Raw genomic sequence first — 43,999 nt, forward strand, 5'->3', positions numbered from 1 at the left:
ATCAAAAGCTATGATGAAAGTTATTTTTTTACTTTACCTCATTTTTTGCATCAGTTTTCCAATACATGGAAACACACACACCAGTGTCCCATTATTACCCCGGCCACAAAAAATAGAATATCACAAAGGAAAATATTTCTTTCACCTTAAAGATTCTTGCAAAATTCCTTCTGACAAATTATCAACGCAGCTAACAGATACCTTATCCGAAGTCCCTCTCAACCAACATGAGGCATATAAATTAGAAGTAACTCCAGAACATATTTATATCAAGGCTGTTACTCCAACCGGAATTTACCGAGCTATGCAAACATTAAGACAACTAATGATACACCAACAAAAAACGACCTCCATTCCCTGCTGTACCATTACTGACTGGCCAGCATTCCGGATTAGAGGATTCATGCAAGATGTCGGACGTACCTATATAACATTGGAAGAACTCAAAAAAGAAATCGATTTACTAAGTCAATTCAAGATCAATGTTTTTCATTGGCATTTAACAGAAAATCAAGCATGGAGATTAGAGAGTAAAATATATCCAGAATTAAATGCTCCAGAAAACATGACCCGAATGCCAGGAAAATTCTACACACTCCAAGAGGCTAAAGAATTGGTTGATTTCTGTAAAAAACGCCACGTAATGCTAATACCCGAGATAGATATGCCGGGACATAGTGAAGCCTTCAACCGGACATTTCAGACAGATATGCAAAGTGAAGAAGGAATGACAATTCTAAAGAAGCTAATAGATGAAGTTTGTACTACCTTCGATGTTCCTTATATACATATAGGAACTGACGAAGTAAAATTTACCAATCCTGAATTTGTTCCGGAAATGGTCAAATACATCCGGGACAAAGGGAAAAAAGTCATTTCCTGGAATCCAGGATGGAATTATCAGCCGGGAGAAATCGATATGACTCAATTATGGAGTTACCGGGGAAAAGCTCAACAGGGAATTCCCGCCATTGACTGCCGTTTTCACTACTTGAACCATTTTGACACATATGCAGATCTGGTAGCTCTTTATAATAGCCGAATTTACAACTGCGACCAAGGAAGCAAAGATATTGCAGGAAGCATTCTGGCAATATGGAACGATCGCTACATCTCCGATGAAAAACAAATCATAGCAGAAAACAATTTCTATGCTAATATGCTGGCATTAGCTGAACGTGCATGGCTCGGAGGAGGATCCTGTTACTTTGATGGTCCGCAAACATTACTCCGAACTGAGACCCCTGATAGCAATCAGGATTTTGCCGATTTCGAACGACGAATGCTATGGCATAAACATCATACATTTCAGAAAGAGCCTTTTCCCTATGTCCGGCAAAGCAACATTAAATGGAGAATTACTGATGCTTTTCCCAATCAAGGCGATCTGACAAAATCCTTTCCACCTGAACAATCAGAGGCCGAGTGCTATAAATATGAAGGAAAAACGTATCAAAGTTATACAGTCAATGGAGCTGGAATCTACTTAAGACATGTATGGGGATCCCTTGTACCCGGTTTTTATAAAAACCCACAAGAAAATCATACAGCTTATGCAACAACCTGGGTATATTCTCCAAAAGAACAGACAGCCGGACTTATACTAGAATTCCAAAACTATAGCCGATCGGAAAGTGACCTTCCACCCCAACAAGGAAAATGGGACTATAAGGAAAGTCGTGCCTGGCTAAACGGATCGGAACTATTGCCTCCGGTATGGAAGAATACTCACAAAGAACGTTCAAATGAAATTTCATTAGCGAACGAAAATTGTGTATCACGCCCACCTTTACAGGTATCTCTTCATAAAGGATGGAATAAACTTATGCTTAAACTGCCTGTCGGAAAGTTCCAGACACCTCAGGTCAGACTGGTCAAATGGATGTTCACAGCTGTTTTTGTCACACCAGATGGATCCGAAGCTCTAGATAATTTAATTTACTCATCTAATAACCCTCATTCTCAAACTGTTGACTTATGAATAAAAAACTCTTTGAAGTATATCTTGTTCTTCTGATAATACTATCAACACCTTTATACGCCAAATCCCCCATAAAAGTAGCATGCATCGGGAACAGCATTACATTCGGGACAGGTACCGAAAATCCGCAAACTGAATCCTACCCCGCACAATTACAGCAATTACTAGGCCACAATTATATAGTTGGGAACTTTGGAAAGCCGGGGGCTACCCTCCTCAAACGGGGACACCGCCCCTACACACTACAGCCGGAATATCAGAAAGCCATGAACTTTGCCGGTGACATAGCAGTCATTCATCTGGGTATCAATGATACAGATCCAAGAGACTGGCCCAATTACCGGGACGATTTTGTCAGAGATTACCTGAGTCTGATTGATTCCTGCCGGAAAGCGAATCCCAAAAGCCGTATTATGATCTGCCAGCTTACTCCGATTTCAAACCGGCATTTCCGATTTGAATCAGGTACACGTGACTGGCATGGAGAAATTCAACTGGCCATCGAAACAGTTTCCCGTGTAGCTGGGGTTCAGCTCATTAATCTTCATCAAGCCCTGTATGCCTATCCCAACATGTTTCCAGACGGACTTCATCCCAATCCGGAAGGAGCAAAGCTACTGGCACAAACGATTTATTCAGCCATTACAGGCGATTTTGGCGGGCTAAAACTTCCTCCTACTTTCACAGACTACATGGTACTGCAACGTGACTGTCCACTACCTATTCGGGGAACAGCCAATGCCGGAACTCCAATAAGCGTCTGCATCGGCCACCAGAAACAGACAACTATCACCGGAAATGACGGTAAATGGGAAGTAACACTCAATCCGCTTCAAACAGGAAACGACTACGAACTGAATATTTCTGCCGGCAAAGAAAAACGAACCTTCCGTCATGTGGCTGTCGGTGAAGTCTGGCTATGCTCCGGACAATCAAACATGGAATTTTTACTTTCACAAGCCACCACTGGAAAAGAAGACATTCCTCAAGCTAACCATCCAGACTTGCGCCTGTACAATATGAAGGGCAACTGGGCTACTGACAACCAGGCATGGCAGGAAAGTGCTCTCGATTCCGTAAATCATCTACTATATTATCGCACAGCTCAATGGGAGCCCTGTACCCCACAACAAGCTGCCAATTTTTCCGCAATTGCTTATTACTTCGGAAAAATGCTTCAAGATAGCCTGAACGTACCGGTCGGACTGATTTGCAATGCTGTAGGAGGATCTCCCACGGAAGCCTGGATAGACCGAAGCACACTGGAATATCAGTTTCCTTCTATCCTGAAAAATTGGACCCAGAATGATTTCATTCAGGAATGGGTACGTGGAAGAGCACTGACTAACATGCAAAAACGGACAGACAACCTACAGCGGCATCCCTATGAACCCTGTTATTTGTACGAAGCTGGTATCAGAACTTTAGAACAATACCCCATCAAAGGAGTCATCTGGTATCAAGGTGAATCGAATGCCCATAATATGGATGCACACAAAAAGCTATTCAGACTTTTGGTGGAAAGCTGGCGCAGGAACTGGCAATCACCAGAACTTCCCTTCTATTTTGTTCAGTTGTCAAGTCTCAATCGACCATCCTGGCCCTGGTTTCGGGACAGTCAAAGACAACTGATGCTACAGATTCCCCATACGGGGATGGTTGTTTCATCAGACAAAGGCGACTCACTGGATGTACATCCACGTGACAAACGTCCGGTTGGAGAAAGACTGGCACGATGGGCTTTGAATCAGGAATACGGATATCTTAATCTGATTCCCTCCGGCCCACTATTCAAAAGAGCCCACACCCAAAAGGATCAAGTGATTATAGAATTTAACTATGGAGAAGGATTACAATCCTCTGATGGGGAAAAGTTAGTTGGATTTGAAATAGCTGAAACAGAGGGGTTATACTATCCTGCAACAGCCGTTATCCAAGGAAATCAAATTATCCTTTATGCCAGACAAGTCAAAGAACCTCGCTTCATCCGCTATGGCTGGCAGCCATTCACCCGGGCCAATCTAATCAACCGGGACGAACTTCCAGCCTCTACATTCCGGGCAGAAATCTGTTTATAAACTTAAGAGGGTGCAGTTCACATACGTGATGCACCCTCTTAAGTTTATAAAATTGCATAAGTTCTCACACAATATTAGTACCAATAATACCGCCAAAAATAAAAGACAATGCATAAATAAAATCCGGAATAAGCAAAAATACCCAATAATAAAGTCATCAACAAACCGCGACAAAAAGTCTCTTTATAATAGACTTTATAATAATGTATTTTTTCTGATAACTTCCTGTCGGCTTACATTATATAGAACTTATCTTGTTTCAACGGCCTCTCAATGGAAAGCTTAGGCAAAGATAACTACAATAAAAGCGCCTATCTTTCATTGCTTCAAGATAGGCGCTTCTCTTTTTATGTATCCGTCTGAAGCTGCCCTGACGCAACTTCAGACAAAAGGATTTACTTGCAGTTTCCAGCGCAACGGGGTTTGATCTGCTTGAAGAAATCATTACCCTTGTTGTCTACCAGGATGAATGCCGGGAAGTCTTCCACTTCGATCTTCCAGATAGCTTCCATACCCAGTTCCGGATATTCAACACATTCAATGCTCTTGATGTTGTTCTGTGCCAGGATAGCAGCCGGACCACCGATAGAACCCAGATAGAAACCTCCATGCTTCTTACAAGCATCAGTTACAGCCTGGCTGCGGTTACCCTTCGCCAACATGATCATACTTCCTCCGTGGCTCTGGAACAGATCAACGTACGGGTCCATACGTCCGGCAGTAGTCGGGCCCATAGAACCGCAAGCCATTCCCTGCGGAGTCTTGGCAGGACCAGCGTAATAAATCGGATGATCCTTGATATACTGAGGCAGATCTTCACCACGATCCAGACGTTCTTTCAGTTTGGCGTGTGCAATGTCACGGCCTACGATAATAGTACCGTTCAGAGACAGACGGGTTGCTACCGGATATTTATCCAGTTCAGCCAGGATTTCCGGCATCGGACGGTTCAGGTCAATCTTCACTGCATTGCCTTCACCAGCCTGACGGAGTTCTTCCGGAATCAGTTCACCCGGATTTGAGTCCAGCTTTTCAATCCAGATACCGTCTTTATTGATCTTACAGCGAATGTTACGGTCAGCAGAGCAGGAAACACCCAGACCCACCGGACAAGAAGCACCGTGACGAGGCAAACGGATGATGCGTACATCGTGAGCATAATATTTACCACCGAACTGTGCACCCAGACCGATACGGTGAGCTTCTTCAAGAACCTGTTTTTCCAACTCTACATCGCGGAATGCACGACCGTATTCATTACCGGTAGTCGGCAGATTGTCATAGAAACGGGTAGAAGCCAGTTTCACGGTCAGCAGGTTCTTCTCAGCTGAAGTACCACCAATTACGAAAGCGATATGATAAGGAGGACAAGCTGCAGTACCCAGCGTCTTCATCTTTTCTACCAGGAACGGAACCAGTGTAGCCGGATTCAGGATTGCTTTGGTTTCCTGATACAGATATGTCTTGTTGGCAGAACCACCACCCTTTGTTACGCAAAGGAATTCATATTCCATACCCTGAGTTGCTTCGATATCGATCTGTGCAGGAAGGTTACAACGAGTGTTGACCTCTTCATACATGGTCAGCGGAGCGTTCTGAGAGTAACGCAGGTTTTCTTCGGTGTAAGTCTTGTAAACGCCCAGTGACAACGCTTCTTCATCGCAGTAACCGGTCCACACCTGCTGGCCTTTTTCACCGTGAATGATCGCAGTACCGGTATCCTGACAGAAAGGAAGAACGCCTTTAGCAGCCACTTCCGCATTGCGCAGGAAAGTCAGAGCCACATACTTATCGTTGTCGCTGGCTTCCGGATCGCTCAGGATCTTAGCAACCTGTTCGTTGTGAGAACGGCGCAACATGAAAGAAACATCGCGGAAAGCCGCATTAGCCATCGCAGTCAAACCTTCTTTTTCGATTTTCAGGATGGGTTTTCCTTCAAACTCGCTTACCGATACATAATCTTTTGTAAGCAAATAGTATTCAGTTGTATCCTTGCCATGTTCAAACATCGGCTGATACTTGAATTCGGGTGTTGCCATATTATTTTAAATTAATTGTTAGTTATTATGCAGACAAAGGTACAAAGTATTATCGAATTTTTTCCTTAATCAACGTGAAAAGTTTCACGGTCATTCATCCGAAGCACGAAGCAGATCTTTCTCAAGTACATCCACTCCGGGGAAGCCGACATAACGTCCCTGAAGCTTGCCGTCGTGACTGATAATGAGATAGCCCGGAATACCTGTAATACCGTATGACTGACACAGATATTTCCACTGCGCTTCCGAGAGACGGTAATGCACACCGTTCATCTTTTCCAGATCCTGTTTCCAGTTAGCCATCGGCGAAGAAGGTCCTGTCAGATAAATGAATACAATATCTTTGGATGCCAGCCGTTCTTTCAGCGGACGCATGGCCACCATGCTTCGCTTACAGGGGCCACACCACGTTGCCCAGAAGTCTATCAGCAAGGCTCTTCCCTTATGAGGCGCAATGATGCGGGGAAGGATATCGGCCCCTGTGACGGTTGTATCAAGTACGGCTACCACAGCTTCCTTCACCGATTCTGTCCGTGACAGTTCTGTACGGAGTATATTTTCCTTAGTCTGAAGATACTCTCTGAGCGGAGCCGTACGGAGAGAAGCCAGTACTTTCCGGTCACCAGCTTCCAGAGGAAGACGCTGTTGTATCCGTCCGCACATCGGCTGAATGGTCTGCACATCGGCTTTCACTGCTTCTGAAGCCAGACATTGTTCCCAGCTCCGGACATATTCCTCCCATGCTCCCTCAGCCTTGTGATGTCCGTGCCGGCCCAGCATAGCGGCCATCTGTCCGTCAACCGATTCCCCGAGGCCATCAAACCATGCCACCGGTTCTTTACCGATACGACGATGTTGCAGGCGGGATGCCGACATACTCAGTGCCGGAAGATGGATATAAACGGTCAGTTCCTCGCCCGGAAGCAAGAACAGGGGAAGTTCTGCCTGATTCACTTTCAGCCGTGCCTTACAGGCTTTCACCAGATCAAGTTCCACATGGAAAGACCCGTCCTGACGCACTTTCACCGGAAGTTGCCAGTCTTCCGGAAACAGGCTGTCATTATAGTTCAGACTCATGTTCATCAGCATGCGTGTATCATATCCCAGCACATAGCCATTGAGTTTCACAGGCCCCATCTTCAGTTGCGGATCGGGCAGCTGTTCCTCAACAGGTTCTTCTTCCTCCAGGAAAGTAGGTACGTATACATATGGATCAGTCTCAGTGAGCTGAATACCCCAGATATTCCAGCCCGACTCCATTTCCACGAAATCAACTTCATGGATTCCCGACGGTACGGGAGCAAACGAAAGTATGACCTCCAGACGGCCCGATTCGGGGATAACCTCCGGTTCAGTCAGGCCGTCAATAGATACCTTGTCTGCTTCACGCAAAGGGAAACGATACTGGGCGGTCTGCAAATAAGTCTTCGACGAAAGCACGGCAGGAGTTCCCGGCTGCCCATAAAACACCGCATCCACCTGAGTCTGTTCATCCGTCAGAGTGATCTTCCGGATTTCGATTTCCGAGGTGTTAGCCGTCACAAAAGCCGGACATTCCACTACTCGCTTGTGGCTGATTTCAGCCTGCAAGGAGAGACACAGCAGACAAGCCATGCAAATCATCCATAAACGTTTCATAGTCCTTCCAATTAGTTCAGCGTCATTCCGTCATTCTTCTTCGTAGTTCTGATAAAGGAAATCGTTGTAGGGATATTTCTGCACATGCAGTTCGCGTACCTTCTTATACAGAAGATCACGCAATTCTTCGATATTTGTCCGATTCCGGGCTGAGATGAAGATACAGTTATCATTCATCTTGGCCATCCATGTCTTCATCAGTTCTTCCAGTGTTATATTCTCTTTGGTCTTGGGAGTCAGATCATCTTCTGCCTTTTCCACATAGGTATAGGCATCAATCTTGTTGAACACGATCATGGTCGGTTTTCCTCCGGCTCCCAGATCCGTAATCGTCTTGTCCACCACCTGTATCTGTTCTTCAAAGTCGGGATGGGAAATATCGACTACATGCACCAGCAAGTCTGCCTCACGCACCTCATCCAAAGTCGACTTGAACGAATCCACCAGGTCAGTAGGAAGTTTGCGGATAAAACCTACGGTGTCTGACAACAGGAAAGGCAGGTTCTCAATAATCACCTTGCGTACGGTTGTATCCAGAGTGGCAAACAACTTATTTTCTGCAAAGACATCACTCTTGGCCATCAGATTCATCAGCGTGGATTTTCCGACGTTGGTATAACCGACCAAAGCAACACGAATCATACGTCCGCGGTTCTTACGCTGCGTAGACTTCTGGGTATCGATATCAGCCAGACGCTGTTTCAGCAAAGCCATACGGTTCAGGATGATACGGCGGTCCATTTCCAGCTGGGTTTCACCCGGACCACGCAGACCCACCGAACCTTTTCCACCGCCGGCACCAGAACCACCTCCCTGACGTTCCAGGTGAGTCCACAAGCGCTGCAAGCGGGGAAGCATGTACTTATATTGCGCCAGTTCCACCTGTGTCTTGGCATTGGCAGTCTGCGCACGCATGGCAAAGATGTCCAGAATCAGCGACGTACGGTCTAGGATCTTTACCTTCAGTTCATTTTCAATATTACGGATCTGCTTGGCCGACAATTCATCATCGAAAATGACCATACCGATTTCATTCTCTTCTTCCTCAGCCTGCTGCTGGAGATATTCTCTGATTTCCTGCAGTTTTCCTTTACCCACGTAAGTCACAGAATTAGGAGTATCCAGCTTCTGCGTGAAACGCTTCACCACCTCAGCTCCTGCCGTTTCAGCAAGAAACGCCAGTTCATCCAGATATTCATTGGTCTTACGTTCATTCTGGGTCTGAGTAACCAGTCCCACCAATACAGCCTTCTCGGTCTGTGCTTCTGATATAACAAATTCTTTCATTCGATAAGCTTCTATTTCTAAACATCGCAAATATACGGAAAATTTTCCATTGAAATCATCTTCGGAAAGATTATAGAAAAACGGCAAAGCGAAAGGGACATTCACCGGAGCCGAACGGGGAATCCGACAGCATTATGCAAAGGATCTGATGCCATCGGACGGACAATCTGAATGCATCGAGCGGACAATCTCCCGGAATCGTCTGCCCGATTCTGTGTGTTCCACCTAGTGGAACTTTTTGTTTCTCTAGGTGAAACTTTTGTTTTGTGCTGGTGAAACTCAAGTTTCATGCTGAGAAAATAGTGGAATCCTTTCGGGAAACAGGCAAGAACAAAGGGAGAAAGGAGGATGACTGAAAGGACGCCGCCCTATTTTCATCAAAAAGAATACCGGAGACCGAAGACAAAAAAAGCCCGGTCATTGTTATTCAATGACCGGGTTTCTTTATTCAGAGGCAAAAGGAAAAACCTTCTGCCTTTTCTGTTTCAATGTCTATTAATAAGCAGGGTTCTGAACCATGTTCGGGTTTGCATTCATTTCTGATGCAGGGATCAACGGAAGAGCCTTCTTCGAGTTGCGGTCGAAGCTCTTGGCTTCTTCTGTCAATACATCGTGCCATCCCTTGTCTGCATCTGAAGTGTAACGAACAATAGTTTCACCACGTCTCATTGCATCGAAGTAACGCTGTCCTTCACCAACGAGTTCCTTACGGCGTTCTGTATAGATACGATCCAGTGTAACGTTGGCAGCAGTAACCTGCTTGGAAGCATCTGTTGTACGGTTGCTGATAATGTCATTCAGCAAGCTGGCAGCCTTGTTAAGGTCACCTGCCTGGAATGCAGCTTCAGCAGCTGACAGATAAACTTCAGACAGACGCAATACCGGAACATCAGCATAACGAGGATCTCCAGCAACAGCCGGCATCTTGTTGATATATACTTTGTTTCCGGCATATACTGATTCAGGATCCAGCGGTTCAAGAAGGATGTTGTTTCTTACATCCTGAGGATCAGAAGTCAGCATATCAGAGAATGCCTTTGTAACAACAACATCACCATATCCGACACCTGCTACATCTGAGTACAGATAAGCGATACCTTCACGGTCTGTCCAGTCTGTTGTATCATCGATCACCAGTTCGAACAGGATTTCCTTAGCGTGAGAAGCACTGCCTTCAGACCATGCACTTGCATATTCGGAAGTGTTCCACAAAGAATAAGGAGCATTGTTGATGATGTCTTCAGCAACAGCCAGAGCATTGTTCCAGTCGCCCTTAGTCATATATACACGTACCTGCAAAGCTTTTGCAGCCCAAACGTTGATATAACCTTTGCTGTCTTCATCGTTCTGAGTCATCAGAGCGCCAGAAGAAATAGCTTCATTCAGGTCTTTTTCAATCGCTGCATAACATTCAGCAACAGTATTACGAGCCGGTTTTTCGCTGGCTTCAATAGGAGAAGTAACGATGGGCACACCCAATGATGCTCCCTGATCCATTGTATACGGTTTACCGTAAACACGAGTCAGATCGAACAAAGCCATTGCACGAAGTACTTTTGCTTCAGCAGTGTACTGTGCAATTTCAGCCTGTGCCTCCTCTGCATCTGTAAGTTTACCGCTTTCTGCCGCTTCAATCACACGGTTTGCACGTGCAATTACTACATACGGAGTCTGCCAGATAGAAGAAGAAGATCCGAAATCGTCAGCAGTAGAATAGTTCATATAATAGTAGAACTGAGCACGTCCACTACCACTGTTGAATTCATACTGGATATCTTCACCTCTAACGTCTCCGTATACAAACATCAGTCGGCCATAGTAATCAACCAGAGTGTTGTTTCCTTTTACTGCAGCATAAAGTCCTGTTCTCACATTAGCAAGGTCAGAGCTTGTCTGGATAGCTGTTTCCGCATCGATACCATCAGCCGGAGTCTGATCCAACCAGTTATTGACGCAAGATGACAGGCTGGCGGTCATTGCCACACCAAGCGTAGCTGTAAATATATGTCTAAATATTCTCATTTGTCTTAATTCTTAACGTTAAAAAGTCAATTCAATACCGAAAGTAAAGGTTCTCAGAGCCGGAGTTTCGAATGTACATACACCACTTACCGGCATTTCCGGATCTACGGTCAGTCCTTTAGACTTCCAGGTCAGCAGATTTGAACCAGAGAAGTAGATACGTGCATTGCTCATACCAATCTTGTTTGACCAGCTTTGAGGCATACGAACACCGAAGGTCAGGTTCTTCAAACGCAGATAGTCAGTAGACATCAACCAACGTGAAGACATGGACTGAGAATTGTTACCATACTGGAATACAGGCAATTTAGCTGAAGTATCGCCCGGGCCTGTCCACATATCTTCCAATGTGTAGTAAGCAGGAACAGCACCGTTATACAGGTAAGTACCACCATCGCTGTGCTGCCATGTAGCATAGTCAAATGCATCTCCACCCAGAGAGTAAGTGAAAGTGAAGCCCAGATCGAACCATTTCCATTTCAGGTTGTTGGTCAAACCACCTTCCACCTTCGCATCGTGTTTACCTACGATTGTCTTGTTAGCTTCAGAAACATTGGTTGTAGTCTGACGTGCATCAGCAGTACCGTCGTTCTTGTAGAACAATTCCTTACCAGTCTGCGGATCTACACCTGCGTATTCATACAGGTAGTAAGAATAGTAAGCTTCACCGATACGGTGGATCAGCGGTCCGGAAACGATTTCATTCTGTTCACCGTTCAAAGTAACCAGTTCGTTGGTGTTATGACCGATGTTCAAAGAAGTAGTCCATGAGAAATCATCAGTCTGGAAGTTTGTAGTCTGGATAGTTACTTCCACACCACTGTTCTTCAAAGCACCTACGTTCACCGGCATATAGTAACCATAGCTTGAATCATAGTAACCACCTACCTGAGAAACCGGAAGGTCGTAGATCAAGTCGCTGGTCTTGCGCTGATAGTAATCGAATGTCAAAGCGAAACGGTTCAGGAAAGTCAAGTCCAATCCGACGTTGAAAGTCTTGTTCTTTTCCCATTTCAGATCAGGATTAGCAATACCGATAATACCCATACCTGAAATGCCGTTATACTTCTGTCCGTATTTGTACAGGTTCATATAACCATAGTATACAGAAGGCTGAGTACCGTTCACACCATAAGACAAACGCAGTTTACCGTCAGTCAGAACTTCTTTGGTTGATTCCATGAAGTTTTCATGAGTAAATCTCCATGCACCAGATACAGACCAGAAGCTACCCCAACGATTGTCTCTAGCCAGACGGGAGCTACCATCTGTACGATAGCTTGCGCTCAGATAATACTTACCTCCGAAATCATAGTTCACACGACCCAGGAAAGAAGTCAGACGATAAGACTGAATGTTACTATCTGCTGAAGTAGAACCAGCATTAGTGAATTCATACAAATCACCCGGATAATCCTGTCCTGAAAGGTAGTTGTATGCATATTTGTTATCTTCTGTTTCAAAGCCAAGCAATGCATCAATGTTGTGTTCACCGAAAGCCTTGTTGTAAGTCAACTGAGTCTGAGTGTTCAACTGTTCATTCTTGCTGATGATACGCTGCATAACGCCACCAGGACCACCATTGTTAGAATATCTATCCCACAATACGTCGTTGGTATTGGTCATGTAGTCGTAAGAAATCTTTTCACTCAAGTTCAAGTTATCCCAAATATTATAGGTAGCCTTAACTGTATTGAATGCCTTGATGATAGTAGCACGGTCAGAGCTGTGCTGGAATTCATACAAGGGGTTTACACCAAACATACCACAACCATTATTCAATGAACCATCTTCATTGTACGGAGTAGAAGAAGGACTCTGGAAGAATGCATAGTTGGCAACAGCACCATCGTAAGAAGTACCTTCGTTTGTTTTCTTCTGAATCATCTTAGAGAACTGGCTTGTTACCTGAACGGTCAGTCTCTTGAAAGTATGAGTCAAATTTGCATTTCCAGTGAAACGTTCCAGACCCTGGTTCTGAATGATACCATCCTGCTTAGTATAAGACAAAGATGAGTAGAACTGAGTGTTCTGTCCACCACCTGATACGCTTACCTGATAGTTCTGGTGACCACCAGTCTTGAACAATTCATCTTTCCAGTCAGTCCAGCCGTTAGCAGGTTTCGCAGCAAAAGAATCAATGTTTGAATCTGCAAATGCAGCAGCTTCTGCTTCAGAAGCACCCTGACCATACAAGCCGTAATTCTTCAAACCTGTCCACAACAGTTCGCGACGTTCGTCACCGCTCAACTGCGGACGATAGTTGATAGCCATGTTTGAGAAACCCCAGTCGCTACGGAAGTTTACTTTCGTCTTACCCTGGCTACCACTCTTTGTAGTAATAACGATCACACCGTTAGCAGCACGCGAACCGTAGAGTGAAGCAGCTGCGGCATCCTTAATTACGGTGATAGATTCGATATCGTTGGTATTCAAAGTAGCCAAAATGTTTGTACCAGCATCACTGTAAGTGAACTCGCTGACGTTACCACTGGTTACCGGAGTACCGTCAATGACGTAAAGGGGATCATTACCTGCATTGATAGAACCCATACCACGGATTCGGATGCTGCTTACAGCACCCGGGTTACTGGAAGACGAGCTGAGTGATACACCCGGTACGCTACCAGACAATTTTTCTTCAACTGAGATTACAGGCACATTTTCCAAGTTACCAGTATTTACAGTTGAAGCGGCACCTGTAAACGACGCTTTCTTAAAATTACCATAACCAGTTACCACTACTTCATCAAGTATTTCTGAATCGGGATGAAGTACTACGACAACATGAGGCTTAACAGCCACTTCCTGCTGTTTCATTCCAACGAATGAAATAAGCAAAGTTTCCGCCGAACTTGGCACATTAGGCAATGTAAACTTTCCATCCAGGTCAGTAACGGTACCGATTGTAGTACCCTTAACCATGATAGATGCGCCTACTACAGGTAACCCGTCTTCTTCTGAAGTGACAACACCTGTCACCTTCGAAGTTTGAGCGTTTACCAGACCGATACCTATCAACAGGCAGGTCAATAACAGCATCAATTTTCTTCTCATAAAAATCTCTCTTAAAGTTTAACCTTACATTAATAAAAATTCATTCACTCTAACAAAACGCAAAATTAGTAATAAAAAGCGAAGAAGTACTATTTTTCTAGTATTTTCTGCCACAAAACGTGCTTTTTAACACTTTTAGATGAGAAAATGATGTATAAATACAACTTTTATACACCTATTGAATGCATTTATGTCAGATTATTTAAGTAAACATACTCTAACAGGCAACAAAAGAATATAAAAAGCAAGATTCAAACGAGTCCTGAAGAAAAGAGGCATATTTTGTGATAGTTCATCAATAAAACATGAAATATAGAAAGTTTTATTAACTACAAAGCCCTATGAAGAAGATTAATTACCGTTTAGTTTACAATCGTAAAAAGAGTTTAAATAACGAAGGAAAAGCTCTGGTGCAAGTAGAGGCTTATCTGGAAAGCAAAAAGATCTATTTTTCCACACACATCTATCTTTACCCGGAACAATGGGACACCAGACATGCAATTATCATCAAACATCCGCAGGAGGAAGAACTGAACCGGATGTTACAAGAATTTATGCTCAAACTGCAATGGAAAGAACTGAAAGCATGGAAAGAAGGGAAAGACATATCTTTATCCTTATTGAAGGACACACCCTCACACTACAAACATCACCCTGCTGATTTTTTTGACTTTGGTGAACATTGGGTAGAAAATTCTTCCCGAAAAGAAAGTACCAAACACAATTTACAGACAACCCTCGCCTTATTGAAAGATTTTAAAAGATCACTTACCTTTGAAGATTTCACATACAGTTTTCTCCAAGAATTTGAAACTTACTTACGGAAACGACAATATACAATTAATACAATAGCCAAACACATGAAACACCTCAAAACCTTCATCAACGAAGCTATCAATCAAGATTTAATGGACAGCAGCAATTATCCTTTTCGTAAATACAAGATAAAAATGACAGAAAGCAAGCATACATTCCTCCGGCCTGAAGAGATTTCTTCTCTGGAAAACTTAAAATTACCCCTGAGATGGAGCCATCTGCAACATACTTTAGACGCGTTTTTATTTTGTTGTTATACAGGTTTAAGATATTCTGACTTTACACATCTTTCATCAGACAATCTGATGAAAGATCAAAAACAGATCTGGCTGGTCTTTACTTCTGTGAAAACAGGAGTAGAAACACGATTACCTTTACGCCTGCTCTTTCAGGGAAAGGCTCTGCTTTTATTGAACAAATACAGAAAGGATCTTGAATTCTTTTTCAGACTGAAAAAGAATTCTCTGGTCAATAAAGAATTGATCCGGATAGGAAAACTGGCACAAATCACCCAACATTTTTCTTTCCATTCTGCCAGACACACCAATGCGAGCCTGTTGATTTACCAAGGAGCCCAGATAACAACAGTACAGAAACTTTTAGGCCATCGAAGCATTAAAACGACACAAGGTTACAGCAATATCTTTTCTGACACAATTATTAAAGACCTGAAGCGATGCTGTTCGCATGAAAAAACGACCAAATGAAAGATGGTGTCCGCTATATATAATATAATAAGGTGTAACTTTTTCTGCTCGCAGCTGAAGAACCCGGTAAACAAGACACTACCAGATAGAGATTTTTATCCCTGTACTCTTTGGCTCAATTCTCCGCTAGAGAACGAAAAAGAGTACAGGAATAAAACGGCTCCAGATTTAGTGATCAATAGCAAGACTTCTGTTTTCGGACAGTTTTCAAGTAGAAACAGAGGAACAGTTATAGCAAAGGATACCACATTATAACTGGCAAACAACGCGTCCAGACAATGAGAAATTCCATTTTATACAAAAAATATAGTTCGGCGGAAACTTTAGTCATTTCATTCGTAGGAATGAAACAACAGGAAGTATCTGTCAAACCTCATGTAATCGTGGTGCTTCATCCCGATGCTGAAGTTCTTGATGAAGTAATGGTGGTAGCCTATGGTACAGCTAAAAAGTCATCATTTACAGGATCTGCATCCAACATCGACAACAAGAAACTGGAACTTCGACCGATCACAAACGTGTCCAAAGGACTTGAAGGACAGACAACAGGTTTGCTGACAACATCCGGATCCGGCCAACCTGGTGAATCCTCTAAAATTGTCATCCGTGGATATGGTTCCATCAATGCATCACAAAATCCGCTGTACGTAGTGGACGGAATTCCTTATGACGGTGATCTGTCATCTATCAATCCGGCCGACATCGAGTCTATGACCGTATTGAAAGATGCCTCTGCAGGAGCATTGTATGGTGCACGTGGTGCCAATGGTGTTGTCATGATCAATACCAAACGTGGTAAAGAAGGTAAGACTTCTGTAACCTGGCGTTCCACTGTCGGATGGTCTTCAAGAGCTATTCCGGAATACGATATGGTAAATCAGAAAGATTTCGTGCAGCTTACTTATGAAGCTCTCCGTAACGGATATGTATTTACAAGCGGATACAACTGGGCTGATGCTGAAGCTCAGGCACGTGCCGACCTCAGCTCTACTTTGGGTGGCGAACTCTATAATCCGTTTAAGAACTACACATGGGATAATATTATTGATCCCGCAACAGGTCAAGTTCGTGCCGATGCTACATCTGCATGGAACGAAAGATGGATGGATGCTCTGCTCAACAACAATGCATTCCGTCACGAACATCAGTTAGGCTTGAATGGTGGTACAGAGAAGACCAAATATATGTTCTCTTTAGGCTACCTGAACGAAGATGGTATCCTGACCACAACCGGATTCCAGCGTTACAATGCACGTGCGAATGTAAACAGTCAGGTTACAGACTGGTTCAATGCATTTGTCAACACCTCTTTGTCTCACTCTGTTCAAAACTACAGTGACTATACAGGTGCTTCTACATCCAATGTATGGTATTCATCACAATTCGTATCCCCTCTGTTCCCATTGTACGTGAAGGATGCAGAAGGAAACAATGTATTGGATGAAAACGGAAATCCACAACTGGACTATGGAGAAAACGGTCGTCCGGGAAGTTACAACGATTATAACCCATTAGGAGGACTGGTCGACGATAAGGCTGAAATCAAAAACGACGTAGCCAGCATGCGTACAGGATTGACATTCGGTTCGGACAAAGACAGCTATGGAGTTCTCAAAGGCTTGAAATTCGCTGTAAACTTTGGTCTTGACTACCGCAGCCAGTCAAGCATGTCTTATATGAATATGTATCATGGAAACCAGGCAGCAGCTGGAGGTTTGCTTATCAAAGACAACAGCCGCATGCAAAGTTATACATTCAACCAGCTTTTGACCTGGAACCGCAACTTCGGTCTGCACGGATTTGATGTCATGCTGGGACATGAATTTTATGCATACAAATATGAATATCTGCAAGCAGGAAAGACCAACCTTGTTGATGGAATTTTGGAACTTCGCCCGGGTACAACATTGTATGCAGCCGATTCTTTCACCCACAACTACCGCATTGAATCATGGATGGGACGTTTCAACTATGATTTTGATGAAAAATATTATTTCTCTGCTTCCGTACGTCGTGATGGATCTTCACGTTTCTATAAGGACAACCGCTGGGGAACCTTCTGGTCAGTCGGAGGTAACTGGCGTATCTCTAAAGAAGCATTCCTTCAGGATGTAAAATGGATCAACAACCTTTCTGTCAAGCTCAGCTACGGTCAGCAGGGTAACGACAATATTCTGAATTCACTGGGAACAAGCGACTATTACTTGTGGCAAAGTTTGTATAGCCTTGAGTGGGCCAATGCAAACCAGATCGGTGGTTTCATCTCAACACTGGAAAACAAAAATGTTACCTGGGAAAAGAGCGGCAACATGAATGTCGGTGTCGAAGCACAATTATTTGACAATCGTGTAGCAATCAACGCTGAATATTATAACAAGAAAACCGTAGACATGCTGTTGTCTTACCCGATGGCAACATCTACCGGATTCAACGGTTATAATGCCAACGTCGGCAACATGCGTAACAGCGGTTTTGAACTTGAACTGAGAGTCTCTCCTGTCCGTACAGATGATTTCAACTGGGATATTACCTGGATGGGATCTACGGTTAAGAATAAAGTCCTGAAACTGACTGGAGAATCCGATGAAATCATCAGCGGTGTATTCAGTATCAAAGAAGGCATGCCGGTCAATACATTCTATATGGCCAAGTCTGCGGGAGTTGATCCTGCTACGGGAGCACAGCTTTACTGGGTATATGATACCGACGAAAACGGCAACCGTATCAATGAACGTATCAGCAGTGACTATGAAAAGGCCGCTACCAGCAAATACTATTTAGGAAGCCGTATTCCTGACCTGTATGGTAGTTTGGGAACAAGCCTGTCATGGAAAGGTCTCGACCTCTCTATCCTGACCACTTACTCTATCGGAGGAAAAGTTTATGATAGCCTTTATGCTGGTTCAATGAACAATACGTACTTCAACAACGCATGGAACACTCACGAATTACGCCGCTGGCAGAAGCCGGGAGATATCACGGATGTTCCCCGTGTAGAAGTTGGTGGTACGTACACAACAACTGACCGTTTCCTGATTGATGCGTCTTATTTCACCATCAAGAACATTACGTTGGGCTACAACCTGCCGAAAGCATGGATGAACAAAGCGCACCTGAACTCCGTACGTGTATTTGGTTCTGTTGATAACCTCGCTATATTCAGCCATTTGAAAGGTATGGATCCACAATACAACTTTGCAGGAGAAACAAACTACAGCTACTCACCCAACAAGACATTCTCATTTGGAGTTGAAGTTAATTTCTAATTGCTTAACAAACAAAGATTCGAAAATATGAAAAAGATATTCAAATATGCAATGGTCGGACTGTTAGGTTGTGTAACCCTGTCTTCCTGTCTGGAAAGTGCACTGGAAACCTCACCGACTGATTCTATGTCCGGAACAGGCTTGTTGGCAAATGCTAATGCTGCTCTGGTACCCTTGAACAGTATCTATCGTTCCATGTATGCTTCCTGGTCACCTAGTGCCAATACACACCAGAGTTTCGGTATCAGTTCTTATACACTGATGGCCGATCTTATGGGTGAAGACATGATTCAGACAGCTCAGGGAAGCGGATGGTTCTGGTTTGACTGTCTCTACAACGTAAAATCTCGCTACACTTCTACAGCCTGGCGTTCCTATGATGTATGGAACTGTTACTATACCTGGATTTCAAACGCCAACTATATTCTGGCAGCTGAATCCACCATGGAAGGAGAAAAGGCAGATGTCAACTATGTAATCGGACAGGCTTATGCCATCCGTGCCTACTCATACTTCATGCTGGCTCAAACCTTTGCCCGCACATACAAAGGACATGAATCAGAGCCTTGCTGCCCGATCTATACGGAACCGACCGTAGCCGGAACACAAGGAAACCCGCGTTCAACCGTACAGGAAGTGTATGACCAGCTGAATTCCGATATTGACAAGGCTATCGAACTGTTGAACGGAACCGAACGGAAGCACATCAGCCACATCAACTATGCAACCGCATTGGGACTGAAAGCACGTATCGCATTGGTTATGGAAGACTGGAATACAGCAAAAGCTGCAGCCAAGGAAGCCATTACAGCGAGCCAGTGCACAGTGCTTCCTGTTGAAAACTTTGCCGGACTCAACAACAGCAGTGCCGCAAATGTCATGTGGGGAGCTGAAATCATTTCCGACCAGTCAACCATGTATGCAAGTTTCTTCTCACACATGGATGCTGACGGATCAGGATATGCCAACAGCGGTGCATACAAGGAAATTAGCAAAACACTTTACAACCAGATGAGTACAGCTGATACTCGCCGTGCATGGTGGGACCCGACAGATGAGCGCAACGGAGACTACGGCTACATGCAAAACAAGTTCCGTTTCTCGGACACACAGACTTGGACCGGTGATTATATCTGGATGCGTGTAGAAGAAATGTACCTGACTGCAGCCGAAGCTGAATGCCGTCTGGGAGAAGAAGCTGAAGCCATTAAAGACCTGACTTCTGTAATGAGCAAGCGTGTAGATGGCTACACTTGCAACAAGACAGGTGCTGCATTAGGCAAACTGACAACCGATGTAACAGGCTCTCTGCTGGAAGAAATCATCACTCAGCGCCGTATCGAATTATGGGGAGAAATCGGACGTATCTATGATATCCGCCGTCTGAAACAGGGATTTGTCCGCACGACCGAAATGGGATGGCCGGTAGCCACCTTGCTGACCAACCGCCCGAGCAACGATCCGGAAAGTTATATGTGGGTATTGACTATCCCTCAGACTGAGTTCGACGGTAATATTAACATGGATCCTATAAAAGACCAGAATCCGGTGGGAGATACTAAATAATCAAAAAACGAACGAATATGAAAATTAAAGGATATATACTTGGAATAAGTGTCGCCATGGCATCACTGCTGGTTTCTTCCTGCGACACGGACAACCTGACGGATGTTTACCAAAGCTCGACCATTGGAGCCACATTCATTACTGCTTCTCAATCCGTATCATTTCCCTCTTCCGGTTATGAAGGTTTTGATGTAGAAGTGGTACGTGCACAGACAGAAGCACCTGCAACCATCAAAGTGACCAGCGCTGTACTGCTGGATGCTGACGGAAATGCATTGCCTCTACCGTCTACCATTCAAGTTCCTTCTGAAGTAAATTTCGAAGCGGGAGAAGGACGCAGCTCTCTGCATGTTTCCGTAGGTGACATCACACCGGGAGAAACTTACCAGCTGGCTATCACTCTGGACGAGACTGTTGCTCCGGTTGATGCAACAATGACCAAGATCATTTCCATTTTCCGGGACTACACTTATACCTCACTGGGTACAGGTACCCTGAATTCAACTTTCTTTGAAGCTACAGGAACCGCAGAAATCCAGAAGGCAGACCAGACTACCTGGTACAAGGCTATCGGACTGTATGAAGAAGGTTATGACATCATCTTCAAGGTAGCACAGGATGGCAAAACCGTTACCGTTGACCAGCAGGCTGCAGCCAGCGATATCAGCGGATACGGTACCTTATACGTGGCCGGAAGCGGAACGCTGGAAAACGGAGTCATTACCGTTGAACTGGAATTTACCGTAAGCGCCGGTTCCTTCGGCAGCTGTACGGAAGAACTGATTCTGCCTGCAGCCAACTGATCAGCCTCAACCTGATGAAATCCATAAAAAAATCCGGCCGGACCAATGTCCGAGCCGGATTTTTTATATATTCGATCTGCTGGAATAATATCAGCGCACCTGAATAACCAGATAGCGGGATACACTCCAGAATTCTTTCGGATTAGTGATTTTCAGTGTCAGCTGGTTCTTGTCATCCTTCACCAGTTCATAAGAACCTGCCGGATGAGTAGTCAGCAGCTCTGCACGTTTGGAGTACAACTTGATTTCCTTGTCTGTACGGATATCAATCTGAGTGAAGTAATCCTTATTAAATTCGCTGTCCTTCAATACGTCACCTTTCTTCAGGATCTTCTGATCTTTCAGTTCTGACTTGGTACCGAATACAAACCAGGCTGCATTCAATGCCTTGTCCTGAGCTTCCACTGTCTTAGTCTTCGCATCATTTTCTGCATTCAGTTCATCTACATTCTTGTTCAAGGCAACAACAGCTTCATCAAGTTCTGCAATACGGATATTCTTTGAAGCCAGTTCAGCCTGCAATGTTTCAATCTGCTGTTGCTTGGCATTCAACTCAGCAGTCAGGTTCTTGATCGCTTTCTTCAACTGTGCAGACTGGTAATTGCTGTTCTGCAACTGCTTTTCCAGTTTGGCAATCTGTTCGCGGTTAGCCTTCAACTTCTCACTGATAAAGCGAATATCGTCTTTAATCTTATTGGACACAGACTGGCTTTCCATATTTCCCTGCAGGTCCACACGATTTTCAGCTTCATTAATTTCACGGAATCCTTCCTGGATTTCATTGAACGATCCCATAATTTCATCCAGCTCAGCATCACGGTTGGACAGTTCCAGCATCAAAGAATCATTCTGAGCCTTCAATGCATCTTTGCTCTGACCGGCATTGTCACATGCTGTCATCAATGCGGCAGCACATAACGCAAATAATGCAACTTTCTTCATAATCTTACAGTTTAGAGTTTATAATTTAGTTTTCTTTTCCTCCCAAAACGATGACGATCTCTCCGCGGGGTTCCGTTGCCGTGAAATGGGCAACCACTTCCTGCAAAGTACCTCTCACACTTTCTTCGTGGATCTTGGAGATTTCCCGGCAGACAGAAACAGGGCGGTCAGCCCCGAATATTTCCATGAACTGTGTCAGTGTCTTGACCAGGCGGTAAGGTGACTCATAAAAAATCATTGTACGTGTTTCTTCAGCCAAAGCATTCAGACGTGTCATCCGGCCTTTCTTCTGCGGCAGGAATCCTTCAAAGCAGAAGCGTTCATCCGGCAATCCGGAAGCAACCAGCGCCGGAACAAAAGCGGTTGCACCGGGCAGACACTGTACTTCAATACCGTTTCTCACACATTCGCGAACAACAAGAAAGCCCGGATCGGAAATCCCCGGCGTACCGGCATCGGAGATCAGAGCTACGGTCTCACCGGCCTTAATCCGTTCGACGACACTTTCCACCGTTTTGTGTTCATTGAATTTGTGGTGCGACTGCATCGCATTCTTGATTTCAAAATGTTTCAGCAGAATCCCTGATGTCCGCGTATCTTCCGCCAGAATCAGGTCAGCTTCCTTCAACACCCGGATAGCCCGGAAAGTCATATCTTCCAGATTTCCTACCGGGGTAGGAACTACATACAATTTTCCCATATCATCATCTATATCTTTCTGAGCAAAGATAGAAAGTTTTTATATCCACCGATGTTTTTACTTTAAGATTTAACAGATGTTGTATATTTTCCGAAACTTCACTTCCAAATCTTTCTGAAAATCGTATCTTTGCAGGCAAAGATGTAATCTCAAAACAAAAATCAATACAAAAAATAAACTGCTTATGGTTGTTTTTTCAGAAGGCCACAAGGCTGAAACTTGCCGGAAAGGACGGATCGAAGTGATTTGCGGCTCTATGTTTTCAGGGAAAACCGAGGAACTGATACGCCGCCTTAAACGTGCCACCTTTGCACGGCAGCGTGTGGAAATATTCAAACCTTCCATTGATGTCCGATATTCAGAAGAAAAAGTGGTGTCGCACGACAACAATTCCATTCCGTCTACTCCGGTTGACTCTTCGGCAAGCATCCTGCTTTTCACTTCCGAGATTGACGTGGTAGGCATCGATGAAGCCCAGTTCTTTGACGAAGGACTGACGGAAGTCTGCAACGAACTGGCCAATAACGGTATCCGTGTGATTGTGGTCGGACTCGACATGGATTATAAAGGAATTCCCTTCGGTCCCATTCCTTCCCTGTGTGCCATTGCAGACGAAGTGACCAAAGTACATGCCATCTGCGTAAAGTGCGGCGATCTGGCCTACGTTTCCCACCGTACAGTCCATAACGACAAACGGGTTTTGCTGGGGGAAAAAGAAGAATACGAACCCCTGTGCCGCAACTGCTACCGGAAAGCACTTGAAAAAGAAAGTTCCAAATAAAAGCCATTATGCTTCCCCAAAAGAAAATCACGTTCGACAGCTTCATCCGCGGAGTCCTGAGTGGAGCTGTCATTATTGCCATTCTGTACCTTCTGAACAGATTAAGCGGAGTGTTACTGCCTTTCTTCATCGCCTGGCTGATTGCTTACCTCACCTACCCCATGGTTATATTCTATCAGAACCGGCTCCGCCTGCGAAGCCGCGTGCTGTCTATTCTGGCTGTCATGCTGACCCTGGTGGTATTGGGCGGCATTGCATTCTCCTTTTTCGTTCCTCCCATGATCGAAGAATGTGCCAAACTGAAAGAACTGATTGAAATCTATCTGATCGAAGACAGGAATCATGCTGCCATACCGGAAACCGTCAGCGAATTCATCCGCAAGAACATTGACTTTAACTGGCTGCAGAACAATATCACGACCGACAATATTGTAAGTGCCATACAAAAGCTTCTTCCCAAGGTATGGACCTTGCTTTCCACCTCCTACAACATCATTCTGGCCATATTCACCTTATTTATTATCATCCTCTACCTCTTTTTTATCCTGCTCGATTACGAGCAGATTGCCAACGGATGGATCACACTTCTTCCTAAAAAGTATCAGGGGATGGCGCTTCGTCTCACCACGGACATCAAGACCAGCATGAACCGCTATTTCCGCGGACAGGCACTCGTGGCATTCTGCGTGGGTATCCTGTTCAGCATCGGATTCCTTATTATCGATTTTCCCCTGGCTATCGGACTGGGACTGTTCATCGGCCTGCTGAACATGGTTCCCTATCTGCAGATCATCGGATTTATTCCCACCATCCTGCTGGCCTTATTGAAAGCTGCCGATACCGGAGAAAGTTTCTGGTGGACACTGGGACTTGCACTTGTGGTCTTCGCAGTAGTACAGGCCATACAGGACATGATTCTCGTACCGAAAATCATGGGAAAGATTACCGGACTGAATCCTGCCATCGTCCTGCTTTCGCTTTCCATCTGGGGATCCCTCATGGGAATGCTGGGAATGATTATAGCTCTTCCCGGCACCACATTATTGCTTTCCTACTACCAACGATACATCCGCAAAAAAGATCTGGCAGTTTTTCCGGAAGCAGAAAGCACTGACAATCAAGAGAAAGAAAGTAAATAAGCAAGTTTTTCTGTAAAAAATCGTTCAAATATTTGGTAGTTTCCGACAAAGTACGTACCTTTGCACTCGCAATCAGGAAATGATAGCAAATAAGGATTGATTCAGTAGCTCAGCAGGTAGAGCACAACACTTTTAATGTTGGGGTCCTGGGTTCGAGCCCCAGCTGGATCACCAGAGAAGACCGCAAGGAAGCAGATGCAACCGGCGGTCTTCTTTTTTTATCCCCGCCCCGGCAATTCACCTGCCCCGCAATTCCCCCATTTAAACGCCGAAACGTTTTTTAAAAAGCCCGAGACGTTTTTCCGTAAACGCCGAAACATTTTTTTAAAAGCCCGTGGCCTTTTCAGAAGGCTGCAGAAGGCATCTGCAGGATGGCCTGGAAACGTGCGGTCGTTAAGGCCGAATCGACCGCACGATGAGCCTGAATAGTACTACTCGATGAGACGGAAACGTGCGGTCGATTTTGCCGCAACGTATACACGGTGCGAACGGAACAAAAAGACACAAAAAAGACGGTGACCGGCAAACGAAGCGTATACGCCTGCGGAAACATTCCGCATCTGCCAGTCACCGTCTAAAAACGGTCAGCTATTTTTTAGAACAATTTTGCAGGATATTCACCGGCATCAACCAATGCCTGAATCTTGTCTACTACACTCTGACGGTCAGCTGCATAAGTTACACCGAACCACTTGGAAGTAGTATCGAGAACTTTCACAGTAGCAGTCTTTTCGTTGATCAGCTTGTTAACCATCAACGGAATGAAATATTCACTCTTGATGTTACCGATGTTAGCTTTCAGGAAGTCAACGAAATAATCTTCTGAATATTTGAAATAGTCGGGAGTGAAGCCCCACATGTTCATAGAAACCGGAGTGTTATCTTCAATTCCTACCCATTTGCCTTCTTCGTCCTTGTAAGAAACGACGCCGTCTACACGCATGATTTCGGTACGTTCAACAACAGTAGTCAGGTGACCTGCTTCGTCAGCAGAACAGATACCACGGGCAACGGTACCGCTTTCAGACAGTGTATTTCCAACACGGAAACCTACCATGCAGTAATCATTCTTTGCTCCTTCAGGAAGTTCTGACAGATATTTGCCCAATACAGCAAAACTGTCTCTTCCGTAGAAGTCGTCAGCATTGATCACAGCAAACGGTTCCTTGATCACGTCCTTACCCATCAGTACAGCATGATTTGTACCCCAGGGTTTTACACGTCCTTCCGGACAAGTAAAGCCTGCAGGCAGGTCATTGATGTCCTGGAATACTACTTCTACCGGAATATGATTTTCATACTTGCTGACAATCTTTTCACGGAAATCTTTTTCAAAATCCTTACGGATAACGAAAACTAATTTTCCGAATCCGCCACGGATTGCATCGAAAATAGAGTAATCCATGATGGTTTCACCGTTCGGACCCAGTCCGTCGAGCTGCTTCAAACCGCCGTAACGGCTTCCCATACCAGCAGCCAATACAAATAAGGTTGGTTTCATAAGTCTTATTTAAAAAGTTAGTAACTGCACAAAGGTAAAAATAAAATATGAATCCATCGAAAGACTTCTTAAACAAAATATCACGGCATTCGGTTATTTTTTATATATTCGCAATGATAATACAGCTAGATGAAAGCAATGAAAAGACTATTCAAATGGGTGGGGATTGTCTTGTTGACTCCCATTGCCCTCTTCATAATTATATGTATCTTGCTATACATACCTCCTGTCCAGAACTTTCTGGTGGACAAGGCGACCCGATATGCTTCCGAAGCAACGGGCATGCAGATACACATCGGACGACTCTCACTTTCGTTCCCGCTTGATCTGGTCGTCCACGAAACGCAGGTAATTGACCAGCAGGACACCATACTGGATGTCAACAAGCTGACTGTCAAAATTCAGCTGATGCCGCTCTTCAAGAAACAGGTGGAACTGGACGGTTTCGAACTGAAAAATGCTTCAGTAAACACAGCCCAGCTTATGGAAGGCATGCTCCTGAAAGGAAAACTGGGAGACTGCTTCATCGAGTCACACGGCGTGGACCTGACTCCCGAAACTGCCATTGTCAATACGATCCGGCTGAAAGATGCTGATCTGTCCCTGTGTCTGGCCGACACAACGGCTGCCGACACAACGCAGACTCCCCCGCCCTTCTGGAAAATCCGGCTCGACAAAGTCGATTTAAGTAACGTTGCTTTTGCTCTGGAAATGCCGCTCGACAGCATGGACATGCAGCTGCGCGTAGGAAAAGCATCCGTGAGAGACGGACTCATTGATCTTCACAACGCTGCATATACCATCGGCACATTTAATCTCACGGACGGACAGGCCAGCTACAACAGCGGAAACAGCCCGCTGGCCGATGAGGGCTTCGATCCTGCACACATTGCCGTCAGCAATATCCAGATCGGCATTGACTCAATCTATTACGCGGGCAACGATATACGGGCCAGCATCCGGCAACTGGAACTGAAAGAACGTTCCGGTCTCCAGGTGTTGTCTACGGAAGGACACCTCGTTTCCAACAGCAAGACAATCAGCATCCCTTCACTCCAGCTGAAGACAGAAAATTCTTATCTGGACTTTCAGGCATTGGCCGACTGGAGTGCCACCACACCCGGACAGGATGGTTCGATGAGTGGAAGGCTGATGGCCGAGATCGGCAAAAACGACTTGTTCAAATTCATTCCCGGACTTCCCGAAGAGTTCCGCCAGCGCTTCCCGTCGTCTCCGCTCCAGATCCGTGCCGGAGTGGACGGTAACCTTAACCGGCTGGAGCTGACATCTCTCAGCATTTCCCAGCCCGAAGCGTTCCGGATGGAAGCCCATGGAACGGTTGATCTCCCGCTGGACAGCCTGAAACGGCAAGGAGAATTCACCCTGGCAGCGCATACACAGAACATGAAGTTCCTTCAGGCACTGACCGGAGACTTGCTCGTTCCGGCAGGAACATCCCTGAACGGCCTCATCAAACTCGAGGGAAATCTTCTTGACGCAGACTTCAAACTGGCAAAGGATTCCGGCAATGTCAACCTACTGGCCCGGTATGATCTGGCCAAAGAAGCTTATCAGACAAAGCTGGATATCCACGAACTGGATCTGCATGCCTTTCTGCCGAAAGACTCTCTGTTTACACTTACCGCTTCACTGGATGCGGAAGGACAGGGATTTGACTTCTTCTCACCCAAAACTTCCCTACAGGCCGGATTCCGGCTGGTACATCTGCAATATGCCACCAGAATATTATCCGGCATCGAACTGGACGCCGGGCTCAAACAATCCAGGGCACAGGCGAATTTTAAGGCAGCGGATCATCTGATGGCCATATCTGCACAACTGGAAGCCCTGCTTCATCCCAAAGAGATTGAAGCAACACTCAACACGGATGTACAGCGGCTGGACTGGCAGGGACTTAACCTGGTGGCATCGCCTTTCAAGACTTCTCAGAATATCGGCATCCGCCTGAAGACGGACATGAAAGAAAAGCACAGTATCCGGGCAGATATTACGGGAATCCAGCTTATCACGCCCAAGAAGACCTTCAAGGCCAAAGATATCCATCTGGGACTCAATACGGCCAGCGACTCGATCAAGGCGTTTGCTAATGCCGGGGATCTTGTCTTTCTGTTCCGTTCGGAAGACGGAATCGAACGGCTTTCCAGACGGCTTGAACGGACCAGCAGGCTGATGGCAGAGCAGTGGAAACAAAAGAAAATCGATCAGGAGGCCTTGAAACGGACTCTCCCGACCACCAGCTTCAGAATATTTTCCGGAACAGACAACCCGATTGCCAATTTCCTGTCGGCCCAACAGCTGAACTACAACCGCATGAAGGTCAGTCTGGAGACATCTCCTGAACTGGGTCTGAAGGGAGATGCTTATCTTTACGGATTACGCACCGACAGTCTGTCTCTGGATACCATCTATTTCAACACGTCGCAGGCAGAAGGTAAAATCCTGTTCAGCAGCGGTGTCAAAGCCGGTACCAAACCTTTCCAGGAAGCCTTTGACGTATCCGTTGAAGGAGATATCGGCAGCGACGATGCCCATACACTGATCACTTATCTGAACGGAAAAAAAGAATGTGGAGTTTCACTCGGCCTCCTGGCACGTATCCATGAGTACGGATTCAGCGTACATGTATCGCCGGAAAATCCGACACTGGTATATCGTACCTTCCATGCCAATCCGCATAATTACGTAAACATCAGCGACAACGGACGTATCCAGGCCAATTTGAGCCTGTTTGATGAAAACCATACTGGTATCCATTTCTATTCAACTCCGGATTCGACCGTGCAGCAGGATCTGACCCTGGCGCTTAACCGGATTGACATTGCCGAGTTCCGGAGAATTGTGCCATACATGCCCGACATTGCCGGACTGATCAGTGCGGAAACCCACTATGTACAGAACAATAAGGAATCACTGATCTCCGCAGAAGTAAGCATTGACCGCCTGGCCTACAACCAGCAGCCGATGGGTGACTGGGCACTGAGCGCTGTCTACCTGCCCAAAGAAACCGGAGAACACCGGATTGACGGGTATGTAACCCTCAACGACAACGAAATAGCCAGTATGAGCGGTTCCTATTTCTCTGCCACACCTGCGCAGGAAGAAGGTAGTCTGTCTGCACAGATGGAACTTCATCATCTGCCTCTGCAACTGGCCAATACATTCATCCCCGACCGGATGGCTGTACTCGACGGCGACCTGGACGGAAACATGACGATTGCCGGCCCTTCAAGCAAACTGCTAATGAACGGGGAAATTGCTCTGGACAGCGTCACGGTCGGCATTCCGCAGGCATCCCTCAACCTGCGTTTTGACAATCAGCCAGTCAAGATCACCGACAGTAAACTGAATTTTAACCAGTTCAAGATCTTTACACAAGGTAAATCACCGTTCCGCATCAACGGGGATGTTGATTTCTCCGATATGGCCAACATGACACTCGACCTGCAGATGAACGCCTCAAACTTTGAGGTTTTCAATGCCAAACGTACCAAAGAATCACTGGTCTACGGAAAACTGAACGTCGACTTCAATTCCAGAGTCAAAGGAAGAGTGGATGCACTGGTAGTCAGAGGTAATATGAATATTCTGGGAAGCAGTGACTTTACCTATATCCTGAAAGATTCTCCTCTTACCGTTGAAGACCGGTTGGGAGAAACTGTTACATTCGTCAATTTCAACGATACGACAGATATCCGGAAACGGCAGATTCCAACCATTCCGCTGGGAGGTATCGACTTGCTGATGACGCTCCATATAGACGAGGCCGTACAATGCAAGGTCGACCTGAACGAAAACGGAAGCAACTACATGCTGGTAGAAGGAGGAGGCGACCTGTCCTTCCAGTACACACCGGAAGGAACGATGGTATTAAACGGCCGGTATTCGCTTATGAGCGGTGAGATGAAATATGAAATGCCGATCATTCCGTTGAAGACATTCCATATCCGCGACGGAAGCTATATCGAATGGACAGGAAACGTCATGAACCCGAACCTGAATATCAAGGCGTCCGAACGTGTACGCGCCTCCGTAGCTCAGGAAGGACAAGCATCGCGCACCGTGAACTTTGATGTAGGAGTCAGCATTACCAACCGGCTGGAAAATCTTGGCTTCCTCTTTACGCTGGAAGCGCCCGATGACGGAAGTGTACAGAACGAACTGGCATCCATGTCTGCTGAAGAAAGAAACAAACTGGCAGTGACCATGCTGGTTACCGGTATGTATCTGGCCGAAGGTAATACGGCGGGCAGCAGTGGATTTGATGCCAACAGCGCCCTGAACTCCTTCCTGCAAAGCGAAATCAACAACATTGCCGGAAGTGCACTGAAGGGCTTCGATGTCAACTTCGGTATGGAAACCAGCGATCAGGGAGAAGACGGTTCGACTCGTACGGATTATAACTTCCAGTTCGCAAAGCGCTTCTGGAACAACCGTTTCCGCATTGTCATCGGCGGTAAGATCTCGACGGGTAACAATGCGGAACAGGATGAATCCTTCATCGACAACGTTTCCATCGAATACCGTCTGGACAACAGCGGAACCCGATACATCAAGGTATTCCACGACAAGAACTACGAAAGTGTCCTGGAAGGTGAAGTCATTGAAACCGGAGCCGGTATCGTGCTTCGCAAGAAGGTAAGCCGACTGGGCGAGTTATTCATCTTTAGAAACAAAAAGAAGAATCATGAAAAAGCAAAGGATGAAGATAAGAAACTATAATATACTGCTGGTACTTCTGCTCCTGCTTATGGGTACAGCCTGTTCCACCACCCGCAATCTGCCGGAGGGAGAAGTGTTGTATACAGGTATCAAGGACATTCATATCAACCGGAACGACCAGAGTCCCATGGGAGAAAAAGCTTTGGCTGAGGTAGAAGCAGCCATCAGCATTGCCCCGAACAATTCATTTTTCGGAAGTGCCAAGAAGCGTATTCCCTTCCCGTTCGGACTATGGATATACAACAGTTTCAAACGTTATGAAAAAGGACTCGGGAAATGGATCTTCAAGAAACTGGCAGCCGAACCGGTCCTGTTGTCGACTGTCAATCCGGACACACGGGTGAAAGTTGCCAGCAACTTGCTGCATGATTACGGCTATTTCAACGGCAATGTCACGTATCAGGTAGACAGTACCAAGAATCCGCGGGCTATCAAGCTGACCTATCATGTCAATATGGGGCAGCCTTATTATCTGGACTCCATCCGCTATCAGGGATTCAGTCCGCGTGCAGACAGCATGATACAAGCAACTTACAAAGAGCGTATCATCAAGCCGGGGGATCATTTCGACGTCACTAAACTAAATGAAGAACGGCAGCGCCTCGTCGACCTGTTCCGCAACAACGGATATTACTATTACCGGACAGACTTCATTACATTTCTGGCAGATACCCTGATGCATCCCGGATATGTCAATCTGAAGATTCTCCCTAAGGCCAGTGTGCCCCGGGAAGCCCTGCGCACCTATTATATAGGAAATACCTCGGTGTACCTGACAGGATACAACGGAGAACAGCCCACTGACTCCATGCAGACACGGAACTTTACGGTTCATTATGCAGGCGACAAGCCGGGATTGCGGTACGGTGTGCTGCGCAAACGCTTTCTTTACCGCTCGGGAGAACAATATTCGCAGATCAAACAAAACTATACGCAAGAAGCACTGGCCCGTCTGGGAGTATTTAAATTCAGTGAATTCCGCTACATCCCCCGCATGAACGACAGCATTGTTACCGACACGCTGGACGTACGCGTCAATGCTACATTCGATTTGCCTTACGACAGTGAACTGGAATTAAACGTCACAACCAAAAGTACCAAGCAGACCGGACCTGGAGCCATTTTCAATCTTTCCAAGAAAAACTTCCAGCGCATGGGAGCATCTCTCAACCTGGAATTAAAAGGTTCTTACGAGTGGCAGACCAGTTCGACCGTCGATGGAGAAAGTTCTGTCATGAACTCCTATGAACTGGGAGCAGCACTTACGCTGGAATTTCCACGTCTGGTTCTTCCATGGGTGCGCAATCGGGTCGACCCGTTCCGCTTCCCGTCGCATACAAACTTCAAGGTGTATGCCGAGCAGGTGAACCGTGCACGTTATTTCAAAATGCTTTCTTTCGGTGGAACCGTGTCTTACAGCTTCCAGCCTAAACGCAGCATGAAGCATACCGTAACACCTCTGCACCTGGCATTCAACACCCTCCAGCACCGTACGGCACGCTTTGATTCAATAGCCAATGCCAATCCGATGCTGTTCCACAGTCTGGATGACCAGTTTATTCCGTCAGTCACCTACACATTGACCTACGACGACACCTACAAGAAAAAGAAGAACCGTATCTGGTGGGAGAACTCTGTAACGTCTGCCGGAAACGTCACTTCTCTGATATATGCAGCTTTCGGACAAAAGTTCAGTCAAAAGGACAAAAAGCTGCTGGGCACTCCTTTTGCCCAGTTCCTGAAGTTTACATCTGAATTCAGACATCTGTATACATTCAGCGAAAAGCACCAGCTGGCTTCCCGTATCATGGGAGGTGTGATCTGGTCATACGGAAATAAAACAATCGCTCCTTACAGTGAGCAGTTTTATGTCGGAGGTGCCAACAGCATCCGTGCCTTCACCATACGGTCCATCGGACCGGGACGCTTCCATCCTGCAAGTTCCTCTTCCTACTCGTATGTGGACGAGACAGGTGATATCAAGCTGGAAGCCAACCTGGAATACCGTTTCCGTATCTTCTCCAACTTCCTTGGAGGAAACTTAAATGGAGCCGCATTTCTGGATGCAGGCAACGTCTGGCTGCTGAGAAAAGACGAAGCCCACCCCAATGCCGAATTCAGTCTGAACCATTTCTTTGACAGCATCGCCCTGGGAACCGGAGTCGGCATCCGCTATGATTTCTCCTTCCTGGTACTCCGTCTTGACTGGGGTATCGCCCTGCACGTGCCTTACGACACCGGTAAATCCGGTTACTACAACATCCCCAGATTCAAGGACGGTATGGGACTTCATTTTGCCATCGGCTATCCATTCTAGAAACTTTTTCGTAAATTTGCAAAGAATTAGAATGCACAATATGAAAAAAGTACTTGTTTTATTAACCCTGATAGCGACTTGCATGACTGCATGCAACAGCCGTCAACAAAAAAATAGCAATATGGAAAAAAGTAACGAGACACAGGTTCTCCTGGAAACAACCCTGGGTAACATTACAGTGAAACTATACAATGAAACGCCCAAGCATCGGGACAATTTCATCAAGCTGGCGAAAGAAGGTGTATACGACAGTACGTTGTTCCACCGGGTTATCAAGAACTTCATGATACAAGCCGGTGACCCGGAAAGCAAACATGCTTCAGACACTGCCATGCTGGGCAACGGAGATGTAGGCTATACCATTCCGGCAGAATTCAATACAAAATTCTTTCATAAGAAAGGAGTTCTGGCAGCAGCACGTACCGGAGATGAAGTCAATCCGGAAAGAGCCTCATCCGGATGCCAGTTCTATATCGTAACAGGACGCAAGTTCAGCGAAGCACAAATGATCAATATGGAAAACCAGATGAATGAAGCGCGACTGGAAAACGTATTCAACACACTGGCACGTCAGCATATGAAGGAAATCTACAAAATGCGCAAGGCCGGAGACAACGAAGGGCTGCTGGAGCTTCAGGATTCACTGGAAGCACAGGCACGTGAGATTGTGTCCAAAGAACCTGCCCTGAAATTTACTCCTGAACAGATCAAGGCATACACGACCGTAGGAGGAGCTCCTCATCTGGACGGAGCCTATACAATCTTCGGAGAAGTAACCGACGGCATGGATGTCGTAGAAAAGATAGAAGGTGCCAAGACCAACCGCGCAGATCGCCCAGTCACAGACATCCGGATTTTGAAAGCCACTGTACTGGAAAACTAAGTAGCACAATACTCAATCTTGTAATTTATTAATGATCAACGTAAACCGTCATACATTAGCAAACGGACTTCGCATCGTACACCATGAGGACAAGTCAACCCAGATGACTGCCCTCAACATTCTGTATGATGTCGGGGCACGTGATGAAGATCCGGATCATACAGGCTTTGCCCACCTCTTCGAACACCTGATGTTCGGAGGATCAGTAAATATCCCGGATTATGACACACCGGTTCAAAATGCCGGAGGGGAAAACAATGCCTGGACCAATAATGACATCACGAATTATTATATCACGCTTCCCTATCAGAATGTTGAAACCGGATTCTGGCTGGAAAGCGACCGGATGTTAAGTCTGGATTTCAGTCCCCGAAGTCTGGAAGTACAGCGGCAAGTGGTTATTGAAGAATTCAAGCAACGCAATCTGAACCAGCCTTATGGCGATGCTTCCCATTTGATACGGGAAATGGCATACCTGACACATCCTTACCGATGGCCGACCATCGGTAAGGAAATCAGTCACATTGCCAATGCGACATTGGAAGAAGTGAAGGATTTCTTCTTCCGTTTCTATGCACCGAATAATGCCATACTCGCCGTCACCGGACACATTTCTTTTGAAGAAACCATCAGACTGGCTGAAAAATGGTTCGGACCAATTCCACGTCGGAATGTTCCTGTCCGGAATTTGCCTCAGGAACAGCCACAGACAGCCATCCGCCGGAAAAGCGTCAAACGCCCCGTTCCGGTTGATACGCTATATATGGCATTTCATATCTGCAACCGTTATCATCCGGAATATTACACGTACGACATGATTACCGATGTCCTTTCAAACGGAAAATCTTCCCGATTTATCCAGTCGCTGGTTCAAGAACAGAAAATCTTCACGACCATTGACGCTTACATTTCAGGAAGCCTGGACGACGGACTCTTACAAATCACCGGAAAGCCCTCGCAAGGTATCTCTCTTCAAGATGCCGAATCGGCCATTTGGAAAGAACTGGAACGGTTGAAAACTGTTCCTGTAGAGGAGACTGAACTGGAAAAAGTCAAGAACCGTTATGAGAGTGAACAGATCTTCAACAATCTGAACTACCTGAACGTAGCAACCAATCTGGCCTATTTTGAATTGATCGGTCAGGCAGAAGACATCAACAAGGAGGTCGAAAAGTATCGTGCCGTAACTGCCGGACAAATACAAAAAGCTGCCAGACAAACATTTGTTCCCGAAAACTGCAGTATTCTTTATTATCTAGCTGAGCAATGAAACAGACTCATTATCGCGAACTGCTCACATTGGGTATTCCCATTGTCATCGGGCAGATAGGAACCATTGTGCTTGGATTTGCCGATACGTTAATGATCGGTCATCATAGTGCAACAGAACTGGCTGCTGCCAGTTTTGTCAACAATATGATCAATCTGGCCATCATCTTCAGTACCGGTTTTTCCTATGGACTGACTCCTGTCGTAGGCAGTCTTTTCGGACAAGGAAGAAATCAGGAGGTCGGAAGAACCCTCAAGAACAGTATATTTGCCAATACCATCCTGGCGGTTATCGTATGTGCAGCCATGATTGCACTCTTTCTGAACGTACAACATCTGGGGCAACCGGAAGAACTGCTGCCCTACATCAAGCCCTATCTGGCGGTCCTGATTATCTCCCTTCCCTTCGTATTATGGTTTAATGCCTTCAAGCAGTTTACAGACGGCATCACTGATACAAAGGTTTCCATGTGGATTCTTCTGGGAGGAAATATCCTGAATATTCTAGGGAACTACATCCTTATTTACGGTAAGTTGGGAATGCCGGAAATGGGACTTGTCGGTGCCGGTATATCGACATTGGTTTCCCGTATTCTGATGGTTGTAGTCTATCTGATCCTTTTCTTCAGTTCCTCCCGCTATACCGTATTCCGGCAAGGATTCTTCCACGGGTGCCTCAACAAACCGGACTTTGTCCTGCTCAACAGGTTAGGATGGCCCATTGCCGGACAGATGGGAATGGAAACAGCTTCATTCAGTCTAAGCGCAATCATGGTAGGATGGCTCGGCAGTACGGCACTTGCGTCCTATCAGGTCATGATTGCAGTCTCACAGGTTTGCTTCATGATGTACTATGGTATGGGAGCAGCCGTTTCCGTACGCATCAGTAACTTCTACGGACAAAAGGACATTGACAACGTAAGACGTACAGCCAACTGCGGATTTCACATTATGCTGGTCATGATTGTCTGCTCGGCCATTCCGATCTTTTTACTGCGACATCACATCGGAGGATGGTTTACCGACGACAAGGATGTAGGGATCATGGTGGCTCAACTTATCATTCCTTTCCTGCTTTATCAGTTTGGAGACGGACTGCAAATCAACTTTGCCAACGCCCTTCGCGGCATTGCCGATGTGAAGCCGATGTTATATTTCGCTTTCATTGCCTATTTCATTATCTCGCTCCCTGCAGGCTACTTCTTTGCCTTCATCGCAGGATGGGGAGCTACAGGTATCTGGATGGCATTCCCCTTAGGGCTGACAAGTGCCGGCATCATGTATTATTTACGATTCAGACATCAGACAAAATCTTAAGCCTTTATGTTTTCCACTTCATCAAAAATAGCTTGCGGATACATCCTTCTCATAGCCTTGCTCTTCGGAGCTATCGGATATATCTACCGCCAAATGAATCTGCTTACCGAACCGACTGGCCTGGAAGAGACCATAAACAGCCGGCGACGCAGCACGCATCAGGTAATCAGCAAGCTTTATGAAGCGGAAATCATAGGGCAGACTCTGCATGTCGGCAGGCTGCATGAATATCCCCGATATAAAAAAGCCATGCGGGAAGTAGGCAGTGCCATTGACTCTTTACAGATTCTGCTTACCGATACCTTGCAGCTGGCCCGACTTGATACCGTGCGCTCACTGCTGCAAGAAAAAGAAAGAAACATGCGCTCTGTTCTCGAGGCTCTCCGGCAGAATCCGACCGATGAACTGTACCGGCAGCAGCTGGACAGCCTGATCAGTCAGCAGGATTCTCTGCTAAGCAATGCTACCAGAGTAAAAAGGAAAGTCATCACTCATCACAATTCATACACCATTCACCACAAAAAGAAAGGATTCTTCAAGAGACTGAAAGATGTATTTGCACCGGGAAAAGAAGATTCCACTCAGGTGAGCAATGTGGTGCAGGAGGTATTCACCGATACAATCGACGAAATATACAGCCCGGTAGATACAATCGCCAACATGCTGACCGGTATTCATGATAAAGTCTTGCAGACCCAGCAGCAGCAGCAACGTACCCTGAATGCCCGTACCAACAGACTGCGCATTGCAGGCAGTAACCTGAGCAAACGTGTCAACCAATTGCTGGAAAGCATTGAGCTGGATGAGCAAAGCGCTTCACACAAAAAGCTGGAACAGGAACTTTATATCCGGAACCAGGCCGCATGGACCATGGCTACCATTTCCATTCTCGCCGTAATCCTTGTACTGGTGTTCTTTGCCATCATCTGGCGTGACATTACCCGAAGCAACCATTACCGGAAAGAACTGGAAAAAGCCAAACTATATGCTGAGAATCTTCTGGTAGCACGAGAGAAGCTGATGCTGACCATTACGCATGACATCAAAGCTCCTGCCGGATCCATCATCGGCTATATTGACCTGCTCATCCGGCTGGTCAAAGACAAAAGGGAACAGTTCTATTTGTCCAACATGAAAAGTTCAGCCCAGCATTTGCTGGATCTGATCACCTCACTGTTGGATTACCATCGGCTGGAAGCCGGGAAGATGGATTTACATCCCGTAGCTTTCAACCCGCATCAACTGTTTGAAACGATCTATACAAGTTTCCTCCCGCTGGCCGAAAAGAAAGGACTGAAACTGATCTTCGATGAAAAAATATCGCATCAGCTTACTCTGGAAGGAGATCCTTTCCGCATCCGCCAAATAGCAGAGAACCTGTTGTCGAATGCGCTGAAATTTACCGCCAAAGGAAGTATTACACTTCAAACCAATTATCAGGGCAATCAGTTTACCTTCCAGGTTACAGACACCGGATGTGGAATGACTCCTCAGGAACAAGAGCGAATCTTCCAGGAATTCACACGTTTACGCAGCGCCCAGGGACAGGAAGGCTTTGGACTGGGACTTTCCATTACCCAGAAATTGGTGGAACTACTTCAAGGAAAGATCAGTATCGAAAGTATACTGAACCAGGGAAGTACGTTCAGTGTCAGCATGCCTCTGCCCTCCATCTCCCAACGTCCGACTCCGGAAAAACAGGAACAACCGCTCTCAGACAATCTCTTGCGCGTACTGCTGATTGACGACGACCGCATCCAAATGAATCTGACTGAGGCCATGCTCCACAACTTGCTGGATCCAAAAGAAAGGGATGGAAACAAAGGGGTTATTGTAAAATGCTGCGAACAGCCGGAAGAACTCTTCAGTCTGATCCGGAACGAAAGTTTTGATATCTTATTCACCGACATACAAATGCCGGCAATGAATGGTTTTGAACTCCTGAGAGCCATACGTGAACTGGACGTTCCACAGGCCAGAACCTTACCGGTTATTGCGATTACGGCACGAAGTGATATGGAGGACGGAGACTTTCATGCCCAAGGATTTGCAGGCAGACTGCACAAACCTTTCAACCAGAATGATCTTTCCGAGATCCTCCGGAAGGTAATAGCATGTAACCTCCACACAGAGCCTTCAGCTTCCACGACAGATGCATCCGGTTCCGTATCAGTCTCTGACGTCTCCCGTCCGGCTTACAACTTCGCTCCACTGACAGCCTTTTCTGCCGATGACGAAGAAGCTGCCAGCGAAATATTAACGACCTTTGCGCAAGAAACCACACGCAATTACGAACGGATGCAGCAGGCTCTGGATGAAGGTGATGCTGAAACATTATGCGCCGTTGCACACAAAATGCTTCCAACTTTCACCATGATCGAAGCCCATAAAGCCATACAGCCGTTAAAAGATCTGGAACAACAAAGAGGAAGTCAGACCCTCACGGAAGAGATGATCCGGAAGGCTCAAACAATCATTGATTGTGCAAAAGAAGTGGTACAAGCAATCAGATAACAGCATATTTACAATGAAAAAAAATATGCAGGCTGATTTTTTTCGCAAAAAAGCGTATATTTGTGGGATAAATATTGTAATCGAACAGAATGACGCAGTCTATACTTATTGTTGAAGATGATTTGACTTTCGCCACCATGCTGAAAACATGGCTCGGGAAGAAAGGATATGAGGTGGAAACCGCCAGTACAAACGCACGCGCACGCAAGTTGCTGACTACACGCGATTTTTCCCTCATTCTATCAGACTTGCGCCTTCCTGACCAAGATGGAATTCATCTGTTATCCTGGCTGAGAGATCTGCAGAAAGCAACTCCGGTTATCATCATGACCAGCTATGCAGAGATACAGGGAGCTGTACTGGCCATGAAAGAAGGAGCTGCAGACTACGTTTCCAAACCTGTACAGCCGGACGAACTTCTGAAAAAAATCAAGGAAGCAATCTCACAGGAAAGCAAGGTTGTTGCTACACCCAAGGAAAGCAAGGAAAACTTTGCCACACAGAATTTTCTAGAAGGAGAGAGCGAAGCAGCCCGCCAGCTTTACAATTACGTCAATCTGGTTGCTCCGACCCAGATGTCTGTTCTGATTAACGGAGCCAGCGGAACAGGAAAAGAATATGTTGCCCACCGCATCCATCAGCTCAGCAAACGGGCTGACAAACCTTTCATTGCCATTGACTGCGGTTCCATTCCCAAGGACCTGGCTGCATCCGAGTTCTTCGGACATGTAAAAGGATCTTTTACCGGAGCACTTACGGACAAAGTAGGAGCCTTTGAAGAAGCCAATGGAGGAACTCTTTTTCTGGATGAAATAGGAAACCTCAGCTACGAAGTGCAGGTGCAGTTACTCCGCGCCTTGCAGGAACGGCGTATCCGTAGGATCGGATCAACCAAAGAGATTGAGGTTGACATACGCCTTGTCAGCGCCACGAATGAGAATCTGAAAGAATCCATCTCCAAAGGAAATTTCAGAGAAGACTTGTATCACCGAATCAATGAATTTACCCTCCTTATGCCGGCTTTGAAGGACCGGCAGGAAGACATTCTGCTTTTTGCCAACTTCTTTCTCGATCAGGCTAACCGGGAACTCGACCGTCATCTCATCGGATTCGATGCTGCAGCCAGCGAAGCCATGCAAAACTATTCATGGCCAGGCAACCTGCGACAACTGAAGAATATCGTCAAACGTGCAACCCTGCTGGCACAGGGAGACTTCATTTCCATACGTGAACTGGGAGACGAAATACTGGAACATGCCACACCTGATGCACAACAAATGCAGCATTCTTTCGTCTTGCATGATGAGGAAACGGAGAAACAACGCATCCTCAATGCGCTTCAGCAGACCGGGAACAACAAAACCAAAGCAGCACAGCTTCTGGGAGTTGACCGGAAAACACTCTACAATAAACTAAAACTCTACAATATTCCACAATAAAGGTGTGGAAAAATTCCACACCTTTCCACACAAATTTCCACAATTCCACAATGGTCTTGGATGGGGATTTATAAAAGAAATATTGATAATCAGAGGAATAGAAATATCTGAAAATTGTGGCACACCTCTTGCAACTATTTAAGAGAAGGGACAAACCTTCAAAAGACAATAAAACAAAAACTCAAAAACAAACTAAACTAGACTCATAAACCCAACCCCATAGAATAAAGTTTGGAGGTTGTGTTTCAGTCAAAAGAAAGAGACACAATCTCTTGATAAATGAAGATGCCTATGTGTTAACGGAAGAGAACGCTGTGAAGCGTTCTCTTTTCCTTTTATACCTCAGCAAATCCGTTCCACAAGTTTCCTTCAGGCACCGGTGCCGTCAGATCAATCAGCTCTTTTGATACAGGATGCACGAAACGTACCCGTCGCGCATGCAGACAAATGCTACCATCCGGATTGGAACGGGGAGAACCGTATTTCAGATCTCCCTTAATGGGACATCCCATCTTAGCCAGCTGACAGCGAATCTGATGATGGCGGCCAGTCTTCAAATCTACTTCAAGCAAATAATAGTTTACTGAATGTCCGATAAGACGATAATGAAGAACAGCCTTCTTCGAATCCTTCACTTCTTTATCGTACGCATACGATTTGTTCTGCTTCTCATTTCTTACCAGATAATGTGTCAGTTCAGCTTCCGGTTCTTTCGGACAATTCTTCACGATTGCCCAGTATGTCTTTTTGACCTCTCCATTCCGGAACATCTCATTCAGACGCGACAACGCCTTGCTCGTCTTGGCAAAAACGACCAGTCCGCTCACCGGACGATCCAAGCGATGAGTCACTCCCAGAAAAACATTGCCCGGCTTCGCATACTTCTCCTTGAGGTATTGCTTCACTGTTTCCGACAGCGGTGTATCACCCGTTTTATCACCCTGCACAATCTCAGAGGCCGTCTTATTCACCACAATGATATGGTTGTCTTCATAAATTACGGTCATAAGCTTTCAATGAAAGTTTCTGTATAAAAAAAGAATCAGGAATGCAGAAACCGACCGACAAAAGTCCGTTTCCTCATCCCCGACTCTTTACCTTATCTAAACGAATTACATGTTCATGCCACCGTCTACCTGGATAACCTGTCCGGATACATAAGAAGACATGTCAGAAGCCAAGAACAAAGCAATGTTGGCAACATCTTCCGGAGTTCCGCCACGACGCAAAGGAATCTTCTTTGCCCATTCAGCCTTCACTTCATCAGACAATTTTGCTGTCATATCGGTGATAATAAATCCCGGAGCAATCGCATTGGCACGGATACCGCGAGAGCCCAGTTCCTGTGCAATAGACTTAGCCAGACCGATCATACCAGCTTTGGATGCAGAGTAGTTACACTGACCTGCATTGCCATGTACACCTACAACAGAAGCCATGTTGATGATACTTCCGCTCTTCTGACGCATCATGATCGGAGTACAAGCATGAATGAAGTTGAATGCTGACTTCAGGTTTACACCGATCACAGCATCCCACTGAGCTTCGCTCATACGCATCATCAGACCATCTTTCGTGATTCCTGCGTTGTTCACCAGAATATCTACAGAACCGAAGTCTGCATGGATCTGCTCAACAACCTTGGCAGTATCTTCGAAGCTGGCAGCGTTAGAAGCATAACCTTTTACCTTCACGCCCAGTGCAGCGATTTCTTTCTCTGTATTCTGGCCATTTTCGTCAATCACCAAGTCAGTAAATGCGATATTCGCGCCTTCAGCAGCGAACTTCATTGCAATAGCCTTACCGATACCACGTGCAGCACCGGTTACAATGGCTGTCTTTCCTGTTAATAATCCCATAATCTTTATTTTTAATGATAATTACAAGTTCTTTTTCGTACATCCCAAGGCACCATAAACGATCTTTGCGACATAGCGCCAGCCTGTTTCGTCATCCAGGTCTTCGCCTATTTGCCCACGGATATAGGGAACTTCAATTCCCTTGATGCAATAGTGCAGAATGTCTGCCGTGATATCCACATTATCAATGTCAAAATAGCCCTGCATCTTTCCCTCTTCCAGAATACGGCGAAACAAAACTATTTCATTCAGGTCAAAGTGTTTTCGTACAGCCTCTACCCTCCAGATATCTCTGAAAAAGCTGGCACGCAAGGTTCCGTTCCGATATACCACCATCTTAATGGTGTCCAGATGAGTCATGATCAGTTCAAGTATCTTCTTGTCAGGCGACATAGTCTTCCCTGCAGCCTCCTTCAAGCGATCAGACAACATTTCCAGTTCAGACTCAACCACAGCCATATAAATCTGTTCCTTACTCTTAAAGTACGTGTACAAAGTCCGCCTTCCTTTCCGGGAAGCCACGGCTATATCATTCATCGTTGTATCCTCCACGCCTTTCTTCGCAAACAACTGACGGGCTACATCTACCAGCTTAGCTCGGGTCTTTTGTACTGTCATGCTCCTCCTCTCCTATTGCACACCTAAATAAAATTTGAGCAAAAGTACACTTTTTCTTCCGACTACACAAATAAATAAACATATTTCACCGCTTTCCCTTTCCGTAACCTCATGCAAAGACTGTGAGCACCTCTTTTTTACTCAGTAACAGATACATTCCGACCTTTTCTGATGTGTTTTTACATATTTTATCACTAAAAGACTTGTTTTTCCCAATTTATGTCCGTACCTTTGCACCGCAATTAAGAAAAAACATCGCGGAGTGGAGCAGTTGGTAGCTCGTTGGGCTCATAACCCAAAGGTCGTCTGTTCGAGTCAGGCCTCCGCAACTAACTAAAAGACGAAACATCGCGGAGTGGAGCAGTTGGTAGCTCGTTGGGCTCATAACCCAAAGGTCGTCTGTTCGAGTCAGGCCTCCGCAACTTATCAAACCTTTCGCAGCTTCAGCGGAAGGTTTTTTCTTTATATTTCCCCTTCCCCGAAATCCCCTTAACAATGGCTCAAAATCGACCGCACGATTGTCCGGTATCGAGTAGTACGATGCAGCCTCATCGTGCGGTCGATTCGGCCGCAACGACCGCACGTTTCCGGAGCATCTTCCAGACACCCCCAGCAGTCTCTCAGCAAAGCTCAAAAGTATACAAGAAACACCTCAGCACTTCCAACAAAAGAATCCGATGAACAAAAGAAAAGAATCCGAAGTTTTCCTGAAGTTTCCGA

At 45.8% G+C, this 43,999-nt stretch carries 26 protein-coding genes and 3 tRNA genes; 18 read left to right on the top strand and 11 right to left on the bottom strand.

Annotation, left to right across the window (positions count from 1 at the left end):
- The first annotated feature begins 13 nt into the window (after positions 1-13).
- Together BACCOPRO_RS11700 and BACCOPRO_RS11705 are read left to right on the top strand one after the other, a co-directional pair.
- Positions 14-1,981 carry a family 20 glycosylhydrolase gene (locus BACCOPRO_RS11700; protein ID WP_081446938.1) on the top strand — a complete coding sequence of 656 codons (1,968 nt, stop codon included), beginning with the start codon at positions 14-16 and terminating at the stop codon, positions 1,979-1,981.
- Entirely contained in the window at positions 1,978-4,059 is a 2,082-nt protein-coding gene (locus BACCOPRO_RS11705) for a GDSL-type esterase/lipase family protein (protein ID WP_008143906.1), read from the top strand. Before BACCOPRO_RS11700 ends, BACCOPRO_RS11705 begins: the two co-directional genes overlap by 4 nt.
- Positions 4,060-4,454: 395 nt before the next feature.
- On the opposite strand, the gene BACCOPRO_RS11710 is transcribed toward BACCOPRO_RS11705, so the two are convergent.
- The 5 genes from BACCOPRO_RS11710 to BACCOPRO_RS11730 all read right to left on the bottom strand — a co-directional run bounded on the left by BACCOPRO_RS11710 (position 4,455) and on the right by BACCOPRO_RS11730 (position 14,102).
- Entirely contained in the window at positions 4,455-6,098 is a 1,644-nt protein-coding gene (locus BACCOPRO_RS11710) for a fumarate hydratase (RefSeq protein ID WP_008143908.1), read from the bottom strand.
- 90 nt (positions 6,099-6,188) lie between these two features.
- On the bottom strand, positions 6,189-7,736 hold the full coding sequence (locus BACCOPRO_RS11715) for a TlpA family protein disulfide reductase (RefSeq protein ID WP_008143910.1): 1,548 nt from the start codon (positions 7,734-7,736) through the stop codon (positions 6,189-6,191).
- A gap of 30 nt (positions 7,737-7,766) precedes the next feature.
- Complete coding sequence (gene hflX / locus BACCOPRO_RS11720) at positions 7,767-9,023, bottom strand: GTPase HflX (protein WP_008143911.1); 1,257 nt, start codon at positions 9,021-9,023, stop codon at positions 7,767-7,769.
- A 495-nt stretch (positions 9,024-9,518) separates the two neighbouring features.
- On the bottom strand, positions 9,519-11,045 hold the full coding sequence (locus tag BACCOPRO_RS11725; RefSeq protein ID WP_008143917.1) for a RagB/SusD family nutrient uptake outer membrane protein: 1,527 nt from the start codon (positions 11,043-11,045) through the stop codon (positions 9,519-9,521).
- 18 nt (positions 11,046-11,063) lie between these two features.
- Positions 11,064-14,102, bottom strand: a complete 3,039-nt coding sequence (locus tag BACCOPRO_RS11730; protein ID WP_008143921.1) for a SusC/RagA family TonB-linked outer membrane protein — start codon at positions 14,100-14,102, stop codon at positions 11,064-11,066.
- 341 nt (positions 14,103-14,443) lie between these two features.
- Between BACCOPRO_RS11730 and BACCOPRO_RS11735 the strand changes: the two genes are divergently transcribed.
- The 4 genes from BACCOPRO_RS11735 to BACCOPRO_RS11755 all read left to right on the top strand — a co-directional run bounded on the left by BACCOPRO_RS11735 (position 14,444) and on the right by BACCOPRO_RS11755 (position 21,260).
- A complete protein-coding gene (locus BACCOPRO_RS11735) occupies positions 14,444-15,625 on the top strand; it encodes a site-specific integrase (protein ID WP_008143922.1) in 1,182 nt (393 codons plus the stop codon).
- Between the two features lie 278 nt (positions 15,626-15,903).
- Positions 15,904-18,891 carry a SusC/RagA family TonB-linked outer membrane protein gene (locus BACCOPRO_RS11745; RefSeq protein ID WP_008143924.1) on the top strand — a complete coding sequence of 996 codons (2,988 nt, stop codon included), beginning with the start codon at positions 15,904-15,906 and terminating at the stop codon, positions 18,889-18,891.
- A gap of 27 nt (positions 18,892-18,918) precedes the next feature.
- Positions 18,919-20,457, top strand: coding sequence for a RagB/SusD family nutrient uptake outer membrane protein (locus BACCOPRO_RS11750; protein WP_040311463.1), 1,539 nt, complete (start codon positions 18,919-18,921; stop codon positions 20,455-20,457).
- 17 nt (positions 20,458-20,474) lie between these two features.
- The gene (locus BACCOPRO_RS11755; protein WP_008143927.1) at positions 20,475-21,260 is read left to right on the top strand and encodes a hypothetical protein; all 786 of its coding nucleotides are present in this window, start codon (positions 20,475-20,477) and stop codon (positions 21,258-21,260) included.
- Positions 21,261-21,350: 90 nt separating this feature from the next.
- Here BACCOPRO_RS11755 and BACCOPRO_RS11760 read toward each other — a convergent pair whose 3' ends face one another.
- A complete protein-coding gene (locus BACCOPRO_RS11760; protein ID WP_008143930.1) occupies positions 21,351-22,202 on the bottom strand; it encodes a Cbp1 family collagen-binding glycoprotein adhesin in 852 nt (283 codons plus the stop codon).
- A 25-nt stretch (positions 22,203-22,227) separates the two neighbouring features.
- Positions 22,228-22,902, bottom strand: coding sequence for a 16S rRNA (cytidine(1402)-2'-O)-methyltransferase (rsmI, locus tag BACCOPRO_RS11765; protein ID WP_008143931.1), 675 nt, complete (start codon positions 22,900-22,902; stop codon positions 22,228-22,230).
- A 184-nt stretch (positions 22,903-23,086) separates the two neighbouring features.
- Between rsmI and BACCOPRO_RS11770 the strand changes: the two genes are divergently transcribed.
- The 3 genes from BACCOPRO_RS11770 (at position 23,087) to BACCOPRO_RS11780 (ending at position 24,996) form a co-directional block, all read left to right on the top strand.
- Positions 23,087-23,683, top strand: a complete 597-nt coding sequence (locus tag BACCOPRO_RS11770; RefSeq protein ID WP_008143933.1) for a thymidine kinase — start codon at positions 23,087-23,089, stop codon at positions 23,681-23,683.
- 8 nt (positions 23,684-23,691) lie between these two features.
- Positions 23,692-24,822 (top strand): AI-2E family transporter, encoded by a 1,131-nt coding sequence (locus BACCOPRO_RS11775; RefSeq protein ID WP_008143936.1) that lies wholly within the window; start codon positions 23,692-23,694, stop codon positions 24,820-24,822.
- 98 nt (positions 24,823-24,920) lie between these two features.
- Positions 24,921-24,996, top strand: a tRNA-Lys gene (locus BACCOPRO_RS11780).
- Between the two features lie 421 nt (positions 24,997-25,417).
- Here BACCOPRO_RS11780 and BACCOPRO_RS11790 read toward each other — a convergent pair.
- Positions 25,418-26,323, bottom strand: coding sequence for a glycosyltransferase family protein (locus BACCOPRO_RS11790; protein ID WP_008143939.1), 906 nt, complete (start codon positions 26,321-26,323; stop codon positions 25,418-25,420).
- Between the two features lie 129 nt (positions 26,324-26,452).
- Here BACCOPRO_RS11790 and BACCOPRO_RS11795 point away from each other — a divergent pair, with 129 nt between their 5' ends.
- The 7 genes from BACCOPRO_RS11795 (at position 26,453) to BACCOPRO_RS11825 (ending at position 40,802) form a co-directional block, all read left to right on the top strand.
- On the top strand, positions 26,453-31,063 hold the full coding sequence (locus BACCOPRO_RS11795; protein ID WP_008143942.1) for a translocation/assembly module TamB domain-containing protein: 4,611 nt from the start codon (positions 26,453-26,455) through the stop codon (positions 31,061-31,063).
- Entirely contained in the window at positions 31,029-33,380 is a 2,352-nt protein-coding gene (gene tamL, locus BACCOPRO_RS11800; RefSeq protein WP_008143944.1) for a translocation and assembly module lipoprotein TamL, read from the top strand. The genes BACCOPRO_RS11795 and tamL overlap by 35 nt, the downstream gene beginning before the upstream one ends.
- Before the next feature lie 31 nt (positions 33,381-33,411).
- On the top strand, positions 33,412-34,263 hold the full coding sequence (locus BACCOPRO_RS11805) for a peptidylprolyl isomerase (protein ID WP_008143945.1): 852 nt from the start codon (positions 33,412-33,414) through the stop codon (positions 34,261-34,263).
- 31 nt (positions 34,264-34,294) lie between these two features.
- Positions 34,295-35,533, top strand: a complete 1,239-nt coding sequence (locus tag BACCOPRO_RS11810; RefSeq protein ID WP_008143947.1) for a M16 family metallopeptidase — start codon at positions 34,295-34,297, stop codon at positions 35,531-35,533.
- Complete coding sequence (locus BACCOPRO_RS11815) at positions 35,530-36,849, top strand: MATE family efflux transporter (RefSeq protein WP_008143950.1); 1,320 nt, start codon at positions 35,530-35,532, stop codon at positions 36,847-36,849. Before BACCOPRO_RS11810 ends, BACCOPRO_RS11815 begins: the two co-directional genes overlap by 4 nt.
- A gap of 6 nt (positions 36,850-36,855) precedes the next feature.
- Entirely contained in the window at positions 36,856-39,363 is a 2,508-nt protein-coding gene (locus BACCOPRO_RS11820; protein WP_008143952.1) for a hybrid sensor histidine kinase/response regulator, read from the top strand.
- A gap of 89 nt (positions 39,364-39,452) precedes the next feature.
- Positions 39,453-40,802 (top strand): sigma-54-dependent transcriptional regulator, encoded by a 1,350-nt coding sequence (locus tag BACCOPRO_RS11825; RefSeq protein ID WP_008143954.1) that lies wholly within the window; start codon positions 39,453-39,455, stop codon positions 40,800-40,802.
- A gap of 335 nt (positions 40,803-41,137) precedes the next feature.
- Here BACCOPRO_RS11825 and BACCOPRO_RS11830 read toward each other — a convergent pair whose 3' ends face one another.
- The 3 genes from BACCOPRO_RS11830 to BACCOPRO_RS11840 form a co-directional block, all read right to left on the bottom strand.
- Positions 41,138-41,809: an RluA family pseudouridine synthase gene (locus tag BACCOPRO_RS11830; RefSeq protein WP_008143959.1), complete on the bottom strand. Its 672-nt coding sequence runs from the start codon at positions 41,807-41,809 to the stop codon at positions 41,138-41,140.
- A gap of 105 nt (positions 41,810-41,914) precedes the next feature.
- Entirely contained in the window at positions 41,915-42,661 is a 747-nt protein-coding gene (gene fabG / locus BACCOPRO_RS11835; protein WP_008143960.1) for a 3-oxoacyl-[acyl-carrier-protein] reductase, read from the bottom strand.
- Positions 42,662-42,682: 21 nt separating this feature from the next.
- Positions 42,683-43,279, bottom strand: a complete 597-nt coding sequence (locus BACCOPRO_RS11840; protein WP_008143962.1) for a TetR/AcrR family transcriptional regulator — start codon at positions 43,277-43,279, stop codon at positions 42,683-42,685.
- A 256-nt stretch (positions 43,280-43,535) separates the two neighbouring features.
- On the opposite strand from BACCOPRO_RS11840, the gene BACCOPRO_RS11845 reads away from it, so the two are divergent.
- Together BACCOPRO_RS11845 and BACCOPRO_RS11850 are read left to right on the top strand one after the other, a co-directional pair.
- Positions 43,536-43,608 (top strand) — tRNA-Met (locus tag BACCOPRO_RS11845).
- Positions 43,609-43,628: 20 nt separating this feature from the next.
- Positions 43,629-43,701, top strand: a tRNA-Met gene (locus BACCOPRO_RS11850).
- Positions 43,702-43,999: the final 298 nt, after the last annotated feature.

The sequence above is a fragment of the Phocaeicola coprophilus DSM 18228 = JCM 13818 genome, from assembly GCF_000157915.1.
GTDB classification, from domain to species: domain Bacteria; phylum Bacteroidota; class Bacteroidia; order Bacteroidales; family Bacteroidaceae; genus Phocaeicola; species Phocaeicola coprophilus.

Bases quoted from the DNA above. Each gene is read 5' to 3' on its own strand.
- BACCOPRO_RS11840 (WP_008143962.1), bottom strand. From the start codon at position 43,279: ATGACAGTACAAAAGACCCGAGCTAAGCTGGTAGATGTAGCCCGTCAG.
- BACCOPRO_RS11810 (WP_008143947.1), top strand. From the start codon at position 34,295: ATGATCAACGTAAACCGTCATACATTAGCAAACGGACTTCGCATCGTA.
- fabG (WP_008143960.1), bottom strand. From the start codon at position 42,661: ATGGGATTATTAACAGGAAAGACAGCCATTGTAACCGGTGCTGCACGT.
- BACCOPRO_RS11705 (WP_008143906.1), top strand. From the start codon at position 1,978: ATGAATAAAAAACTCTTTGAAGTATATCTTGTTCTTCTGATAATACTA.
- BACCOPRO_RS11815 (WP_008143950.1), top strand. From the start codon at position 35,530: ATGAAACAGACTCATTATCGCGAACTGCTCACATTGGGTATTCCCATT.
- BACCOPRO_RS11820 (WP_008143952.1), top strand. From the start codon at position 36,856: ATGTTTTCCACTTCATCAAAAATAGCTTGCGGATACATCCTTCTCATA.
- BACCOPRO_RS11735 (WP_008143922.1), top strand. From the start codon at position 14,444: ATGAAGAAGATTAATTACCGTTTAGTTTACAATCGTAAAAAGAGTTTA.
- BACCOPRO_RS11745 (WP_008143924.1), top strand. From the start codon at position 15,904: ATGAGAAATTCCATTTTATACAAAAAATATAGTTCGGCGGAAACTTTA.
- tamL (WP_008143944.1), top strand. From the start codon at position 31,029: ATGAAAAAGCAAAGGATGAAGATAAGAAACTATAATATACTGCTGGTA.
- BACCOPRO_RS11700 (WP_081446938.1), top strand. From the start codon at position 14: ATGAAAGTTATTTTTTTACTTTACCTCATTTTTTGCATCAGTTTTCCA.
- hflX (WP_008143911.1), bottom strand. From the start codon at position 9,023: ATGAAAGAATTTGTTATATCAGAAGCACAGACCGAGAAGGCTGTATTG.
- BACCOPRO_RS11830 (WP_008143959.1), bottom strand. From the start codon at position 41,809: ATGACCGTAATTTATGAAGACAACCATATCATTGTGGTGAATAAGACG.
- BACCOPRO_RS11750 (WP_040311463.1), top strand. From the start codon at position 18,919: ATGAAAAAGATATTCAAATATGCAATGGTCGGACTGTTAGGTTGTGTA.
- BACCOPRO_RS11730 (WP_008143921.1), bottom strand. From the start codon at position 14,102: ATGAGAAGAAAATTGATGCTGTTATTGACCTGCCTGTTGATAGGTATC.
- BACCOPRO_RS11760 (WP_008143930.1), bottom strand. From the start codon at position 22,202: ATGAAGAAAGTTGCATTATTTGCGTTATGTGCTGCCGCATTGATGACA.
- BACCOPRO_RS11775 (WP_008143936.1), top strand. From the start codon at position 23,692: ATGCTTCCCCAAAAGAAAATCACGTTCGACAGCTTCATCCGCGGAGTC.
- BACCOPRO_RS11790 (WP_008143939.1), bottom strand. From the start codon at position 26,323: ATGAAACCAACCTTATTTGTATTGGCTGCTGGTATGGGAAGCCGTTAC.
- BACCOPRO_RS11715 (WP_008143910.1), bottom strand. From the start codon at position 7,736: ATGAAACGTTTATGGATGATTTGCATGGCTTGTCTGCTGTGTCTCTCC.
- BACCOPRO_RS11755 (WP_008143927.1), top strand. From the start codon at position 20,475: ATGAAAATTAAAGGATATATACTTGGAATAAGTGTCGCCATGGCATCA.
- BACCOPRO_RS11770 (WP_008143933.1), top strand. From the start codon at position 23,087: ATGGTTGTTTTTTCAGAAGGCCACAAGGCTGAAACTTGCCGGAAAGGA.
- rsmI (WP_008143931.1), bottom strand. From the start codon at position 22,902: ATGGGAAAATTGTATGTAGTTCCTACCCCGGTAGGAAATCTGGAAGAT.
- BACCOPRO_RS11710 (WP_008143908.1), bottom strand. From the start codon at position 6,098: ATGGCAACACCCGAATTCAAGTATCAGCCGATGTTTGAACATGGCAAG.
- BACCOPRO_RS11825 (WP_008143954.1), top strand. From the start codon at position 39,453: ATGACGCAGTCTATACTTATTGTTGAAGATGATTTGACTTTCGCCACC.
- BACCOPRO_RS11805 (WP_008143945.1), top strand. From the start codon at position 33,412: ATGCACAATATGAAAAAAGTACTTGTTTTATTAACCCTGATAGCGACT.
- BACCOPRO_RS11795 (WP_008143942.1), top strand. From the start codon at position 26,453: ATGAAAGCAATGAAAAGACTATTCAAATGGGTGGGGATTGTCTTGTTG.
- BACCOPRO_RS11725 (WP_008143917.1), bottom strand. From the start codon at position 11,045: ATGAGAATATTTAGACATATATTTACAGCTACGCTTGGTGTGGCAATG.